At 42.4% G+C, this 54,145-nt stretch carries 47 protein-coding genes and 7 tRNA genes; 37 read left to right on the forward strand and 17 right to left on the reverse strand.

Translation table 11 applies throughout. The features are described from left to right. Nucleotides 1–72: 72 nt before the first annotated feature. The 11 genes from DWZ33_RS17110 to pcp all read left to right on the forward strand — a co-directional run bounded on the left by DWZ33_RS17110 (nt 73) and on the right by pcp (nt 12,977). Complete coding sequence (locus tag DWZ33_RS17110; RefSeq protein ID WP_118456165.1) at nt 73–930, forward strand: radical SAM/SPASM domain-containing protein; 858 nt, start codon at nt 73–75, stop codon at nt 928–930. Next, a complete protein-coding gene (locus DWZ33_RS17115; RefSeq protein WP_118456167.1) occupies nt 930–2,306 on the forward strand; it encodes an MATE family efflux transporter in 1,377 nt (458 codons plus the stop codon). Before DWZ33_RS17110 ends, DWZ33_RS17115 begins: the two co-directional genes overlap by 1 nt. Beyond that, nucleotides 2,303–3,451, forward strand: coding sequence for an amidohydrolase (locus DWZ33_RS17120; protein ID WP_420841423.1), 1,149 nt, complete (start codon nt 2,303–2,305; stop codon nt 3,449–3,451). Before DWZ33_RS17115 ends, DWZ33_RS17120 begins: the two co-directional genes overlap by 4 nt. Before the next feature lie 259 nt (nt 3,452–3,710). Further along, nucleotides 3,711–5,183: an IS200/IS605 family accessory protein TnpB-related protein gene (locus tag DWZ33_RS17125; RefSeq protein WP_118456168.1), complete on the forward strand. Its 1,473-nt coding sequence runs from the start codon at nt 3,711–3,713 to the stop codon at nt 5,181–5,183. Nucleotides 5,184–5,507: 324 nt separating this feature from the next. Beyond that, entirely contained in the window at nt 5,508–6,194 is a 687-nt protein-coding gene (locus DWZ33_RS17130) for a response regulator transcription factor (RefSeq protein WP_022939457.1), read from the forward strand. 1 nt (nt 6,195) lies between these two features. Then, on the forward strand, nt 6,196–7,413 hold the full coding sequence (locus DWZ33_RS17135; RefSeq protein WP_244925890.1) for a sensor histidine kinase: 1,218 nt from the start codon (nt 6,196–6,198) through the stop codon (nt 7,411–7,413). An 8-nt stretch (nt 7,414–7,421) separates the two neighbouring features. After that, nucleotides 7,422–8,090: an ABC transporter ATP-binding protein gene (locus DWZ33_RS17140; protein ID WP_022939459.1), complete on the forward strand. Its 669-nt coding sequence runs from the start codon at nt 7,422–7,424 to the stop codon at nt 8,088–8,090. A gap of 5 nt (nt 8,091–8,095) precedes the next feature. Next, the gene (locus DWZ33_RS17145; RefSeq protein ID WP_118456172.1) at nt 8,096–10,624 is read left to right on the forward strand and encodes an ABC transporter permease; all 2,529 of its coding nucleotides are present in this window, start codon (nt 8,096–8,098) and stop codon (nt 10,622–10,624) included. A gap of 80 nt (nt 10,625–10,704) precedes the next feature. Further along, on the forward strand, nt 10,705–11,382 hold the full coding sequence (locus DWZ33_RS17150; RefSeq protein ID WP_022939461.1) for a DUF969 domain-containing protein: 678 nt from the start codon (nt 10,705–10,707) through the stop codon (nt 11,380–11,382). After that, nucleotides 11,382–12,323, forward strand: a complete 942-nt coding sequence (locus DWZ33_RS17155) for a DUF979 domain-containing protein (protein ID WP_118456174.1) — start codon at nt 11,382–11,384, stop codon at nt 12,321–12,323. The genes DWZ33_RS17150 and DWZ33_RS17155 overlap by 1 nt, the downstream gene beginning before the upstream one ends. A gap of 12 nt (nt 12,324–12,335) precedes the next feature. Further along, entirely contained in the window at nt 12,336–12,977 is a 642-nt protein-coding gene (gene pcp, locus DWZ33_RS17160; RefSeq protein WP_118456175.1) for a pyroglutamyl-peptidase I, read from the forward strand. Between the two features lie 29 nt (nt 12,978–13,006). Here pcp and DWZ33_RS17165 read toward each other — a convergent pair whose 3' ends face one another. The 4 genes from DWZ33_RS17165 to DWZ33_RS17180 all read right to left on the reverse strand — a co-directional run bounded on the left by DWZ33_RS17165 (nt 13,007) and on the right by DWZ33_RS17180 (nt 17,389). Next, complete coding sequence (locus tag DWZ33_RS17165; RefSeq protein WP_118456177.1) at nt 13,007–13,957, reverse strand: hypothetical protein; 951 nt, start codon at nt 13,955–13,957, stop codon at nt 13,007–13,009. Next, nucleotides 13,923–14,597, reverse strand: coding sequence for an ATP-binding cassette domain-containing protein (locus DWZ33_RS17170; protein WP_118456179.1), 675 nt, complete (start codon nt 14,595–14,597; stop codon nt 13,923–13,925). Before DWZ33_RS17170 ends, DWZ33_RS17165 begins: the two co-directional genes overlap by 35 nt. 79 nt (nt 14,598–14,676) lie before the next feature. Further along, a complete protein-coding gene (locus DWZ33_RS17175) occupies nt 14,677–16,464 on the reverse strand; it encodes a glycerophosphodiester phosphodiesterase family protein (protein ID WP_118456181.1) in 1,788 nt (595 codons plus the stop codon). Between the two features lie 46 nt (nt 16,465–16,510). Beyond that, nucleotides 16,511–17,389, reverse strand: a complete 879-nt coding sequence (locus DWZ33_RS17180) for a LysR family transcriptional regulator (RefSeq protein WP_118456183.1) — start codon at nt 17,387–17,389, stop codon at nt 16,511–16,513. 106 nt (nt 17,390–17,495) lie between these two features. Between DWZ33_RS17180 and DWZ33_RS17185 the strand changes: the two genes are divergently transcribed. Together DWZ33_RS17185 and DWZ33_RS17190 are read left to right on the forward strand one after the other, a co-directional pair. Beyond that, nucleotides 17,496–18,770, forward strand: coding sequence for an L-cysteine desulfidase family protein (locus DWZ33_RS17185; RefSeq protein WP_118456185.1), 1,275 nt, complete (start codon nt 17,496–17,498; stop codon nt 18,768–18,770). Nucleotides 18,771–18,778: 8 nt separating this feature from the next. After that, on the forward strand, nt 18,779–19,153 hold the full coding sequence (locus DWZ33_RS17190; protein ID WP_118456187.1) for a nuclear transport factor 2-like protein: 375 nt from the start codon (nt 18,779–18,781) through the stop codon (nt 19,151–19,153). A gap of 74 nt (nt 19,154–19,227) precedes the next feature. On the opposite strand, the gene DWZ33_RS17195 is transcribed toward DWZ33_RS17190, so the two are convergent. Continuing rightward, nucleotides 19,228–19,314, reverse strand: a tRNA-Leu gene (locus DWZ33_RS17195). Nucleotides 19,315–19,458: 144 nt separating this feature from the next. Here DWZ33_RS17195 and DWZ33_RS17200 point away from each other — a divergent pair. Both DWZ33_RS17200 and DWZ33_RS17205 read left to right on the forward strand, forming a co-directional pair. After that, complete coding sequence (locus DWZ33_RS17200) at nt 19,459–20,223, forward strand: threonine/serine exporter family protein (RefSeq protein WP_118456189.1); 765 nt, start codon at nt 19,459–19,461, stop codon at nt 20,221–20,223. Further along, entirely contained in the window at nt 20,220–20,666 is a 447-nt protein-coding gene (locus DWZ33_RS17205; protein WP_118456191.1) for a threonine/serine exporter family protein, read from the forward strand. The genes DWZ33_RS17200 and DWZ33_RS17205 overlap by 4 nt, the downstream gene beginning before the upstream one ends. A gap of 37 nt (nt 20,667–20,703) precedes the next feature. Here the strand turns inward: DWZ33_RS17205 and DWZ33_RS17210 are convergent, their stop codons facing one another. The 3 genes from DWZ33_RS17210 to DWZ33_RS17220 form a co-directional block, all read right to left on the reverse strand. Beyond that, nucleotides 20,704–21,369, reverse strand: a complete 666-nt coding sequence (locus tag DWZ33_RS17210) for a TipAS antibiotic-recognition domain-containing protein (RefSeq protein WP_118456192.1) — start codon at nt 21,367–21,369, stop codon at nt 20,704–20,706. A gap of 110 nt (nt 21,370–21,479) precedes the next feature. Further along, nucleotides 21,480–22,598, reverse strand: a complete 1,119-nt coding sequence (alr, locus tag DWZ33_RS17215) for an alanine racemase (RefSeq protein ID WP_118456194.1) — start codon at nt 22,596–22,598, stop codon at nt 21,480–21,482. A 29-nt stretch (nt 22,599–22,627) separates the two neighbouring features. Beyond that, nucleotides 22,628–23,056: a hypothetical protein gene (locus tag DWZ33_RS17220; RefSeq protein ID WP_022939474.1), complete on the reverse strand. Its 429-nt coding sequence runs from the start codon at nt 23,054–23,056 to the stop codon at nt 22,628–22,630. Between the two features lie 275 nt (nt 23,057–23,331). Between DWZ33_RS17220 and DWZ33_RS17225 the strand changes: the two genes are divergently transcribed. The 7 genes from DWZ33_RS17225 to DWZ33_RS17255 all read left to right on the forward strand — a co-directional run bounded on the left by DWZ33_RS17225 (nt 23,332) and on the right by DWZ33_RS17255 (nt 25,621). Beyond that, a tRNA-Val gene (locus DWZ33_RS17225) sits at nt 23,332–23,407 on the forward strand. Nucleotides 23,408–23,411: 4 nt separating this feature from the next. Next, nucleotides 23,412–23,487, forward strand: a tRNA-Thr gene (locus tag DWZ33_RS17230). Nucleotides 23,488–23,499: 12 nt separating this feature from the next. Then, nucleotides 23,500–23,584 (forward strand) — tRNA-Tyr (locus tag DWZ33_RS17235). Nucleotides 23,585–23,594: 10 nt separating this feature from the next. Next, a tRNA-Gln gene (locus DWZ33_RS17240) sits at nt 23,595–23,670 on the forward strand. A 13-nt stretch (nt 23,671–23,683) separates the two neighbouring features. After that, nucleotides 23,684–23,759 (forward strand) — tRNA-Lys (locus DWZ33_RS17245). 3 nt (nt 23,760–23,762) lie between these two features. Continuing rightward, nucleotides 23,763–23,836, forward strand: a tRNA-Gly gene (locus DWZ33_RS17250). Nucleotides 23,837–24,067: 231 nt separating this feature from the next. Next, nucleotides 24,068–25,621: an ATP-binding cassette domain-containing protein gene (locus DWZ33_RS17255; protein WP_118456196.1), complete on the forward strand. Its 1,554-nt coding sequence runs from the start codon at nt 24,068–24,070 to the stop codon at nt 25,619–25,621. A gap of 73 nt (nt 25,622–25,694) precedes the next feature. On the opposite strand, the gene DWZ33_RS18480 is transcribed toward DWZ33_RS17255, so the two are convergent. The 3 genes from DWZ33_RS18480 to DWZ33_RS17270 all read right to left on the reverse strand — a co-directional run bounded on the left by DWZ33_RS18480 (nt 25,695) and on the right by DWZ33_RS17270 (nt 27,741). Beyond that, nucleotides 25,695–26,516, reverse strand: a complete 822-nt coding sequence (locus DWZ33_RS18480) for a type II secretion system protein (protein ID WP_118456198.1) — start codon at nt 26,514–26,516, stop codon at nt 25,695–25,697. Between the two features lie 116 nt (nt 26,517–26,632). Then, entirely contained in the window at nt 26,633–27,199 is a 567-nt protein-coding gene (locus DWZ33_RS17265; RefSeq protein ID WP_022939477.1) for a chromate transporter, read from the reverse strand. After that, nucleotides 27,199–27,741 carry a chromate transporter gene (locus DWZ33_RS17270; RefSeq protein WP_022939478.1) on the reverse strand — a complete coding sequence of 181 codons (543 nt, stop codon included), beginning with the start codon at nt 27,739–27,741 and terminating at the stop codon, nt 27,199–27,201. Before DWZ33_RS17270 ends, DWZ33_RS17265 begins: the two co-directional genes overlap by 1 nt. Nucleotides 27,742–27,945: 204 nt before the next feature. On the opposite strand from DWZ33_RS17270, the gene DWZ33_RS17275 reads away from it, so the two are divergent. From DWZ33_RS17275 to ggt, 6 genes are read left to right on the forward strand one after another with little or no spacing between them, the layout of a single operon-like run. Continuing rightward, entirely contained in the window at nt 27,946–28,887 is a 942-nt protein-coding gene (locus DWZ33_RS17275) for an ABC transporter permease (RefSeq protein ID WP_029473814.1), read from the forward strand. 9 nt (nt 28,888–28,896) lie between these two features. Beyond that, nucleotides 28,897–29,784: an ABC transporter permease gene (locus tag DWZ33_RS17280; protein ID WP_118456200.1), complete on the forward strand. Its 888-nt coding sequence runs from the start codon at nt 28,897–28,899 to the stop codon at nt 29,782–29,784. A gap of 21 nt (nt 29,785–29,805) precedes the next feature. Beyond that, nucleotides 29,806–31,362 (forward strand): ABC transporter substrate-binding protein, encoded by a 1,557-nt coding sequence (locus DWZ33_RS17285; protein ID WP_118456202.1) that lies wholly within the window; start codon nt 29,806–29,808, stop codon nt 31,360–31,362. A gap of 33 nt (nt 31,363–31,395) precedes the next feature. Then, nucleotides 31,396–32,367: an ABC transporter ATP-binding protein gene (locus DWZ33_RS17290; RefSeq protein WP_118456204.1), complete on the forward strand. Its 972-nt coding sequence runs from the start codon at nt 31,396–31,398 to the stop codon at nt 32,365–32,367. Further along, the gene (locus DWZ33_RS17295) at nt 32,367–34,091 is read left to right on the forward strand and encodes an oligopeptide/dipeptide ABC transporter ATP-binding protein (protein WP_118456206.1); all 1,725 of its coding nucleotides are present in this window, start codon (nt 32,367–32,369) and stop codon (nt 34,089–34,091) included. Before DWZ33_RS17290 ends, DWZ33_RS17295 begins: the two co-directional genes overlap by 1 nt. Continuing rightward, on the forward strand, nt 34,081–35,691 hold the full coding sequence (gene ggt / locus DWZ33_RS17300; protein WP_118456208.1) for a gamma-glutamyltransferase: 1,611 nt from the start codon (nt 34,081–34,083) through the stop codon (nt 35,689–35,691). The genes DWZ33_RS17295 and ggt overlap by 11 nt, the downstream gene beginning before the upstream one ends. Nucleotides 35,692–35,729: 38 nt before the next feature. Here ggt and DWZ33_RS17305 read toward each other — a convergent pair whose 3' ends face one another. Continuing rightward, nucleotides 35,730–36,545 (reverse strand): glycerophosphodiester phosphodiesterase family protein, encoded by an 816-nt coding sequence (locus tag DWZ33_RS17305; RefSeq protein WP_182425837.1) that lies wholly within the window; start codon nt 36,543–36,545, stop codon nt 35,730–35,732. Between the two features lies 1 nt (nt 36,546). Next, nucleotides 36,547–37,809, reverse strand: a complete 1,263-nt coding sequence (locus DWZ33_RS17310) for an MFS transporter (RefSeq protein WP_118456212.1) — start codon at nt 37,807–37,809, stop codon at nt 36,547–36,549. A gap of 261 nt (nt 37,810–38,070) precedes the next feature. Between DWZ33_RS17310 and purF the strand changes: the two genes are divergently transcribed. The 5 genes from purF to DWZ33_RS17340 all read left to right on the forward strand — a co-directional run bounded on the left by purF (nt 38,071) and on the right by DWZ33_RS17340 (nt 44,315). Then, nucleotides 38,071–39,471, forward strand: a complete 1,401-nt coding sequence (gene purF / locus DWZ33_RS17315) for an amidophosphoribosyltransferase (protein ID WP_022939488.1) — start codon at nt 38,071–38,073, stop codon at nt 39,469–39,471. A gap of 63 nt (nt 39,472–39,534) precedes the next feature. Then, nucleotides 39,535–40,809, forward strand: coding sequence for a dihydroorotase (locus DWZ33_RS17320; RefSeq protein ID WP_118456213.1), 1,275 nt, complete (start codon nt 39,535–39,537; stop codon nt 40,807–40,809). Further along, entirely contained in the window at nt 40,796–41,929 is a 1,134-nt protein-coding gene (locus tag DWZ33_RS17325; protein WP_182425839.1) for a metallophosphoesterase, read from the forward strand. Before DWZ33_RS17320 ends, DWZ33_RS17325 begins: the two co-directional genes overlap by 14 nt. Then, nucleotides 41,880–42,905, forward strand: coding sequence for an MBL fold metallo-hydrolase (locus tag DWZ33_RS17330; protein WP_182425841.1), 1,026 nt, complete (start codon nt 41,880–41,882; stop codon nt 42,903–42,905). Before DWZ33_RS17325 ends, DWZ33_RS17330 begins: the two co-directional genes overlap by 50 nt. Nucleotides 42,906–43,124: 219 nt before the next feature. Then, nucleotides 43,125–44,315 (forward strand): winged helix DNA-binding domain-containing protein, encoded by a 1,191-nt coding sequence (locus DWZ33_RS17340; protein ID WP_118456221.1) that lies wholly within the window; start codon nt 43,125–43,127, stop codon nt 44,313–44,315. Between the two features lie 24 nt (nt 44,316–44,339). Here the strand turns inward: DWZ33_RS17340 and DWZ33_RS17345 are convergent, their stop codons facing one another. The 4 genes from DWZ33_RS17345 to DWZ33_RS17360 are packed head-to-tail and all read right to left on the reverse strand — an operon-like array spanning nt 44,340 to nt 47,665. Next, a complete protein-coding gene (locus tag DWZ33_RS17345) occupies nt 44,340–45,761 on the reverse strand; it encodes a glycoside hydrolase family 1 protein (RefSeq protein WP_220452465.1) in 1,422 nt (473 codons plus the stop codon). Then, nucleotides 45,761–46,108 (reverse strand): PTS sugar transporter subunit IIA, encoded by a 348-nt coding sequence (locus DWZ33_RS17350; RefSeq protein ID WP_022939495.1) that lies wholly within the window; start codon nt 46,106–46,108, stop codon nt 45,761–45,763. The genes DWZ33_RS17345 and DWZ33_RS17350 overlap by 1 nt, the downstream gene beginning before the upstream one ends. Nucleotides 46,109–46,110: 2 nt before the next feature. Then, a complete protein-coding gene (locus DWZ33_RS17355; protein WP_118456225.1) occupies nt 46,111–47,340 on the reverse strand; it encodes a PTS sugar transporter subunit IIC in 1,230 nt (409 codons plus the stop codon). Further along, nucleotides 47,333–47,665, reverse strand: coding sequence for a PTS sugar transporter subunit IIB (locus DWZ33_RS17360; RefSeq protein WP_118456227.1), 333 nt, complete (start codon nt 47,663–47,665; stop codon nt 47,333–47,335). The genes DWZ33_RS17355 and DWZ33_RS17360 overlap by 8 nt, the downstream gene beginning before the upstream one ends. Nucleotides 47,666–47,868: 203 nt before the next feature. Here DWZ33_RS17360 and DWZ33_RS17365 point away from each other — a divergent pair, with 203 nt between their 5' ends. The 4 genes from DWZ33_RS17365 to DWZ33_RS17380 all read left to right on the forward strand — a co-directional run bounded on the left by DWZ33_RS17365 (nt 47,869) and on the right by DWZ33_RS17380 (nt 53,996). Further along, entirely contained in the window at nt 47,869–49,749 is a 1,881-nt protein-coding gene (locus DWZ33_RS17365; protein WP_118456228.1) for a BglG family transcription antiterminator, read from the forward strand. A gap of 207 nt (nt 49,750–49,956) precedes the next feature. Beyond that, nucleotides 49,957–50,508 carry a manganese efflux pump MntP gene (locus tag DWZ33_RS17370; RefSeq protein ID WP_118456230.1) on the forward strand — a complete coding sequence of 184 codons (552 nt, stop codon included), beginning with the start codon at nt 49,957–49,959 and terminating at the stop codon, nt 50,506–50,508. Nucleotides 50,509–50,589: 81 nt separating this feature from the next. Next, complete coding sequence (locus DWZ33_RS17375; RefSeq protein ID WP_118456231.1) at nt 50,590–53,115, forward strand: FAD-dependent oxidoreductase; 2,526 nt, start codon at nt 50,590–50,592, stop codon at nt 53,113–53,115. 41 nt (nt 53,116–53,156) lie between these two features. After that, complete coding sequence (locus DWZ33_RS17380) at nt 53,157–53,996, forward strand: MerR family transcriptional regulator (protein ID WP_118456233.1); 840 nt, start codon at nt 53,157–53,159, stop codon at nt 53,994–53,996. The last annotated feature ends 149 nt before the right edge of the window (nt 53,997–54,145 follow it).

The following is a 54,145-nucleotide window of genomic DNA, read 5'->3' on the forward strand; positions in this document are numbered from 1 at the left end:
CTCCCGTGAAGATAACTAGCTGCCAGGTGATCGACCCTTCATTGGGTCTTTTTTTTGTTGGAGGAGGGCAGTATGCGGTTTAAAAAGATTTATGTGGAAATTACTAATGTCTGCAATATGCATTGCTCATTCTGTATCCAAAATAAACGGCCTCAGCATTTTATGACCATCGATGAATTCAGTCATGTCATTAATGAAATCAAGCCTTATACAAGCATGATCTATCTGCATGTTCTTGGTGAGCCGCTGCTTCATCCCCAGCTGTTTGACTTTATGAAGCTGGCAGAGGCTGCCGGCTTGTTTGTGCAGCTGACAACCAATGCCACCTTGATTGACAGGTGCCTGAACGGATTATGTGAAGCACACAATCTGCGGCAGATTAATATCTCCGTTCATAGCTTTGCACAGCATAGTGAATCAGAGCAGCTGGCTTACTTGAAAAGTATCAGTGACGCCGCACGTAGGCTCAGTGATGCTGATAAATACGTTTCTTTGCGCTTATGGAATATGCGCGGTGATGAGCCGTCTGCCGAAACAAAGCAAGCAATGGGATTTTTTGAAAATGAATTTCAGACAGCCATCAATGCCGGTGAGCGTCGTCAGTCAATAAAACTGATGAAGCAGGTGTTTCTTCAATTTGATGAGGTATTTCAATGGCCTGATCTTGCCAATCCCTATGTTTCCGATACCGGCCGCTGTCTAGGCTGGCGTCAGATGTGCGGCATTTTATGTGATGGCACAGTAGTGCCCTGCTGTCTTGATAGTCAAGGCATTGAATCAATGGGAAATGTTTTTCAAACATCTTTTTCGGATATTGTAACAAATAAAGCAAATGCTGCTATGCTTGATGAGCTGAAAAGTGGTACAATTAAACGTAAGCTTTGTCAGCATTGTTCATATCGCTTACGTTTTCAAAAGGGAGGAATTTAATGAATACAAAAAGTAATAAAATGGCTACCATGCCTATACCTAAATTAGTTTTAAATATGTCACTGCCTGCAATCCTGGCAATGACGGTGCAGGCTTTATATAACATTGTCGATTCATACTTTGTAGCGAAGGATACATTAAGCGGCTTGACAGCTGTTTCACTCGCTTTCCCAATCCAAATGATCATTGTCGCATTATCGGTTGGTATCGGGGTAGGTATCAACTCATGCGTATCAAGAAATCTTGGCGCTCACAATGAGGAAGACGCGATTAATACCGCAGAACATGGATTGGTGCTGACTATGTGTCTGTATCTGATTTTATTGCTGCTGGGGTTGTTTGCCGTTGATTTATACATACCGCTGTTCACCAGCGATCCAGCTGTCATTACATCTGGCATTGCTTATACGAAGATCGTATTGATTTTCTCATTCTCACAGATGCTTGCGCAAAGCATTATCTCAATTCTTCAGGGAACCGGGGATATGGTTTCATCGATGTATGTGCAGCTGACAGGGGCGATTGCTAACTGTATCTTAGACCCAATTATGATCTTTGGTTTGTTTGGCTGTCCTGCACTGCATGTAGCGGGAGCTGCTTATGCGACGGTCATCGGCCAATTTCTGTCATTGCTGCTGGCATTATTTCTGCTGTACCGCAAAAGGGATAAACTGCCGATTTCATTGCGCACCTTTAAATTCAGACCTTCTATTTTGACCAATATTATTCGCATCGGCCTGCCTTCCGCGGTTATGCAGGCGGTAGGTTCAGTTATGGTTACCGGCATGAACTTGATTTTATCACAGTTTGGTGACGCAGCGATCACGGTTATGGGTATCTATTTCAAGCTGCAAAGCTTTGCGTTTATGCCTTTGTTTGGTATGAATCAGGGTGTCTTGCCGATCCTGAGCTTCAATTACGGTGCTCAGATCAAAAGCCGCTTTATGCAGGCACGGCGCTTCGCAACCAATCTGGCACTTGGCTATACATTGATTGCTTTAGCTGTATTCCAGCTCTTTCCTGAACAGCTGATGGCAATCTTCTCCGCTGAGGGAGAAATTATGGCGCTGGGCATTGTATCCCTGCGGATTTTAAGTCTTGCTTTCCCAATCGCGGCAATCAGCATTTCGCTTTCACCGGTCTTTCAGTCATTGGAACGAGCTTCAATTACGATGATTACTTCCATCCTGCGTCAGCTGGGCTTGCTGCTGCCTTTATCATGGCTGCTCTTTAAGCTGTTTGGCGCCTATGTCGGCTGGCTCGCATTCCCGATTGCGGAATTGATCGCGACGATTTATAATATAGTCATGTATCGTAAAGTAAAAGTAGAAATTATTGACAGAATGCCTGATAAGGCTGAGGAGGTAGCAGTATGATTTTACTTAAAAACGGAACCGTTTATACAATGGACGAAGCCGGTGTGTTTGTCGGTGATGTAAAGTTTGACCAAGGCAAAATTGTCGCCGTCGGCAAAGATTTGTCAGCGGATGGCTGTGAGGTTATCGACTGTACTGGCAAGAATATTTATCCTGGTTTTATTGACGGTCATTCGCATTTGGGAATGCAGGAATCAAGCATTCGTTTTGAAGGTGATGATGTAAATGAAATGAGTGATCCTCTGACTCCGCATGTACGTGCTATCGACGCGCTGAATCCGATGGATGAGACAATTCATAACGCGGCTTGCGGCGGTGTTACGACGGTATGTTCCGGGCCGGGCAGCGCGAATGTGATCGGCGGAACCTTTGCCATCTGGAAAACGAATGGACATGTGATTGATAAAATGGTAATCAATCCAATGGCGGCGATGAAATGTGCTTTTGGTGAAAATCCTAAGCGTGTATACAGTGATAATAAGATTAAGACAAGGATGCAGACTGCCGCTTATCTGCGTGAAACATTAATGAAGACCAAGGAATATATGGCTAAAAAAGCATTGGCTGGTGATGATATAAGCAAGCAGCCGGCTTATGATATGAAGTTGGAGGCGATGATTCCGGTTCTTGAAAAGAAAATCCCTTTAAAAACGCATGCTCACCGTGCTGACGATATTCTCACCGCCCTGCGGATTGCCCGTGAATTTGATGTGCTGATGACGCTGGATCATTGCACAGAGGGTCATCTGATTGTCGATGAGGTAAAAGCAAGCGGCTTCCCGGCTTTTGTCGGACCGTCATTAACTGATAAGTCAAAGTTTGAATTAAAAAATCTTACTTTCGCGACTGCCGGTATCTTAAATAAAGCCGGTGTTAAAATTGCTTTAATTACTGACGCACCGGTAATTCCTCAGGAATATCTGCCGCTGTGTGCCGGACTGGCCTGCAAGAAGGGCTTGGCTGAAATGGAAGCTTTAAAAGCTATCACGATCAATCCAGCGGAAATCTTAGGTATCGCGGATCGTGTCGGTTCATTAACTGCTGGGAAGGATGCTGATATCGTAGTCAGTGACGGCAATATATTTAATACCTTGACGAATGTAAATTATACATTCATCAACGGGGAAATGGTTTATCAATTCTAAAATACAGGCACTGAATCATTCAGTGTCTTTTTTATTATATAGGAAATTTCATTTTCAAGCATCAAATCACCAATATCTCATTATGAAAAGTGATCTAAAAAATGATAAAACTTGATGAAATTATCGTGTAAATATGGTATACTATAAGTAATAAAAAACATATATTTAATCATTAAATTCAACCTAAGCATCACCTAGTTTCCTTTGTATCAATCGAATCTCAGTGGATGCTTTTTTGTTCAAGGGTAGGGGAACATCAATGAAGTGTTTATCTTATTCAAATCGTTTCTATTATAAAGAGTTATCCGAAGAAGATGCGAGTTGTATTAAGAAGGATTTGATCCTGTATAACTCTATGCTTCATACAGCTTATAAGAAACTCTATTTAACTTGTTTTCATGGTGTCAAGGATGCAGTCTCTTTACAAAAACAACTAAAAGCAAAATATGGTACGAATGATTATTTTCCTTCATCTGCAATACATGAAGCCAGAGCTCTGCTTAAAAGTAATATCGAAATCAATCAGCGATTGAAGAAAGAATGTACTAAACGGATTGAAAGAATCAAAGAGAAGATTTGTAAGGAAAACAAGTCTTTACAGAACTGGCAGAAGCATAAAGAACAATTGATTCAAAAAAGCAAGGAACATGAAACTAGTGAAGCAGACTATTTGTATGAGGTACAGATCGTTAATCCGAATATCAAACAGCTAAAACATAGAATCGGGTTGCTGACCTTTAAATTAAACCGGGAAACGGATAAACTGAATCATTTGAACTTAGGTGTGAGAGCCGCTTGCTTTGGTTCAAGGAAGAAGCTGCATAAAAATCTTGAAGCTTATCGGTATGAGCGAAGAAAACGAATGCTGATACCTGGCAGACGGCAGGGAAAATACAGTAATAACCTCTTCAAATATCATCTTGAATCCGGAATCATGGTTTATCGAGGCACAGAGAAAGAGGTTCATTTACCGATCCAGTTTTATCATCATGCAGAGAAATTAGAAAGAGCAGTCAGATTACCGCATAATACCGCTGGTAAAGCCGTAGCTTATGAACTCTATGACCATGGTGAATATTTCATTATCAAAGCGATCATTGAGGTGGAACCAAAAATGATCATGACCAAAAAGGAAGAAGGCAGTATCGGTATCGATATCAATGTGGATCATATCGCGGTTGCCCACATCGATCGGCAAGGCAATCTGTGCAGACAGCAGATCCTGTCGATGAAGTTAAAGGGAAAGACAAGGAATCAGCGAAAGCATGAGATTGCGGAAACAGCGAGCAAGATCATTCATGAATGTGTACATACTCATAAACCATTAGTGATGGAAGCCTTGGACTTTAGTGATAAAAAGCGGAAACAGCGTTATCAGCCAAAAGGACTGAATCGAATGCTGAGTGAATTTGCTTATGCACAAATCAGTGAAGCCATCGAACGAAAAGCAGTCTATGAAGGAATAGAAGTGATTAAAGTAGATCCAGCGTATACGTCACTGATTGGAAAATTAAAGTATGTACGGGATAAGGGAATGAGTGTGCATCAGGCAGCGAGTTATGTAATTGCAAGAAAGGGGATCGGATATAAAGAGAAGATCTTAAGAGAATATCGAGTGTTCGTAAAAGAAAAGCAAACACAAGCAGAGCAATGGGCATCGGTTGGTAAAAAAATAGGAAAAGCGAGTATTAAAGAATGTCAGCTAACCGCCATATTAGCATTATTCAGATAACATAAAAAAATCAGTTCAATGAATCAAAGTGAATAGACCCAAACTAGAAGAAAAGGCTGTTTACTTGATGGAAATCATTGAACTGATAAAAAGAATTCCTGTATGGATTTGCTCGGGTGCGACTCCAATACCGATAGGTAGAAAGAGAGAGACATTGAAATACAGGAAGGAACAGCGCCGCGAGAAAGGCAGCTGGGTGTCATCATTGATGGCATGATTTTCCTTAAGGATTGAAGGAAATCATTTTCTTGTTACAAACCAGTCATTTATTCATGTTTTATTTATGTTATAATGACACATAGAGATGAGAAATGAGGGATATCTATGAGTAAATTATTAATTGTCGAAGATGATGAAACCATCGCTTTAGGCTGTGAGTATTCTTTTAAAAAGGAAGGCTTTGAAGTCATGGTAGCGAAAAACTGCGCACAGGCTAAGGAGCTGCTTTCAAGAAACAGCTATGACTGTCTGATTCTTGATCTGGGCCTGCCTGACGGCAACGGCTTTGAAGTCTGTGAATATGCCAAATCAGTTGGTTCACCAGCGGTTATTTTTCTGACTGCCAGAGATGATGAAAATGATATTGTATTTGGTTTGGATATGGGCGGTGATGACTACATCACGAAGCCGTTTGGCCTTAAAGAACTGATGTCCAGAGTGAAGGCTGTTTTGCGCCGCAAGAACCAAAATCCGGATCAGGAAAAAATTATTTCATTAGGTGATTTAAAAATTTATTCATTAAAGGGCAAGGTTTATAAGAAGAATCAGGAGGTTTTTCTATCGGCCATGGAATATCGTCTATTGATGACGTTAGCTACCCGTAAAAATGAAATCCTGAAACGTGAAGAGCTGCTGGACAGCATTTGGGATATCGGCGGTGATTTTATCAATGACAATACACTGACCGTTTATATCAAGCGGCTGCGTGAAAAGATTGAAGATGACCCGCAGAACCCGAAGCTGATTGAAACAATCCGCGGTATCGGATATCGTGGTATCAGCCGTGAATAAAATGAAAGACCGCCGCCTGCGCCAGACCTTGATTCTGCTTGTGCTGGCCTTGACGATTACGGTAGGTATGGTTTTTTTTCTGGCATCGAAGTCAGTCAATTTCATCGAACGCCAGCAGATCCGCAGAAATGCGGAGATTATCGGCTTGATCGCTGAGAAATATCCAGATGCTCAGAGTGAAGTTATTAAGCTGTTTCAAAGTGAACATCTGTCTACCAGTGAATTGGGAGAAGAAATCTTTCAGAAATACGGAATGGATTTCGCAAGCGGTAATATTGTTGGCAATTATCGTGAAGCGCAGCTTTATATCGTATCGATTTTTCTGGTTTTAATTGCGCTTTTCTGCTTCGCGGTCTTTTTTATCTTTTACTTTTATCTGAAACGAATGGATAATTCATTAATTAATATCTCAGAATATATCAATCGATTATTAAATAAAGATTATGCTTTAGATATCATTGATAATGATGAGGGTACTTTAAGTTCGCTTAAAAATGATATTTATAAGGTTACTGTGATGATGAAGGAGCAGAATGAATTGCTGAAGCAGGATAAAATGCTGCTGGCGAATAATCTGGCGGATATATCTCATCAGCTTAAAACGCCGCTTACCTCGATGCTTTTAATGTCAGATCTATTAGACAGTGATGAATTGACTAAGGAAGAACGCAAGGAATTTTTACGGGTGATCAAATCACAGCTGAAGCGGATTGAATGGTTAGTATCCTCGCTGCTGAAGCTGTCTAAGCTGGATGCGAAGACGATTGAGTTTAAGAAGGATCAGATTCATGCCCATGATTTATTGCGTAAGGCGATTGAGCCGGTTTATATGATGATTGAAACAAAGGATCAGCAATATTTGGTCAGCGGTGATAATCCGCTGATTGAAACGGATGTCAACTGGACCTGTGAGGCTTTTGTTAATATCTTGAAGAACTGCAGTGAACATACACCGCAGGGCGGTATTCTGAAGGCTGAGGTTTTTGATACGGTAATGTATACAGAGTTTGTTTTATCGGATAATGGTGTCGGTATTGATGCTAAGGATCTGCCTTTTATCTTTGATCGTTTCTACCGCTGTTCGACAGTCAGCAAGGAAAGTGTCGGTATCGGTTTAGCCATGGCTTATTCAATCATAACCGGTCAGGATGGTACGATCAGTGTTCAGTCTGTATTGAATCAGGGTACTTCATTCTCGATTCGTTTTTATAAGAAGTAGGTGACGTAATGGAAATATTAAAAGTATCGCATATTTCAAAAGTATTCGGTAATAAACAGCCTTCGGTAGTCCTGAAAGATATTAGCTTTACTGTTAAAAAGGGAGAATTTGTGGCGATTGTCGGACCTTCCGGTTCAGGCAAATCAACGCTGCTGCATATTCTTGGCGGTCTGGAGCCGCCGACTTCCGGCTCGGTTTCGATTGATCGGACCAGTCTGTATAATCTGAGTGAGGATCAGCTGACTATTTTCCGACGCCGCCAAATCGGCATGATCTATCAGTTTTATAATCTAGTGCCGACATTAAACATCCGTGAAAATATCCTGCTGCCATTATTGCTGGATAATAAAGAGGTTGAACAGAGTTATTTAAATCAGATCATCACATCATTAAATATCGATAAAATCATGGAATACTATCCCTCACAGCTTTCCGGCGGCCAGCAGCAGCGGGTTGCCATTGCGCGTTCATTGATTCATCATCCGACTTTGGTATTGGCTGATGAGCCGACTGGAAACTTGGACAGCATGAATTCAAGAGAGATCGTCGATTTGCTGAAACTGGCTAATAAACGAACCAATACGACGATTCTTTTAATTACGCATGATATGAATATTGCAATGCAGGCTGACCGGATTTTTGAAATGAATGCCGGTGAGATTAAAGAGGACAAGTAGGCTTCATGAATATTCTGAACGTTTATATAAAGAAGTATCTAAAGGAAAACCGGCATCGTACAGCCTTATCGATTGCCAGTATCGCACTGGCTGCCGCGATGATTTTTTCAATGTCGGCGATTATGACTTCCATCTATGTGAGTATAAATGAAAGCCTTGTCCGTTCAACGGGGAATTATCATGCTGTTTTTACCGATGTGAATCAGAACTTTGCCTCTTATCTTGATATGAATATGAAAATTGAGGAGGAAATGAAGGTTCAGCATTATGGCGTTTCCTATCTCAGCGATTCAATGAATAAACAGAAGGCTTATCTGCGTCTGCTTGGTTTTTCATCCTCGGCGATGCAGAATCTGGATATTGATCTGGTTGAGGGCCGGCTGCCTAGAAACAGCAATGAAATCATTGTTTCACAGTCTTTGCAGTATGAGGGAAAGATTAAAATGGTACCGGGCTTACAGGTGGTTTTAAACCTTGGTGAGCGAGTTAGTGAAGCGGGCAATAAGCTTGATGAAGCGGCGCCGATTGAGGATAATGAACAGTTTTTACCGCTGCACAGCGGCAGCTATGAGGTAGTCGGTGTATTTGAAACTCCCAATTTTGATTATGATAATCCTTTCTATTCAGTCATTACCGCTTATGATGAGAATGCGGATCTGCCGATGGATATTTATCTGCTTTATAAGGATATTAAAGATACTTATCAGGTAACTGGATCATTGAGTCAGCTGTTTAAGGGTGAATATGCGGCTTTCAGCTATAATGATACATTACTTAAATATAATAATGTGTTTAATGAGCGTTTGATTTCATTTCAGATGCTGGTGCTGATTGTTTTCTTCCTGCTGTTCTTTTTAGTTATTGCCGGTGAATTGATTTTCAGCAGCTTTGCGAATGCGTATCTGAATCGTGAAAAGCATCTGGCAATCTTTAAGAGTATTGGCGCTACCGGTCATCAGATTCGCATGATGATCGTCTATGAGGGTATTGTGATTCTTGGTCTAGCTTTGCCGATGGGGCTTTTAGCCGGCTATGGTTTCACAAGCGGCACCTTTTATGTGGTGAATCAGCTGCTGAAGCGGATCGTTGTGAGTGCCGTCCAGCTTAATTTTCATTATACATGGCAGCTGATGCTGCTAAGCGGTGGGGCTGCCTTGTTCTTCTCCTTCTGTTCAATGCGTTTAGCGGCCAAAAAAACAAGCCGCAAATCGATTCGATCCACGCTATTATCCAACGATGAGGTTGATGAAGAACGTAAGCCGTATCTTGATCTTCAAAATAGATTTTTAAGCATCGATAATAAATTAACACTGAAGCATCTGAAACAGAATCATAAGCCTTATCGTAAAATCATCTTTCTGCTGAGCAGTGTCATGGCATTGTTTATTACAACACAGACCGTATTTGATTATATGCGTCAGGGCGTGTTTCTCAATATCGATGATGCCGGTTATGATGTTAAGGCAGTCATTATGAATGATAAATATCCAACTAGACTGATTACCCGCTTAAAGCTCAGCGATGGATACTCAAGAATGCTGGTAGCGGAAATGGTTAACGTGACAAGTAATGATCTAAGCGCGTTCAGCGATGAGTTTAAGGCATTATATAATATTGATGAGACCGTGACTTTTACGCTGATTTCATATAGTGATGATGTGCTTGATTACTATATCAAACGCAATAGTCTGGCAAGAAATCTTGAAATTATCAAGAATTTGGATCGGCCGGTAGGTATCCTGTATAATCAGGCATATGACGCGGATAATCGTAAAATCGTTGAAATAGCGGATGCTGACCGCATCAATAATATTTATAGCCTGTATCCATCGGATATAAAGCTCTTTGATAAGCTTGAGGTTATTTCTACCCATGCTCAGCTGCCGGGGCTTACGATGCAGGATACGCCGCAGATGATTATCTCTGACGCGATGATGCAGCAGGTCATTGCTGAATTAAAAAGTGTCGGCTCTTATGAGGAACATTTCACAGTCTTCTTTAAGAGCAGCAATCCTAACGCGCTTGAGGGAATGCTGAATATGCTGCCGCAGGGTGAGGGAGTAGATACCTTTGAGGTCATTAACGCAGTCGCCCGCCAGCTGGAAACAAAGACGATCAAGGCATTGCTTGAAATCATGATGTATGGCTATATTATTCTGATTGCATTAATGGGTATGGTAGCGGTATTTAATATCTCAAGTGTTAACTTTGAGTACCGCCGGCGTGAATTTGTGCTGTATCGCATGCTGGGTCTTCGAATGCGTTCTGTCCGCAGGATGATTTTCAGTGAATTGATCTTCTATGGCTTAAAGATTCTAATGTCATCGATCATTTTGAGTCTGATTGTAAATGGTCTGCTTTATACGTTTATGTTTAAACCGATGGGCATGCATTTCCATTTAGAAAAGACAAGTATTATTGTTTGCTGTGCGCTGATTCTGATCGTATCAATCATGCTGATGCTTTATGCTTCTCATAAAATACGGATCAGCCGTTATAGTGAAGAGGCAAAGAATGAAATTTCATTATTATAAGCTGTAAAAAATTACACTAAGGGAAACACTTTTCAAAAAGTGTTTCTTTATGTTATACTAGAGCAACAGGAGGTTTAATTATGGGTGATGCAATTAAATTAATAGGTATTGTTATCATTGTGGCAGGCTTTGCATTAAAGCTTGATGTATTGGCTGTCGTATTGATTTCCGGACTTGTAACCGGATTAGTTTCAGGGATGTCTTTTGTTGAAATATTGAGAATTATCGGTGATTCTTTTGTCAGCAATCGCCTGATGTCAATCTTTTTAATCAGCTTCCCAATCATCGCTGTTTTAGAGCGATACGGCTTGAAGGAGCGAGCCGCCTATTTGATCGGACAGATCAAGAAGGCGACCGCTGGCAAGGTATTGGCCATCTATTTGCTGATTCGTACGATTGCGGCGGCCTTTTCAGTTCGTTTAGGCGGCCATGTGCAATTTGTCAGACCTTTGATCTATCCGATGGCAGAAGCAGCCGGTGAGAAATGCAAGGGTTCACTGTTTACCGAGAAGGAAACAGATTTTGTGAAGGGCTTGGCGGCGGCAGCTGAAAACTATGGTAATTTCTTTGGTCAGAATTGCTTCTATGGCGCCAGCGGCGTTTTGCTGATTCAGGGTGTTTTAATTGAAGCGGGTTATGAGGTTACGCTTCAGTCAATCGCGCTGAATTCCATTCCGGTAGCGGTGATCATGTTTGTTCTGGCTTTGATTCAGTTCCATTTTGCGGATAAGAAAATCAGAAGGGATGGGATGATGTAATGAATGAATTTTTAAATATTGCGACCGAAATCGTCTTTGTATTATGCGGTCTTGTTTCCGTTGTGACGGCGTTTCGCGGTTTAAAGAATGAACAGGCGCGTATAGGGACTTTTCTGTTTTGGCTGATTCTCGGTTTAATTTTCATTTTGGGTAAGATATTGCCATCCGAATTAGTCGGCGCACTGCTATTGGCGATGGGTGTGCTCTCAGCGACAAAACAAGTACGCATGGGCAAATTCACTGAGGCTGATCCGCAGTTTAAGAAAATGTCGAGTGAAAAAGTCGGCAATTTGATTTTCCTGCCTGCCTTGATGATCGGCGTTGTGGCAATGCTGCTGTCAACGATAAAAATACCTTGGCAGGGCGAGAGCTTCGCTATTCCAAGTGCGGTTGCTATCGGTGTTGCAAGTATTGCGGCATTAGTCAGCGGTATGCTGCTGCTTCATCCGAAGAATAAGGAAACCGCAGAGGATTCAACCCGGCTTTTGATGCAGGTGGGCGGAAGTTCATTGCTGCCGCAGCTATTAGCCGCGTTAGGTGCGGTGTTTACATCGGCAGGTGTCGGTACTGTTATTGCGAATGCAATCGGCGGTATTATACCTGAGGGTAATATTTTAATTGGCGTTATTATTTATGTCGTCGGCATGGTGGTTTTCACGATGATTATGGGCAATGGCTTCGCGGCCTTTTCAGTAATTACCGTGGGCATCGGAATTCCGTTTGTCATTCAGCAGGGCGGTGATCCGGCAATGATCGGCGCTTTAGGTTTAACGGCTGGTTTCTGCGGTACACTAATGACACCGATGGCGGCGAATTTCAATATTGTGCCAAGCGCGGTACTTGAAACAAAGAGTAAATACGCGGTAATCAAGGCACAGCTGCCAATGGCATTGACAATGATTGTTGTCCATGTGATTTTAATGCTTGTATTAGGTTTTTAAAGGAGGTCATTTATGAAACTATTAGTAACTGGCTTTGATCCGTTTGGCGGTGAAAAGATTAATCCGGCTATTGAATCAGTGAAGCTATTGGCTGATGAAATCGGCGGTGCTGAAATCATTAAGCTGGAAATTCCAACAGTATTTAATAAATCGCTGGCGGTGATTGAAAAGGCTGTCAGAGAGTATCAGCCGGATGTGGTACTGTCGATTGGTCAGGCTGGCGGCCGCAGTGCAATCAGCGTGGAATATGTCGGTATTAATTTGAATGAGGCCCGCATTAAGGATAATGAAGGGTATCAGCCTTCCGGTGAGAAGATTTACGAGGATGGCGAGAATGCGTATTTCGCTACGGTGCCTGTCAAGGCAATGACAGCTGCTATGAAGGCGGCTAATGTACCGGCAGCGATTTCTTATACAGCAGGTACCTTTGTCTGCAATCATGTGCTCTATGGGGTTCGCTATCTTGCGGAAAAAGAATTTCCAGCAATGCGTTCAGGCTTTATACATATTCCTTTCCTTCCGGAACAGGTACTTGATAAGGCAAATACACCAAGCATGAGTCTGGATTTGATTGTCAGGGGCTTAACTGCCGCAATTGAGGCAATTGTATCAAATGAAAAGGATATTCAGGCAAGAGCTGGAGAAACACATTAATCAGGACTGCGGTCCTGATTTTTTTTCCATTACTTAATTGAACCTTGAACACGATACTTTAACTTATTTAGCTTGAAGGCATCTATGAACAATCGAAGTATCAAGAATAGCAGTGCGCATAAAAATAACCAGTAGAATTTAAGCAAAAAGAAAGCAAGCATAACTAATAGCAAAGTCTTATTCTTCTTGAGCAGAATATCGAAATAAGCGATGAAGCGCCAATATCCATTATGATTCGGATTTAAACGATGGTAAAGATTTAAAAACTTTCCGCATTTGACAATTTTAGCATTGACTAGAACGATTGGCCCATTTGCATTATTTTTAAAATAATCTCTCAGAAAAATCTCATGAAAGAGGATGCGGCGGCAGTTTGTGTCAATAAAAATGAATAATACTGCATAAATCATCACCAGCAGTATAGTAATGGGCAGCCTTAGATTTACCAGAATCGGCAGCCAGTCATGCTGATTAACGATAGCAAAGTAGAAAAAGGGAAGGGTTAGAACATGGATAATGTTAACAATTCTTGTATCTAGATAACCATCGGCAATTCCATAATTCTCTAATAAAAAGAAAGTAAAATGAATTGCATACAGCATCCAAAGATAGGTAAGGTCTTGGCTTGTCACTGTCATACAATGCAAAAAGCTTGCGAGAATTATGATTGGCAGTGTAGCAATCAGGGCTGTCAGACCCTTTTTGATAAAGGTTTTGCGCATAGATTTGGGATAAGCCAGCAATGGATACCAAGTAGTACGCTTGTCTTTTAAAAGACGATAAACGGCAAGCTGAAAGAACAGCAGGATGAACGCTTCATAGGCTATAAATTGCTCACGCGGCTGCAGAATATTGAAGCCATTATAAGCAGGTCTTTGCAAAGTTGGATAAATCAGTGTAAGCAGATACAAACCGGCTGCAGATCCTAACAGTGCAAGACTATACCTAAATGGTTTTGATTTCAGCATAGTATTGATCATTGAGATAAGCCTCGATTTCTTTTCTGCCTAAAATATCCGCTTTCAGACTGCCATGCTCCATAATTAACAGGCGATCAGCAATCTTACCAATAACATCCATCGTATGAGTGGTTATCAGAAATAGATGTTCCTGTTTCATTTCTTTGATGAGCCTAAGAAAGCCTATTACACTTTGAAAATCAAGGGCATTAAATGGTTCATCAAAGATTAGCAGATCAGCTTTAGATAAAAGCAAGCAGACAATAGCACATTTTTTCTGTTCACCCGAGGAGCATTGTTTCACCTTTTTATGTTGATAATCAATGCTGAAAATCTGTAAGAGCTGATTATAGAATGAATCATTAAGATCAAGGTCTTGATCGTTAAAAATACGGTTGTAGAAACGGAAATTATCAAGCACACTCACATCTTTAATCAGACAATCCTGATATGGAAGATAACCAATTGACATACCATGCCGTTCTATACTGCCATCATATGCCGGCAGCAGCTCACACATTAAATTGAGCAGTGTGGTTTTACCACTCCCGTTTTTCCCTGAAAGCAGAATACAGGGAGCATTGGTATCAAGCATTAATGATAGATTTTCAATAAAGGGCTCATCAGTATATGTAAAGCTAATATTATTTAATTCAAGCATGAACTCACTTCCTTGTGCTTATTATAGCAGAAAATGGTTTTATCATAGGTTACAGCTTTGTCATACTGAAAGGAAATACCTATTGGTTTGCAGTCTCAGCAGGAAAGAAGAATTCAGTTAATGAATCCATCCATAGATTTCTCATCAGCATATCCTTGTAATAGCTGGCAAGCAGCGGATTATCGGTGACGATACCATCAACACCTAAGCGCAGCACCTTGTTGATGTTAGCATCCTCATTAGCGGTCCACACATAGAGCTTTTTGCGGCTGAAATCAGTCAGCGACGCAATTTCATAATTGACAAAGGTTGTTTCAATACTGTAACCATCGATCGTATCATAATCAAGCAGCGGTGCATAGAAAACAGCAGTGATTAAAACTGTCTCAATGCTTGGATTGATGGCCTTTGTCTGCTGAAGAATGGCAGAATCCATGCTGGCAATGCTGCATTGATCCTCCATGCCATATTTTTGAATTAATGCAAGTGTCGTTTCCACAAGCTGCCGCTCATGGCCCGATGATTTAAGCTCAATCATTAAATGAATACGGTTTTTAGCCGCTTCCAGCATCATTTCTAATGTAGGTATCGGTTCATTGGCAAATTCAGGAGCAAAGAAAGAACCAGCGTCTAAGGTCTGAACGATATCATAAGGAGTATCCCAAACCTGACTGTCATAACCGGTGGTTCTTTTGAAATTAGTATCATGCATGATAATCAGCGTTCCATCCTGAGTTTGCTGGACATCGATTTCAGCACTGTCAGCGCCGGCAGAGATAGCAGCTTCTAAAGCGGCCAAGGTGTTTTCAGGGGCAAAGGCGGCACCCGCTCGGTGGGCAATGATCTGCGTATCCTTCTGATTGTTGGTATAAAGAGCGCCGCCAATCTCACCCTCACTGAAAATCAGCAGCAGCGCAATGGCAAAGGCACCAATAAGGGTTCGGCCTAACCGTTTTGTTAGGGAGAGCTGCTTTTTTGCTGTTGGCTGCCGCGGCTCATCATTTAAACGATGACTTTCTATAACAATAAAGGAAATCATCGCTGAGGTTGTAATAATATCATTGGCAAGTCTGAAAAAATCAGAAAACTTAGTCAACCCAAAGCGAAAGGCACCAGCCCCTTCGCCGGCGAGTATGGTATTTGCTGCGAGCAGTAAGATAATAATTAAAGCAATCAGCATCAGGCCCAGCTGCAGCAATAACATAAATATTATCAGATTCCCAAATAAACGGAAGGGTTGTTTGGCAATCAGCTTCATGCTTTTTTTCCATGCTTCTGAGAAATTCGGTGACTGCTGAATGAAGATGAAACCAAATAAAAAGGTGAATACGATGGTATTAAGCGCAATCAAAAGCAGCCAATAAAGCAGCGCCAGCTTAACATCGGCAAGCATTGCGTCTTTAATGAATTCAGGAATCGAAAACCTTAAGAAGGAAGCGGTAAATGGAAAACTCGATAGGATGATCAGCAAGACTAAAAGGATCAGCAGCGGCATGTTTTTTAGGCGCAGATAATTCAGTGATGTTTTCACTGACTGACGGTAAAGTTCAAGCAAACTGAGGCTTTGCTGCTGCCAGCCATATTGACCATAGATTAACAGTGCAGTGATTTCAAAAAACAGCAGTGCTGCGATTAATAAGAAGAAGCTGATTAATAGCAGGATTGATAGGGGATGAATCAGCATCAGACGTATGTTTTCTTGAGTCAATATACTTAAACCGGTGTTTTTTAGAATCAATGACATGATTTCCTGGTAAAAAGTATAAATCAGAAATGAACTGACTGTACGGTGTATGATTTCAAAATAAAGCAAGGTTGGCCAATTTTGTTTATGAATTGAGAGTGTATTTTTAATTAATTGAATCATTAACTTCCTCCATTCTCTTCTAGTTTGCGGCAATTAGTTTATTCAATTATAATTCCAGCGCGATTTTAAGAAAGGCTTCCATTTCTCTGGTCAGCCATTTGTTTTTGTGATAAAAGATCTGCCGCCAGCTGATCAGCTGAAAATCACTGACTGGCAGGATTGAGATGCTTTGCTTGGCTACGGCTTCCTCAATCGTAAATTTAGGCAGCAAAGAGATTCCCATGTCAGCGGCAATCAAGCCAATAATAAAATCTGTGTTGCCGATTTCCAAGTAAGGATCAATAGTTTTCTGCTGTGCATATAACTGCTGATCTAAGGCATGGCGGTAACTGACATTATTTTCAGTAAGGATGAAGTTCTCATCTAAAAGATCATTGAGTTTTAATTGCTTGCTTGCGGCTAAGCGATGCTGACTCGATGCAGCAAAAACGATTTCTTCCGGAGCTTCAAATACCTTGATCCAATTTTTGTGATTTCTTTTGCTGTCAAGCAGATAGACAAGATCAAGCTCATTGTGATCCATCATCGTTAAGAGCTGGTCCGGAGCGGCTGTTTTAATACAGAGTGATACTTGCGGGTATAGCTGATGAAAAGTAGTAAGAAGTTCAGGAAAACGGGTCGCGCACAGTGATTCTACCGTACCAATCCGCAGACTGCCGTTGAGTGCTGAATCTTCACTCACCGCTTGCTTGGCGTGATTGACTTCTTCAATGATCCGCCGGGCATGCTGAAGGAAGCATTCACCCTGCTGGGTTAATGCGATACGTTTGCCGATGCGGTCAAAAAGGCGGGTATTTAATTCTTTTTCCAATTCATGAATCTGAATCGTAACCGCTGCCTGTGAATAATTTAATTCAGCGGCAGCTTTAGAGAAGCTTTGCAGTTCCGCAATCCTTAAAAATGTGATGAGTGTTCTAAGTTCCATAATAGCTCCTATAAATTATTTTTAATAATCTTATAAAAATATTAAAAAATTAATATTATGAGTTCATGCTATAATAAAATTAACTAGAAGTCAAGAGGGGTTAGCAATGGATAAAAAGGACAGATGTTATCAGGCTTATCTTAATATTTTAAAGAAGGAATTAGTACCCGCGATGGGTTGTACGGAGCCGATTGCGATTGCCTATGCGGCGGCGATTGCCCGTGATGTGCTGGCTGATGAAGTAAAAAAGGTTACGGTTCAGGCCAGCGGCAATATAATTAAGAATGTAAAGAGTGTAGTAGTGCCGAATACCGGCGGCCGTAAAGGGATTGCGGCAGCAGCGGCAGCGGGTATCGTCGCTGGTGATGCCAAAGCAAGCCTTGAGGTAATTGCCAATGTGAGTGAAGAACAGCTGTGTCAGATTGACGCGTTTTTAAAACGTGTGCCTATCGATATTGAACATGTTGACAGTGACAGTTCATTGGATATAAGCATCATCGCTGCCAGTGACTTGCATACGGCACGGGTGCGCATCGTGAGGGAGCATTGCAATGTAGTGCTGAGGGAACGTGACGGTCAATGTCTGTATCAGGGGGATGATGCCGTTATGAGCAGTCAGGAAGATTGCTATGACGTGCTTTCCATGCGGGGAATCTATGATTTTGCCGTGCATGCGGATATTGAGGATGTTAAGGCGGTGCTGGATCGTCAAATCAGCTGTAATATGGCAATTGCACAGGAAGGGCTGCGTCAGAGCTATGGTGCCAGTATTTCATCGATTCTGCTGTCAACCTATGGCAATAATCTTCAAACTAGAGCAAAGGCGATGGCAGCGGCGGGTTCTGATGCGCGGATGAGCGGCTGTGAACTGCCGGTGATTATCTTATCCGGCAGCGGCAATCAGGGCATGACTGCTTCAATACCCGTTATCGTATATGCGCAGGAGCTGAATATCAGCCGTGAGAATCTTTACCGGGCATTATTGATTTCCAATTTAATGACAGTACATCAAAAGCTGAGAATCGGCAGGCTGTCAGCTTATTGCGGTGTGGTTGCCGCCGGGGCTGGGGCAGGTGCTGGCATCGCTTATTTGCTGGGCTGTACCTATGAGCAGATCTGTGCGGTATTTACCAATGCGCTGGCAATCCCTTCCGGGATGATATGCGATGGTGCTAAGCCGTCCTGCGCGGCTAAGATTGCGACAGCGGTGGATGCCGGCATTATGGGCGCACAGATGGTAATCCGCGGCAAGAGTTTTCACAGCGGTGAAGGTATTGTCTGTCAGAATGTTGAAGCGACGATTGCCAATGTCGGACGGCTCGCCAGCCGCGGCATGAAGGATACGGATGAAGAAATCATTCAGATGATGATTGAAAACTAGGAGGAAGTATGGATATTCAGGCATTTATTAAAGATTACTGGCATAAGATTGCAGTTCAGGATCGTTTGGGTTTAGCTGAAATGTTCACTGAGGATGCCATCATTCGCTGGCATAACACGAATGAAGAATTTACCAGAGAAGAATTCATCAAGGCTAATTGTGATTATCCAGGTGAGTGGCATGGCAATGTTGAACGCATTGAGATCAATGAAGATTATATTTTAACCATCAGTCATGTCTGGAGTGCTGATCAGTCATTTCATGTATGCTCTTTCTTTATCTTTGAAGGTGATCAAATCTGTAAACTGGATGAATATTGGGGCGATGATGGGGAAGCGCCGCAGTGGCGTCAGCAGCTTAAGATTGGCCGTAAGATTCGTTAATTAGTTAAAACAGCAGCTAGCTGTTTTTTTCTGCATAAAAAAACTCTCAAGCTAACTTGAGAGTATTCTGCATATGGTGCCCGAGGCCGGACTCGAACCGGCACAGTATCGCTACCGGTGGATTTTGAGTCCACTGCGTCTACCAGTTTCACCACTCGGGCAAGTGCTTAGATATTATAACGTATAAAAAGATAAATTTCAATTGCTTTTGATAAAAAAGTTAAAAAAAATCATTGAGTAGTCTTTATCTTTTATACTTGTCAAGGCTTGGGATTTGGTGTAGACTCGACATTGGAGGTGAGCCTGTGAATCCAGAAATGATCCTTAATATATCCGCTAAAGCCGGCCGTCTGCTGCTTGAGAGCGGCGCTGAAATATATCGGGTGGAAGAAACAATCAGCCGCATCATGGAACATTATCAGGTTGAGGAAGCCAGCAGCTTTGTGACACCCAGCGGTATTTTTGTATCCTTTGTGCTTGATGGCAGCAATTATTCTAAGGTAGTGCGGGTAAAGGGCAGTTCTTTGAATCTTGAACGCATTAACCGGATCAATGATTTATCACGCCGCTGCTGCTCTCAGCATTTAAGCATTGAAGCTGTCGGTCATGAATTAGCGCAGATTGAAAAAGAACCCTTGTATACCATGCCGCTGCGTTATCTGGCATCGGCGATGATTGCATTTTGTTTTACTTTATATTTTAATGGTACGCTTAAGGATGCTCTCTGTGCTTTTGCGGTTGGCTTGGCAGTACGGGCAGCCGCTAATTTTTTAGAGTGTAAAAAGATTAACGCATTTGTGACAATCACCATTGAATCATCAATCATAGCTTTGCTGGCGCTGATTTTTGAAGCAATTCCATTATGCGTGAGTAAGGATGCGGTTATCATTGGCTCACTGATGCTTCTGGTTCCCGGCTTATCCATTACCAACGCGATCCGTGACTCTATCTCCGGCGATCTGCTTTCAGGCGTGACACGCGGAATTGAGGCTTGTCTGATAGCTGTCGCGCTGGCGTTGGGAGCTGGTATTACAATCACATTCTGGATGAATGTAGGGGGATTGTTATGATTGTTCATGTCTTATCAGCGACCATCGCAGTTTATTTCTTTGGCTTCTTATTTAATATCCGCGGCAGGCAATTATGCTTTTCAGCATTAGGCGGCGGTCTGGCGGCTTTTGTTTATGAACTGGGAATCGCTTTTAATGTAAATCTCATGCTAACTCTCTTTTCAGCGACGCTTTGTTTTTCAATCTATTCGGAAATCATGGCGCGTATTCTAAAAACGACAGTTACAACCTTTGCTATCAGCGGTTTGATTCCCCTCGTTCCCGGCAAGGGAATGTATATGACCATGCTTTATTTAGTCAATGGCGATATGGCAGCGGCAGGCAGCTCTGGACTTACCACATTAGCCAGTGCCGGTATCATCGCTTTAGGTATTATGGTTGTCTCAACCTTTTATAAGGCATTCAGTGAAGCCAAGGTCAAGCAGGTGTGCGAGAAAGATTAAAAATAAAATCCCGCTGTTTAGCGGGATCATCAAATACTTATTTTTCAGCTGTTTTCTTAGCAGCTGCTTTTTTTGCTGGTGCCTTCTTCTCAGCTGACTTTTCAGCCGTTTTCTTAGCTGCTGGTTTTCTGGCAGCCTTAGGCTTTTCAGCTGGTTCTTCAGCTTGTACCTCAGTCTTAGCAGCTGTTTTTTTCGCAGCTGTCTTTTTAGGAGCCGCTTTCTTTGGTGCAGCTTCATCATCAGCGGCTGTTTTCTTAACCGCTTTTTTCTTAGCTGGAGCCTTTACTTCTTCGGCCTTCTCTTCCTTAGCCGCAGGCGCTGGCTTTTCAGCTTTAGGAAGCTTAGGAAGATCTCTTCTCAGATAAGCTTTAATGGCCTGACTCATAAAGCCGGCAAGACCAATTTGGAACTGATCCATACTTTCTGTGAAGCGCTTGTCAGTTACATATAAATTAGCGAGGCGGGCAAGAATCATATCTGTACATTTATAATAATACTTTGTCAGATACTCCTGCCATGCTATAACACAGTTATAAACATCCGGACTGTCAAGGTCTTTACTCATATTGTCAATAAACATCTGATAAATCTTTTCAGCTTCCAGGCCGATTTTCTCTAACTGCTCCTCAGATGTCTGTTCAGAAACACGAATGCCTCTATTTACTGGTTTGTTTCTAACTTTCTTCTTTTTATGATTCTTCATTTTCTTTCTCCTAATTCCCAAGTCATAACTATATTATAATATATTTTGAAAAAAATTCAAATTTTTATTAACACTCATAGTATGAGCCGGTGATTCATTTTTAAACACGGTTAATAAGTTTCGTGCAGACGTAGGTTTACAATAGCTTTTTGTTTACCTTTTTCCATGATTACACGAGGGATACGGTCTGATAATAAGCAGAGAATTTCATAAGAAATAGTATTCAATTCCTCAGCGACGCGCGTTACCGGCATCTGTTTAGATATAATTTCAACGGGTGTCCCCAATGGCTTGCAGCTGTTCAGCCGAATCATGCATTGATCCATACAGATCCTGCCGACGATTTCGACTTCTTCACCATCCACAATCATTGAGCGTCCCTGATTGGCTCGAATAAAACCATCCGCATAGCCAATAGGCAGCGTGGCAATCCATTCATCACCCTTAGCTGTATAAGTTGCCCCATAACCGACACATTCACCGGCATGAATCTGTTTGACACAGGTAATCTTGCTGAAAAGTGAAAGCACTGGCTGAAAATCAACGGATGTAGAGATAGGGGAGACACCGTAAAGGATTAGTCCGGCTCTTACCGCATTGGTAAGCTCATCAGGAAACTGAAGAATGGCAGCACTGTTTTCACAGTGAATCCATTTAGGCTTGATTGTGAGCCTGTCAACGAGAGCCTTAAAGGTATGATACTGCATTTCACAATAGTTCAGATCATCTTCATCCGCACAAGCGTAATGCGTATAAATGCCTTCAACGATGCCATTATGCTGCATAATTAATGCAATGGCATTATTCATTTCATCAGAAGTTTTCATGCCAATGCGGTTCATGCCTGAATCAACCTTTAAATGAAACTTTAAATGGGATAAATCATCATGGCATGCCAGACATTCATTCAGCCAATTCAAACTCAAAACGGTTAACGTAATGCGATGAGTCTGTGCCAGCGGAATATCGGCAGCACGAATATGACCTAATACGAGGATATCTGAGGTAAAACCTTGTTTACGAAGTGAAAGTGCTTCATCCAAATAGGCCACCGCCACCATGGCAGCGCCTTCTTCCATGGCTGTTTTCGCAACCCAGTAATCACAATGACCATATGCGTTGGCTTTTAAAACAGCAATCATTTTTTTGTTTGTCAGTTTCTGTATTTCACGGCAATTATGCCGCAGGGCATCAAGATTGATCTCTGCCCAGGTATCACGATAGAACATGTCATTCACCTCGTTCTATTCTATGCAGATTATACAATTCTTGAATATTGATAAGCAACAGCAACAGCGGCAGCTCTGAAGACGATGGCTAATAAGCTTTGAATGCTGGCATTCAAATACATCCGCAGCAAGGCTGTAAAGAAGGCCGGCCATGCAGCTGGATTCAACAATGCGGAAAAGCCAAAATAAGTAATCAGATCCGCAATCAGAATGGCAATGACACATAAGACTGCTCCAAGTATCGAGAAACGCTGCTGAACACCGCGGCCCGCTTTCTGGACAGCCATGGCAATACCATAACCGACGACTATTAATAATAAAGAAGATTCAATATGTATGTACTGCATCAATGCGCCATAGACAACAGCAATCACGATTGCGCTGATGCTTCCGGCAATAATTGCCCGTGTGAAGCGCTGCTGAGAGGTGAGTGCCTGGGTATTGAATATTTGAATCATAGTATTCCTCCTAACTTTTACTAGTATAGCATATTCAGGCGAATTTACAAACAGGAAGGCGCTTATTTAGGCTTACTGTAAGAAACATTTAATAATGTATAAGGATGATTTATCAGGATAAACTATCTGAGGAAGTGAGTATAAGCCGCTGATCTAAACCCGCTGTTGCGATGAAAAAGAAATTGTAAAAATTTTAAAAAAAGTTGTTGACATAGCAGAAAGCGAATGGTATTATATTAAGGCGTCAAGGGCGAATTGCCCATGGCTAATACGATGGAGGTTTAGCTCAGTTGGGAGAGCGTCTGCCTTACAAGCAGAGGGTCAGCGGTTCGAGCCCGTTAACCTCCACCATTATGCCGACTTAGCTCAACTGGTAGAGCAACTGACTTGTAATCAGTAGGTTGGGGGTTCAAGTCCTCTAGTCGGCACCATTTAAAAAATCTGGGAGGGTAGCGAAGTGGCTAAACGCGGCTGACTGTAACTCAGTTCCTTAACGGTTCGGCAGTTCGAATCTGCCCCCTCCCACCATTTTTTTTATTGGGGTATAGCCAAGCGGTAAGGCACTAGACTTTGACTCTAGCATTTCACTGGTTCGAATCCAGTTACCCCAGCCAATTTTTTATGACTGACTCGTTAGCTCAGATGGTAGAGCATTTGACTTTTAATCAAAGGGTCTGGAGTTCGAATCTCCAACGAGTCACCATTTGCGGATGTAGTTCAATGGTAGAACTTCAGCCTTCCAAGCTGACTACGTGAGTTCGATTCTCATCATCCGCTCCAAAAACATTCGATACGCCTTAACGGGCGTTTTTTTTTGTTTTATGTCGTTCATAATAGGCTTGAATCGCATTTAACTTTATGATAGAATGAGTGAAATGATTGGAAGTGAGAAGATGAGAAAATAAATAAGAAACGATCCAGCAATTAAAGGAACAAGCGCATAATACTGCTGTTTTAATCGTTGTGTCTCTTATTTATATCTCATCATCCGCACTGGGAGGTGCGGAAATTATGCTTATAATAAAAAATCTTACAATAAAAAATGCTAAAGGATCAATTCTTCTTGATGATTTCAGTCTGACTTTAAGCAGTCATGATAAGGCCGCAATCATCGGTGAAGAAGGCAATGGAAAAAGCACGCTGCTGAAAGCTGTCTATGATCAGTCATTGATTGATGAATATGCCAGCGTGAGCGGTGTGATACAAAAAAATAACTGTCGGATTGGGATGCTGAGTCAAAAGCTTGATTCAGCTTGGTTTGATTCGACGATCTGTGATTATTGTTTAAAAGAAACCGTGGATGAAGAGATTGCATATGAAAGATACAATGAATTAATGAATTTGGAAAAGCTGTGCGTCCAATTAAGATTGGATCCTTTAATGCTGTCATCGCAGCAATTAATTAAAACATTAAGCGGCGGTGAAAAGGTTAAATTGCAATTGCTGAAGTTAATGAGCAGGCATTATGATGTTTTGCTTTTGGATGAACCAACTAATGATTTAGATTTAGATACCTTAATGTGGCTGGAACGCTTTATGAATGAATACGAGGGCGCTTTATTATATGTCAGTCATGATGAAACGCTGCTTTCAAGAACTGCCACCCGAATTATTTTGCTGGAACAAGTCAATAAGAAAACTAAAGTAAGACATTCAATTTACAATATCGGTTATGATCAGTTTGTTAAGGAGCATCAGGCATCTGCCATTAAAGCGGAGCAGCTGGCAAATAAAGAAAAAGAAATCTATGAAAAGAAGCGTGAGAAGCTGTTGAAGATTTTGAATGCTGTGCATGATGCGCAAAATAGTTGCAGCCGTCAAGATCCGCATACGGCGCGGCTTTTAAAAAAGAAAATGCATTCAGTAAAAAGTATGGAGAAGCGATTCGAAAAGGAAAGCTATACAAAGCTGGATACCGTTGAAGAAGCCATCGATGTGATGTTTGATGACTTTGACTGGAACCCAAGCAAGGTTATTTTAGATGCGGATTTTTGCGTTGAGGTAGCGGATCAGCGATTGATTGAACCTTTTGAACTGCATGTGAGAGGGTTTGAAAAAGTGGTCTTTATCGGTCCTAATGGCTGTGGAAAAACTACCTTGATGAAGCAGATTATTGAGCTGCTGAAAAACCGCAGCGATCTGAAACTTGGTATTATGCCGCAGAATTATCAGGAACAAATGCCTTATGAAATGGCCGCAGTTGATTTTTTAGCACCTGATCATGATAAGGATACGGTGACTAGAGCCAGAGAAATGTTAGGACGTATGAAATTTACCCGTGATGAAATGGCTGCACCGATTCATTCATTGAGCGAAGGGCAGAAAGCCAAGCTGTTCTTATTAAGGTTTATTATGGAGCGATGCAATGTGCTGCTGCTTGATGAGCCAACCCGTAATTTGTCTCCAATGAGCAATCCGGCATTGCGTGAATGCCTGTGTGATTTTAAGGGATGCATCCTATCGGTATCGCATGATCGGCGTTATATACAAGAGGTTTGCACAACCATTTATCAAGTAAAAGAAAAGCAGCTGGTCAAAATAGACAAGCTGCAGTTAGAGCTTTAATTTCATCAAAATAAAAGGCAGACGATTTCTGCCTTTTATACTGCTTGTCAATTAAGGGCTCCTGGTATAGTCTTTAATTATTATCAGCTTTGAATGATCCGCCATTAATAATAGGATAATTACCGGATTTTACAACCTGTACTTTACCATAAACTATTTCCTTGTTTGTGATATCATATTTGGTACAGTTGATCCAGATGTCAGTTGAAACATCATCCAAAGAAATTTTCTTATCAGTTAAAAATAAATTATAAGTATTTCCTTGTTTATACATTCGCCAGCTGCGGTTTGTGGTATCAATGCCCTGCTGTTTTAGTTTGACACTCACGGCTTCTGCCAAGGAAGAATAAGGTGCATAAGATTCTGGTGTTGTACTAACAGCTTCACTGTCAATGTTGGTTTTTCCGTTAGTAAAATATTCATTCAAATTTTTATATGGGAAATTTGCTATATCATCAAAATTAATTGCTTCTAAGCGTTCTTTTAATTCTTTAATATCGATGATTCCATCACCGTGGATTGTACATCGAATCGTTAAAACCGCAAAATCATCACTGATCATATTGCCATATATGCCATCCTCAGAACAGATGCCTGAGTAGGAACCGCCTGTGTAAAAGGTGCTGCCATTTTTATTTTCTGCATTGTGCGAAGCATAGATGGCCGCCAACAGCTTTTTGGCATCTTCCGTTGATGCTGGTGAATTATGAGCCGCTGAAGCTTCATATTCTCTGACGATGTTTGTCATATTAGCACGGCAGACTGCCTCTTTCGCATCCTTCGCATAACCAAGAAAACTAGGCACAAGAAAAAGTGCTAAGATTCCCAGGATTGCAATTACTACAATCAATTCAATCAATGTAAAGCCTGATTTTTTCCTATTTATATTACACATACTTCCACCCCAGTTTTATCTGTCTTTATTATAATATTTTTAAATCAAAATCAAAAGGCACAATTCATGAAAAAATAGAAAAAGCATCCCATAATGCTGAGATGCTTCAATAAATCTTATAATTTAAGCAGAATTCCGATTACCGCGCAGATTGAAATATAGAAAATTGGATGCTTCTTGTATTTATTTGTGCAGTATAACAGAATCAAGAATAAGAGAATCGGCAGCCATTGAAACAGATCCATCAGATTGCCGCTTGTCTGATAAGCAGCCGTATCTACCAAGGTAACCGCAAAGATACTTAAGCCGGCAGCCGCGATGAGACCGGCAACCGCTGGCCGCAAGCCATAAAACATAGCCTGTACTGCCGCGCTTTCTTTAAACTTCTTTAATACCTGAGCAATGATAATAATTACAATGATGCTTGGTGTGATCAAACCTAAAGTGGCAATTACACCGCCGGCAAAGCTTGCTACGGTATAACCGGTAAAGGTAGCCATGTTGATGCCGATCGGACCCGGAGTTGATTCCGAAATGGCGATCATGTCGGCCAGCATTGCGGCATCAAACCAATGGAATTTATCAATTAAGGCATTCAGGAAGGGAATCGTAGCCATACCGCCGCCTACCGCAAACAAACCGATTTTGAAGAATTCATAATAGAGTGTTAATAGGATCGACATTATTTTTTACCTCCTTGAATTTTTTTGATCAGCAGGCCGCACAGCGCTGAAACAACAACGACATAAACCGGCGATAATTTTAAAATGCCAACCATCACAAAGGCAAACAGAAACAGCAGAATACCATAAACATCCTTAACCCCTGATTTTGATAAGGATACGATTGCATTAAAGATTAATGCACATACCGCGACACGGATACCGGAAAGCGCGTATTGTACAACCGCGATATGAGAAAACCCCTGAATCAAAGAAGCAATCAGCAGGATGATGACAATCGATGGAAAGACAACACCTAAGGTTGCAATAATACCGCCGGCAATGCCTTTCTGATAATAACCGACAAAGGTTGATACATTAACGGCAATAATACCAGGTGTACATTGACCGACAGCATAGTAATCCATAATTTCTTCCTTGGTTGCCCATTTTTTGTTATCGACAACTTCACGTTCTAATAAGGGAAGCATGGCATAGCCGCCGCCGAATGTGAAGAGACCCATTTTCGCAAAAGTAACGAATAGATCAGCTAATTCTTTCATAAAACCCCTCTTTTCTAAATTGTTACCACATAAAGGTATCATTTCTTTATTAAATATGCAAGGTTTGATGGGATAAAATGTGATTTCTAATGATAATGATGTAATAAAATGTAAACAAAATCTGTAAATTTGTGAAAATGTATTGACGAAAGCGTGAAATAAATGTAAACTCTTAAGATATAAAAGGAATAAAGGAGGTAGGACATGAGAAAATATGTGACAAAAAGAATCTTACTGATGTTTTTGTTGCTTTTGGGGATGTCTTTTTTAGTTTTTGCGAGTCTGTACATCGCGCCTGGTGATCCTGCAGAGCTGGTAGCCGGTGCTAATGCGACGCCTGAGGATATCATCAGAGTAAGAGCCTATCTGGGACTCGATCAGCCCTTTCTTGTGCAGTATGGAGTTTATTTGAAAAACCTCCTTACCGGTAATTTAGGAACGTCGCTGACCACCCGTCAGCCGATTCTTCAGGAAATTATCGTTCGCCTGCCGCATACATTGAATCTTGCTTGTTCAAGTATGATCGTGGCCTTGGTGATCGGTATTCCGACAGGTATTATCGCTGCAATTAAAAAAGATACATTTATCGATAATCTGCTGACGACAACTTCACTGGCAGGGATATCGATTCCTAATTTCTGGCTTGGTTCAATGCTGATACTTTTATTTTCAGTAACGCTTCGCTGGCTGCCGACAGGCGGCATGAATGAGCCATTCTGGACAGCCGTTGGCTTTAAACAGGCAATTCTGCCATCGATTTCATTAGGGCTTGCGGTAGCTGCCGGCTTTACGAGAATCGGCCGTTCGGCAATGCTTGATGTATTGCAGTCGGATTATATCCGTACCGCGAAATCAAAGGGAATCAAAGGATACAAAGTAATATTGATTCATGCGCTGCGCAATGCGATGATTCCGATCATCACGCAATTTGGAACCAGCTTCGGCGGCTTGCTGGGCGGTGCAATCATCACTGAACAAGTATTTGTTATCAATGGTGTCGGTACTTATTTGATTAATGCAATTAATCAGCGCAATTATCCAGTTGTGCAGAGTACCGTTCTGGTGATTGCAGCCATGTTTATTATCGTTAACTTGATCGTCGATCTTGTCTATGTTCTGATCGATCCAAGAATCAGTTATGAATAGGAGGAGACCATGGAGCTTAAACGTGAAAATCCTCTTAAAGGGGCATTTAGAAAATTATTAAAGAATAAATTGGCAACGGCATGTTTCATCATTCTGCTGATAGAAATTCTGCTTGTGGTGCTGGCACCGCTGATCGCACCCTATGATCCGGAAGCACAGGATGTCTATGTGAAACTGGCACCGGGCTTTTGGGGTATGAACAATACAACCGGCGTACCTTACGCGCCAGGGCATTGGCTGGGAACCGATAACCTGGGCCGCGATATTTTCTCCCGTTTGTTATGGGGCGGCCGCATTACCTTGACCGTAGGTTTTGTATCAACGATGACTGGTTTATTCTTCGGTGTATTATTTGGTCTGCTGGCTGGTTTCTATAAAAAGCTTGATAATATCATCATGCGTTTTATGGATCTCTTGTTTACTTTTCCGGGCATCTTGCTGGCGATGCTGATTGTTGCGATGCTGGGGGTAAGCACGGTAAATGCGACGATTGCCATCAGTGTCTGGTCAATCCCTAACTTTGCTCGTATGACCCGCGGCAAAGTGCTTCAGATCAAAGAAGAAGATTATATTATGGCCATCCGCTCTTTGGGGGCCAGAGATACGCGGATTCTGCTGTGTCATGTGCTGATTAATGCACTGCCGGTAATTATCGTAATCGCGACAATGCGTATGGCCAGTTCGATTATGTCTATAGCGACACTGAGTTATCTCGGCTTGGGATCACCGCCGCCGACACCTGAATGGGGCGGCATGATATCAATTGCGAAGGATTATATGTGGGATCGTCCAAGCTTGATTATCATTCCGGGTGTGGTCGTTATGATTACTGTAATTTGCTTTAATATTCTTGGTGACAAGCTGAGGGACATCTTAGATCCAAGTTTAAAAGATTAAATTCGAAAGGAAAAAAGAAACATGAAAAATTTATTAAAGAGGGCTGCCGTTTTCACAACGGTACTTGCACTGGCTGGCTGTTCATCTTCCGGCTCTAATGATGGAAATACTGATCCGAATACAACAACGGCGGATAAGCCATTTAATGTTGTGCTGACTACTGCACCAGTTGGCTTTTCGCCATTGACAACCAATGACGCACCGTCTACTTATGTCAATGCGCAGATTTATGAAACGCTTTACCGCCGCAGTATGGATGGCTCAAGCTATGAACCATTGCTGGCTAAATCAGAACCAGATTGTGATGAAGCCGGTACGACATGTACGATTGAACTGCAGTCAGGTGTAACTTTCCATGATGGCACACCATTTAATGCGGAAGCTGTAAAATATACAATTGAGCGCATCAAAGATCCGAATTACGGTGCAGCCCGTGCGTCCATCGCCTCTTCAATTGAAGAAGTAAACGTACTTGATGATACGCATGTAGAATTAAAAACAAGCTATCCTGACGGTGTATTGATCGCTAAGCTGGCGCATGCCAATTCCGCAATCATTTCACCAACCGCTGATCAGGCACAGGATTTAATGACGCAGCCAGTCGGCACCGGGCCTTACCAATTTGTCAGCGCAATTTCCGGCTCTGAGGTAAAACTGACCCGCTATGATGGATATTGGGGAGAAAAACCAGAAATTAAAGATGTAACGATGACCGTCATCGCTGAAACATCAACGGCTATTTCTCGTTTAGAAACCGGTGAAGCAGACTTCCTGCCAAGAGTACCGGTTAATCAAATGAATCGTGTTAAGAATATCGCAAATGTTGAAAGTGTTGCTGAAAGCAGCAGCGCGATCACTTATTTGGCACTGCGCAATAATTCTTCAGTAAATCCTAAGATGGCTGATTTGAATCTGCGTAAGGCAATCGTCATGGCATATGATCCAGATGGCTATATCGCTTCAGTTGACGGCTATGCCTCTTATTCAAGAAGTATTGTAGGTCCAACTTTATTTGGTTACACAAGTGATGCGGAAACTTATGGTTACGGCTATGATCTTGAAGCGGCTAAGAAACTTGTAGAAGAAGGCGGTTATGCAGATGAACCAATCGTATTCCTGATTAACAACCGTCCGGAAACAATTGCTTTAGCTGAATACATTCAATCGAATCTGAAAGCAGCCGGTTTAAATAATGTAACAATTGAATCATTAGAATGGGCGGCTTATTTATCAGAAACACAGCAGGATAACCGTTATGATATTACCGTGCTGACATGGTCAAATGTAACGGGTGACGGTACGGAAATGTTAGATCCTAACTTCCATTCAGTAAACAGCTCAAAACGTGTTCGTTATGATAATGCGGAATTTGACGCATTAGTTGATGCAAGTAAGCAGACACTTGACAGTGCTGAACGTACAGCCGCAATCAGTGCAGCAAATAAGATGATTTTAGATGACGCAGTTGCCGCAACCTTATACAATCAGTATCAGGCTTATGCGTTTAACGCTGCTTATACGAATGTAGAAATGGATGCCGGCGGTGTCTTCTATGTTCAGAATTTCAAATTAAAATAAGAAACAAGGATATGAAAGAAAGTAGGTCTGGCGATGGAAAAAGTTCTTGAAGTAAATAACCTGGTGGCTACCTTTACAATCAATAAGAAAGAGTATGAAGTACTTCGGGATATTTCATTTTCAATCAATAAAAATGAAACACTGTGTGTAGTGGGTGAATCAGGCTGTGGTAAGAGTGTCACGACTTTATGCATCATGGATCTGCTTCCTAATAATGGCAGAGTTGTTTCCGGCAGTATTTCACTGAATGGCACCGATCTGACCAAGCTTTCTAAAAAGGAGCGCAACAGCTACCGCGGTAAAAAGATGGGGATGATCTTTCAGGAACCGATGACAGCGTTAAATCCTTTGCTGACGATTGGTTATCAGCTTTGTGAGAATATTATGCTGCATCGGGGACTGGATAAAAAAGAAGCTAAGAAATTAGCGGTTGAATATCTTGAAAAAGTTGGTATTGCTCAGGCGGAAAGCCGCCTGAAGCAATATCCGTTTCAGTTAAGCGGCGGTCTGCGTCAGCGGGTGCTGATCGCCATGGTATTATCCGCTCAGCCGGATTTGCTGATTGCAGATGAACCAACAACGGCGCTTGACGTAACGATTCAAAAGCAAGTATTAACGCTGCTTAATGATTTGAAAAAAGAAATGAGTGCGGGCATCTTGTTTATTACTCATGATTTGGGTGTTGTTGCGGAAATTGCTGACCGGGTCATTGTCCTTTATTCAGGCCGTAAGGTTGAAGAAGGCAGTGTCGCGCAGATTTTTAAAAATCCTAAGCATCCATATACGATTGGCTTGATGAACGCGGTTCCTAATGTTGATTTGGATGAATTTGAGATACAGCCGATTCCCGGTACTTTCCCAAATCTGACAGAAGAAATCAAAGGCTGCCGTTTCAATCCACGCTGTAAATATGCCCATAGCCGCTGCTTTGAAGAGGTGCCTTGTACGATTGAAGTAGAACCGGGTCATTTTGTTTCATGTTATAAAGCTGAGGAGGAGATGTAATGAGTCAGGATAAAGTTATTCTTGAGCTGAGAAAGCTGAAAAAATATTTTCCTCTGAAAAAGAATGTGAATCTAAAAGCGGTTGAGGATGTAACCTTCAAGATTTATGAAGGTGAAAAGTTCGGCGTGGTCGGTGAATCCGGCTGCGGTAAATCAACTCTGGGAAGAGTCATTCTTCAGCTATACAAGCAGACCAGCGGTTCTTGTGTCTATTACGGCAAAACAATTGAGGAAGTTAATCCTAAATATATTGCGAAAGAAATTGCCAAGCTTGTGAAGTATCAGCAGGAAGCGGATAAATATTATAAACAGGCACTTGAGGTTGATAAAAAGATTGAGGCTTGTTACGCTCAGCGTGACGCTTATGATGTTGATGGCTCAAAAAGTGATATCAAGAAATATGATAATCTTTCATTGAAAATCGGTAAGCTTGAATTTGAATCAAAAGAGTTAAAAAAGAATGCTTCCCGGCAGCTGCGTGAGGGTTCAAGAACCGTGGGTTCTTTGATCTTATGCAAGGATCTGCCTAAGATTGCCGAGCTGTTTGCGAAAGCGCAGAAGGAAGTTGATCAGGCGCATGAATATCTTTCTAAATATCATGAGCTGGAAGCTAAATATGAAAAGAATAATACGATCATGTATCAGATTCGTACGACGAGTGAAGAAATTGATCGTTTGAATGCATTGCCTGAATTGAGTGAAGAAGAAGTGCTGGCCTTGTCAGATCTTAAAGCAATTCGATCTGAGAACGGCAAGGTAAATGTCAAGGCAATGGTGGAAGAGAATTTGGATTTAAAGGGGAAGATGATTGATTTATATAATACCAGTGAAGAACATCGAATGCAGGCGATGAAGTACAAGGAAGCGGCCTTTGAGTACCGCGGCAAGGATATCCTGCCGATTACCGAACGCTGTCTTGATCCAGAATATCAGAAAAAGCTTGATGGCAACTATGAGGAAGGCATTAATCTTTCTAAGCTGGATAAGAAGGAAATGCGTGAGCTGCGCCGGGATATGCAGATGATTTTCCAAGATCCGGCGGCTTCGCTTGATCCGCGTCAATCAATTGGCAGTGCCATTGAAGAGGTTTATAAGATCAACACCAAATTCGGCTCGAATGTGCGCCGCGAGAAAGCGATGGAGCTGCTTGAAAAGGTAGGTCTCAAGCGTGAGCATTATTATTCATATCCGCATGCGTTAAGCGGCGGTCAGAAACAGCGTGTCGGCATTGCCCGGGCGATTGCTTTGGATACACGTTTTGTCGTGCTGGATGAAGCGGTATCAGCATTGGATGTTTCGGTACAGGCACAGATTCTTCAGCTGCTGAATCAATTGAGTGAAGAAAATCATCTGACTTATTTTTTCATTACTCATGATTTAGGTGTTGTAAAGCATTTCTGTGACCGCATTTTGGTTATGTATTTGGGAAATGTCTGTGAATTAAGTGAGAGTAAGAAGCTGTTTAAGAAACCGCTGCATCCATACACGCAGTCTTTGTTGGCATCGGTACCGCGGCTTACCATTGGGGCTGAGCGTGGCAATGAACAGATTCTTGAGGGTGAGGTACCTAGTGCTATCAATCCGCCGAAGGGCTGTCCATTTCATACCCGATGTCCGAAATGTATGGAAATCTGTAAACAAGAAAAACCAAGATACATGGAGGCAGAGCCTAATCACTTTGTCGCATGTCATTTATATGATGAGGTAAAAGAAAATGAACTTTGATCCGCTTTATCAGCCGTATGCTTCCAACCGTTATCCGATAATTGCGAATAACGGCATGGTTGCGACCGGTTCAGCTCAGGCTTCGGCAGCCGGGCTTGAAATATTGCGCCGCGGCGGCAATGCTGTGGATGCTGCCATCGCAACCGCGGCAGCATTAACCGTTGTTGAACCAACAGCCAATGGTTTAGGCTCCGATGCGTTTGCGATTGTCTGGATGAAGGATAAGCTTTATGGTTTAAATTCATCAGGCTATGCCCCTGCTGATATCAGCCGTGAAAAAGTGCTGGCTAAAGGGCATGAACAGATGCCGACCTTTGGCTGGACACCGGTTACTGTGCCTGGCGCTCCGATGGCATGGGCGGAATTATCCAAACGTTTTGGTAAGCTGCCCTTGATTGAGGTACTGCAGCCGGCTATCCGCTATGCCGAAGAAGGCTATCCGCTTTCACCGATGTTAGCCAAAATGTGGGAGCGGGCGAGTGAGCGCTTTGCGAAAGAATTTGCCGGCAAACATGAATTTGACGAATGGTTTAAGGTATTTACTAAGCAGGGTGAAAGCTATCACTGCGGGGAGATCGTCAAACTGCCTGATCATGCGAAAACGCTTAGGCTGATTGGTGAAACCGACGCGAAAGCCTTTTATGAAGGGGAAATAGCCCAACAGCTGGTGAAACAATCAAAGCGTGACGGCGGTTACTTTTCGCTTGATGATTTGAAAGATTATAAAGCATCGTGGGTTGAACCGATCCGTGTAAATTATCATGGATATGATGTATGGGAGATACCGCCGAATGGTCAGGGTATCGTTGCCTTGATGGCGCTCAATATCTTAAAGGAATTTGATTTTAAGGAAAAAGACTGTACGGATACCTATCATAAGCAGTTTGAGGCTATTAAAATGGCATTTGCGGATGGTATGCATTATGTCACTGATCCGGATTGCATGGCCATTGATTATCATGATTTGCTAAAGCCTGAATACGGGAAGGCGCGGGCCGCTGAAATTGGCAAAACCGCCAAAGAACCCAAAATCGTTGAACCGCCGAAAAGTGGAACAGTATATCTGTGTACCGCGGATGGTGAAGGAAATATGGTCTCTTATATTCAGAGTAATTATATGGGCTTTGGCTCCGGCATTGTGGTTGAAGGCTATGGTGTAACACTGCAGAACCGCGGCCATGATTTCTCGCTGGATGAAAATCATTATAATGTGCTGAAACCGCGCAAACGAACCTATCATACGATTATTCCGGGTTTTATCACTAAGGATGACAAAGCGGTGGGGCCTTTTGGAGTCATGGGCGGTTATATGCAGCCGCAGGGGCATGTGCAGGTAGCCATGAATCTGATTGACTTTCATTTGAATCCGCAGATGGCATTAGACGCGCCGCGCTGGCAGTGGGTTAAAGGCAAGAAGTTTACAATCGAACCGGAATTTCCTAATGCTGTTGCTTTGCAGCTGCAGTCGCTGGGACATGAAATCGTCCCTGAATTATCCCGTGTTTCCTTTGGCCGCGGTCAGATGATCGTGCGTTTGGAAAACGGTGTGTTGGTGGGCGGTACTGAGTCAAGAACCGACAGCAACATTGCATGTTACTAATATAAAATAAAAAAGCACAGTTCAAGCTGTGCTTTAGTTTATTTTATAGGTTCGGCTTCAAATCCCTCAAAAATTATGATTGAAGACTTAAGCGCGTCATAGTCTGCACGATCCTTCACCGTCCAATAAACAATCGGGGCTTTAAATAATGCTTTGCATAGTTTTAAGGCTGTACGGTTTCGGTGTTCAACATCGTAAGCGATGAAATCAGGCCGTGAAATGAAATTCGCCAGCAGGTTTTCGAGGATGAATTTAGCCGGCTGTTTCATGTTTAATTCACCGGAGAGCTGCCCGCGGACATAATTTGGCCGGTGATTTTTAAACCAGCCGACCGCCATTGGATTGAATGATTCCACGCAATAGCTGCCCTGATAATGATCCAGAAGCTTTGCGCTTTGACGGCATGTCTCACTGTCTGCACCCTTCTGTTTGATTTCCACAATCAGCGGTGTACGGCCGTCTACCAATTTAAGCACCTCTTCGAAAGTAGGAATCGTACATTCAGTATTAAATAATCTTAGTTTTTTAATTTCATCTAAAGTCAGCTCATCCACCTGAGCGTCAATGCCGCATGCTCTTAATAAAGAGAAATCATGCAGGACGACCAGTTTTTGATCTTTAGTCAGCTGAACATCAAGCTCCATGCCGTAACCATGAGTGCATGCACGTTCAAATGCCGGCAGGGAATTTTCAGGGAACCCCTTTGCAAGATCATGATAACCGCGGTGCGCATAGTTCCATTTAGCAAAAGGCAGCAATGCTTTTCGTTTTGAGAACCGGGGCATCATAAAGAAGATCAAAAAGCACAAGCCTAAAATCAGCAAAAGTAACAGTAATAAAAACAGCTCCTTCATATTAATCCTCCACATCAAAGGCTTCTAACAGACTGCGTTTCTCAGGCCGGTTGTCACCGTGTTTTACCTGTGTAAATAGAAGCAGGGCAATCAGTACACAAAGGGCGGCATATGGAAATAAGGTCCAATATCCGACATATTCTAAGAGGAAGCCGGACAAGATGGGTGTCAGCACTTGGGCAGCCATTGAAAAGGTATAGTAGGTACCGGTATATTTGCCGACATCACTGCCTTGGCTCATTTCCACAACCATCGGATAAGAATTGACATTAATCATTGCCCATGCGATGCCGACCATGCCGAATACGATATTCAGCAGCGGTGAAAAGGTTGTGAAAAACATTCCCGAAAGGTAGCTGCATGCCAATAAAACTACACCGGCAAGAATCATTTTCTTACGGCCAAACCGGCTTGACAGAGAACCGACCGGTATGTAGCTGATAATTGCCGCAACCGTTGCCACCATCATCGGCTTCGCAAACTCACCGCCGCTCATTCCCCAAACAACATTCGCGTATTTGGAAAAAGCAGTGGTGACGGCATTATAACCCATAAACCAGAAAGCTACGGAAAACAGGATGAACATTAAGGAACGTTTTACCGCCGGTTCCATTTTGCCATGCTGGGTTGCGGAAGCTTCCTCACTCTCCCCTTCATCATCAGCGATACGCAGCTGTTTTTCTTTAATCGTCATAAACAAAATTGCTACACAGAGCAGCATGATCGATGCAATGCTTAAAAATAACGGAAAATAATTAGGGTTGGCAGTTTTGGGTACTAATAATGTAATCAGAATCAAAGTGATAATGCCGCCGACGGCCCCCATCAGGTTGATGATCGCATTGGCTTTGGAACGCAGCGGTTTGGGTGTAATATCAGGCATCAGCGCAACCGCTGGTGAGCGGTAAGTCGCCATCGCAAAAAGCGTCAGTCCTAAAGCTGTAAAGAATAACAGCATCGACTGCATGAGATCGGCAATCGGCAGCAGAAGCATAGCAAATGCCGCTAAGATCGTGCCAAAGACGATAAAGGGCATCCGTTTTCCCATCCGCGTATTGATCCGGTCTGAAAAAGCACCAAATAACGGCAGCATAAATAATGCAAGGATATTATCCAGCGACATGATAAAACCGGATACCGTATCTTTTAAATGAAAGGTATTTAATAGAATAAGCGGAATAATATTATCGTAAAGCTGCCAAAAGGCACAGATCGACATGAATGCAAGACCTACTAAAATTGTACGTTTGTTATTGAGTTTCATAATGAGTTCTCCTATGCTTAAACAGTACCAAATTGAAGCGTTTGTGTAAAGAGCAAAAAGCTTTTGCTAATCTGTAACAAAAAGTGAAGATTTGAACCGTTTGGTGCAGTTTTTTTTAAGAATTTGCCTTTTAAAATGCTGTTTTTAGTCATGAACAGCATTTTTAATTGCAGAAATTGTAAAAAAGATTGAAAACAGCGGTAAAGAATGGTATTGTTTAATTGGACTTTTTTATGAACAATAACGGTAAGGGAGACTCAAATGGAACTTGAAAAAACGTATTTTTTAAACGGTAAAATCAATGAGGAATGCGGTGTTTTCGGAATTTACAATGCCAGTGACGCAGCTTCACTGACTTATTTTGGATTACACGCGCTTCAGCACCGCGGTCAGGAAGCGGCAGGCATTGCCAGCAGTGATGGTGAAAAGGTACGATGCTATAAGGGTAAAGGCTTAATTACAGAAGTATTTAATCCTCAGATCATCGATACGCTGACCGGCAACAATGCAATCGGTCATGTTCGCTATTCAACCGAGGGCGGTAATGAAATCGAAAATGTGCAGCCTTTGATGGTCAGAGCGCATACCGGTCATTTTGCCGTGGTTCATAACGGGCAGGTAGTTAATGCTCATGAATTAAAAATGCAGATGGAGAATGAGGGAAGTATCTTTCAGGGCAGCAGTGATTCTGAGGTACTGATTCATTTGATTCAGAAGGAAGTCGGTTCTTTCAGTGAAAAAATTAAGAAGGCCTGCAACAAGCTTGAGGGCGCTTTCGCATTTATTATTCTGACGAAGGATTGTCTGTATGCGATCCGTGATAAGAATGGTTTAAGGCCGCTTTCAATAGCTAAATTAGATGAAGGCTATTGCTTATCCTCGGAAACATGTGCGTTTGAGATTGTTAACGCTAAATTTATCCGAGATGTTGAACCGGGTGAGGTAGTGAAGATTTCCAAGGAAGGTCTGAGCTTCTTTAAATATACAGAATATACCCAAAATAAGATGTGTGCGATGGAATATATTTATTTTGCCCGTCCTGACAGTAATATTGACGGCATTAACGTTCATACAGCACGGCGTATTTCCGGACAGGTGCTGGCAAAGCTTGAGGATCATGAGGGGGATATTGTTATCGGTGTTCCTGATTCATCCCTGTCAGCAGCAATCGGTTATTCAGAGGCCAGCGGTCTGCCTTATGAAATTGGTTTGATTAAGAATCGTTATGTCGGCCGTACTTTTATTCAGCCGACGCAGAAGCAGCGTGAACGCGGTGTGCGCATGAAGCTGTCAGCGGTAAAGAGCATTGTTTCCGGCAAGCGTGTCTTTATGATTGATGATTCAATTGTACGCGGTACAACCAGCAAACGGATTGTGCAGCTGTTAAAGGAAGCTGGGGCAAAAGAGGTGCATGTGCGTATCGGATCACCGGCTATTACCCATCCTTGTTTCTATGGTGTTGATACATCAACCTATGATGAATTAATTTCATCTCGGCTGAATGTTGATGAGCTGTGTGCCTTTATCGGTGCTGATTCTTTAAAATTCTTAACGATTCAGCAGCTTGAGGAAGCGTTTAAGACAAAAAATCTTTGTACTTCATGCTTCAGCGGTCATTATGTAACAAATCTGTTTTCTTTACAGGACAAATTAATAAAATAAAAATAGCCATTCTGTTTACGCAGAATGGTTTTCCAATTATACTAGTTTAATAGGAGGAATTTTATGTTGCTAATTAAAAACTGCCGGATTATTGACCCGGCGAATCAGTTGGATCAGATTGGTGATATCGCAATCAAGGACGGAGTGATTGAAGCGGTGGGGCAAGTGGATGAAAATCAGCCCTATGATCGTATCATCGATGCTTCAGGGTTCATTGCGGCACCGGGATTGATTGACGTTCATGTGCATTTCCGTGATCCGGGTTTTACATATAAAGAGGATTTAATGAGCGGTTCACGCGCGGCTGCCAGAGGCGGTTTTACTTCCGTTTTGTGTATGGCGAATACTTCACCGATTGCGGATAATGCGGCCGTCATTAAAGATATTCAGGAAAGAAGCAAGGATTGTCCTGTACATCTTTATCAGGCGGCAGCTATTTCCAAGGGCTTTAAGGGCAAGGAACTGACAGATATGAAGCAGCTGAAGGAAATGGGTGTGCCATGCTTTACAGATGATGGTCTGCCGCTGATGAATGCCGGCTTAGTCAGGGAAGCAATGGTACAGGCAGCGTCATTGGATTGTGTCTTGAGCTTTCATGAGGAAGATCCTGCCTTTGTTCATGGCAGCGGCATCAATGAAGGCGCGGTTAGTGAAGCGATGGGCTTGCCGGGTGCTATGCGTGATGCTGAAAATGTGATGGTAGCCCGTGACTGTATGCTGGCTGCTGCAACCGGTGCCAGTGTATCGATCCAGCATATTTCAAGCAAGGAGGCTGTGGCCATGGTGCGGTTTGCGAAACAGCTGAATCCAAAGATTGTCGCGGAGGTGACACCGCATCATTTCACATTAAATGAAACAGCTGTCCAAAAAGCTGGAACCTTGGCTAAAATGAATCCGCCGCTGCGTGAGGAAGCGGACCGGCAGGCGATTTTGACTGGCTTGCAGGATGATACAATTGAAATTATCGCAACCGATCATGCCCCGCACAGCGCTGAGGAAAAGAATCGGGAGTTTGTCAAGGCGCCAAGCGGCATCATCGGCCTTGAAACTTCATTGGCTTTAGGTATCAGTGAATTAGTGCATAAAAAGATTCTTACCATGAGTCAGCTGATTGAAAAAATGAGTGTCAATCCAGCCCGCGTGTATAAGCTGCCAGGCGGTACATTGAGTGTGGGCGCGGCAGCCGATCTGGTGCTGTTCGATGAAAATGAAAAATGGCAGGTTGCTGATTTTGCTTCAAAAGCAAATAATTCGCCGTTTATTGGCTGGGAATTAAACGGAAAGGTAAAAATGACAGTGTTGGCGGGAAAGGTCGTTTATGAGGATGGGGCAGAATAAACCAAGCGTCTGCTGGTCAGCTGATAAAATAGAACGAGGCAATGCTGGTGAAAAGAGGGTTTATCATCAGATGCTTGAGCTTGATGAAAATCAGCGGATAATTTTGATCAGTGATATCCATGGCTGCCGAAGCTTATTTCATGAATTGCTTGCAAAGTGTCAGTTTAATGATCAGGATGTTTTGATACTTTTAGGTGATTTAGGTGAGAAAGGGCCTGATTCATTGGGGGTACTTCATGATGTGATGGAATTATGCGCGGCAGGCAATACCTATGTTGTGCAGGGAAATTGTGATTGTTTAGTACCTTCTTTGATGAAGCAGGAACTGGTTGATTTTATTGGCTATACACAATTCAGAGAAGCCTCCTTGCTGAATGAAATGGCTCACGCGTGCGGCTATGCTGCGATAGATGAAACGAATGCCAAAGCATGCCGTCAGGCAATTGCCAAGCGCTTTGCCAAGGAGCTGGACTTTATTGATAATATGCCGCTGATTTTAGAAAGTGAGTCGATGCTGTTTGTGCATGCCGGCTTGCGCTATGAGGAGATTTCACGAAATACATGGGAGGATTTTCTTACATTACCGGCGTTTATGGAAGGTCACACGGCTTTTAAAAAGCACGTGTACTGCGGGCATTGGCCTACTTTGAATTATCATATGGATATTGCGGATTGCCGTCCTTATACGAATGTGGCGATGAATGTGACCGGCATTGACGGCGGCAATGGAGTCAAGGATGAGGGCCAGCTGAATGCCTTAATTCTGGATCAAGGCAAGGCATACAGCGTATGGGTGGATTCTCTGCCGGCTGCCCGGATTTGTAAAGCACAGGCTGCTAATCCTGATCCAATCTTTATTTCATGGGCAAAAAGAGAGGTTTTATTACTTCAAAGACAGGCTGATCAGTGCTATTGTGAACATCTTGCCTCAAAACGTAAGCTATGGCTGAGCGCTGCCTATCTGTATGAGGATGAGGGAAAGCTTTGCTGTTATGATTATACGGATTATCGATTAAATGTGTTGCCGGGTGATACCGTAAAGGTAATCACGAAGCATGATGGTTTTGTATATGCCAAGCATAACGGGCTGGTTGGCTGGATCGCCGAGGAATGCTTTTGATATGAAGCTTCTGCGCCGCGATATTTATGCCATCACCCTGCATTCAGCTAGTGAAATTACCAAGGAGATACAGGTTTATTTGATTAAAGGCAGGGATGAGCATCTTTTAATTGATATTGGTTTTCATTCTGCTTCTGCCGCTGATGAATTATGTACTGCCCTAAAGCAGCTGAACGTTGAACTGAAGGATGTTCGTTTATTTTTAACGCATCTGCATGTTGATCACTGCGGCAATGCCCAGCACTTCGCTCCCTGCTTAAAAGAAATTCTGGCCAGCGAATGGGACGGCTGTATGATCACTCATAAGCTTAATAAGACAACTGCTCATTATATCCGCAAGAATCGCCTGCTGGCTGGGATACCGCGCAGTGTATGTGTTAAATTGAAATCTGAAAGTGAAATTTTTGAAGGCGGGGACGGTGTTTTTGCCTTCACGCCGATCCATGCACATGAGCGGTTAAGGGTAGGTGATTATACGTTTGAGGTAATTGATTTGGCGGGGCACTCACCCCAGCAAATCGGTCTGTATGAAATCAACGAGCATTTTATGTTTGCGGCAGACAGTGTGCTGAATCAGATTTATCCTACGATTAATTTCTGGATGGAAGAATTTTCAAGCATGCAGGATAATTTTGATACATTAAAACGTATCTGTGATTTTGACTGTGAAATAGTATATCCCGCCCATTACGGTCCGATTTCTGATATTAAGGAACGCTGTATGCAAACCTTAGATCATCATATGAAAAAAGGTAAATATCTGCTTGATGTTGTCAAACAGGGAAGCGGGACCGCCTATGACTTTGCGATGCGGATGCAATGGGGACGCCAGCTTAACCGTTTTGATCAATTAAGCTGTCCGCAGCAGTGGTTTGCATGCATGGAACTATTGGCGCACCTTGAACGCTTTTATCATTTAGGAATCTTGTCGCGTGAGCTTATTGACGAACATTGGTATTATCATATAAAAGAATAACCTTAATGGTTATTTAAGACAGCTGGCAGAATGCTTAGTTTCAAAATCAATAGTATGAAACTGAATATCTCTTACGCCGGCTTTTTAATTTTTCTAAAGGAAATAGCATCTACGTGCAGCATTTGTTTTAATAATGCTGCTTTTTCCTGCTTTATGGATTTGCTTCTTGCTTCAGGATTTGTTAAGATGAGTTTAGAAAATTATTTCTGAGGTAAATCAATGATAGAATTAACCATGGAACAAATCCGTTATTATCGGCTGCATGCTCATCATTTGGACCGTTTTTATGAGCCAGCGGATTTGATGAGTGTGACAGGAGCATGCGGTTTACAAAATACGCCGCCGGGAGCATGGGAAACGGCATTGTTTAACCGTATTCCCGCTTATTCAAAAGCTGCTGCCAATCAGCTGCTTGCCGACAAACATCTGCTTCAGGCGTGGAGCCTGCGCGGTCTGCCGCTGGTGTTTCCAAGTGAGGAAAGCGATATTTTCTTATCAGCTTTGAGTGCTGCTGAAGATGAACCATGGATTTATACCAAGGGTATTTCTCTTGCCTTAAAACTGCTTGAAATGGATTTTGATGAAGTTCTGGCCTTACTGCTTCAGGTAATGCCGCAGCTTGATCATCAAATCATCACCAGCAAGGCTGTACTGGATGAAACCATCGCCGGCTGGCTGCTGCCGCTATTGCCCAAGGCAAAGCAAACCATCTGGCAACAGCCTTCAATATACGGCAGTCCAGATAAGCAAACGATTGGCGGTGCGGTCGTGTCATTCATGCTGAGACCGTGCGCTGCCAAGGGCTTGGTTGTTTTCGGTGAGCGTCATAATCAAACACCCACCTTTACCTCTTACCGAAACTGGCTTGGCCATCCGCTTAAAGAAAGACCGGATGCCAACAAACAGCTGGTGCGTAAATTCCTGCATTGTTACGGTCCCGCAACGCGTAAAGAATTGATTCAATGGCTGGGCTGTTCTCCGAAGCAGGGAAGCCGCTTATGGGATTTGCTTGCTGAGGAAAGGGTAAAGGTCATGGCAGATGGCAGACAAGCTTTTATGCTTGCAGAGGATTTGACTGATTTGATGAAGCCATGCCAGCCGGAGCGGGAATATCTGCTTTTAGGCGGTCATGATCCATATCTTGACCAGCGCGACCGACTGACGCTTTTACCTGACAAACGTCATCATGCGAAAATCTGGCAGCTGGTATCAAATCCCGGCGCTATTGTATATCATGGCGAAATCATCGGCTCTTGGACAAGCCGAAAGCAAAATCAAGGCATAACGATTCAGATGCAGGTTTGGCAAACAAAGGCGGGCGCTGAGAAGCTGCTTGAATTAGCGGCAGCCTATGCAAAATCTAAAGAGATTAAACTGCTGAACGTAGATATAACTAAAACACCAGACTGATATTCAATCTGGTGTTTATTATTTTTATAGTTTTTCACCATTGCTGGCAATTACATCGCGATACCAATAATAGGAATCCTTTGGCAGAATCTTGCCGCTGCCCTGACCTTGGTTATCCTTATCGACATATAGCAAGCCATAGCGCTTTTCCATTTCACAGCTGTTGCCGCTGACAATATCAAACGGTGACCACATCGTATAGGCAAAGAGATTCACTTCTTCATCCATCAGCCGTTTCAGCTGTTCAATATGCCGGCGCTGATAATCGATGCGGTAATCATCATGAATCTTACCCTGAGCATCCGGCACTTCTTCGACACCGATGCCATTTTCCGCAATCATCATCGGCACTTGATAACGATCCCAATATTGACTCATCGCATTGTAAATGCCGATCGGATCAATCGTCCAGCCCCATTGACTCGCTTTAGTATACGGATTCTCACAGCGGGCGCCGTTTTCATCAACACAATGTGAATAATAGTAGGCTACCGCCAGAAAATCCATCGTATTCTGTTTCAGTAATTCTTCATCACCCTCAGCCATCACAATCTGAATGTTATTGCGTTTAAAGTAATCTTTCGCATATCCCGGATACGCACCGCGCAGCTCAACATCCGCAAAGAAATAATCCTTCATCCGATTTTTCTCAATAGCAACAGCCACATTTTGCGGATCGCATGTTTTGGCATAGGTCATCTGATCAGCCAGCATCATGCCAATCTGCAGCGTTGGCTTTATTTGCTTAGCCACCTGCTTAATTAAGGCACTGGCGATAAACTCATTATGCACGGCCTGGTATTTAGCAGCTGTAAAATCTTCATATTCATCCATCACCATTCCCAGTGAACTGAAGGATTCACCAAAAATTAGGTTGATCTGATTAATCACGATCCAATAGTTTACTTTACTGGCATAACGTTTCAGGCAGACCGTCGCGAAGCGAACATAATGATCAATCGTTGCCCGGCCATACCAGCCTTGACACTGGGTGACAATGCCCAGCGGCATATCATAATGCGTCAGCGTAACGATTGGTTCAATGCCATTGCTTAATAATTCATCAAATAGCTCATCATAAAATTGCAGACCTGCTTCATTAGGTTCACTTTCTAAACCAGTAGGGAAGATACGTGCCCAATTGATACTCATGCGGAAGGCTTTGAAACCAGCCTCCTTCATCCATTGAATATATTCTTTATAACGATGATAGAAATCAACCGCCTGATGCTTCGGGTAATAATTTTTTGTTACGGCTTGGGTCACATCCTCAATCCGCTCCTTCAAAAGCGCTCTAGTATAATTTGTATTGCCCTGCTTTGTTTCACGGGTGTAACAGATTTGAATATCAGCGACATTCAGCCCCTTGCCAGCCTCATCATAAGCCCCTTCACACTGTACGGCAGCGGTAGCGCCGCCCCATAAAAAATTCTTTGGAAAACCCATTATTTCACCTCCGCGTGAATCGCTTCGGCAAAAATCTTAAATGTTTTAATCAGCTCTTTGATCAGCTCAACCTCACTGTTGATTGTCATCAGAGTATCTTGAGCATGATTAAACAGCATGCAGTATTCATATTTCGTGCCGCGGGCTTCATTTTGAATAATTTCCGTCTGTGCCTTATGTGCTTCCGTAATATTTTGACTTGCCTGTGCAAGCTCTGATTGAGCCAGTGTAAAATCAAAGCTTTGAATTGCCTGCAATGCTTTCTTCGCATGAATCCGTGCGTCACCGGCATAAGTTAATATCCCCATTGCGGCGCTGATCAGCGTTGAATTCGTTATTTCATCCATACCTATTCCCCCATTTCTTCTTTTAATGTCTTCGTTTCATGGGCTTTAAAGAAAGGCCACCAGATCAGCCATGAAACAATAAATAATACAGCTACTAACAGAATAACACGGAAATCACCATGTGTCGCTAAGAATGAGCAAAGCGGGAAAGGCAGCTGATTGACATTCATCACCGCATGCGGTATTGTTACCCAGCCATTACTGAAAGCAATCCAAGCGATTGTTGGAATTACCAGTCCATTGATCCACATTGGAATCATCAGGATTGGGTTTAAGGCAATCGGCGCGCCGTATACTAATGGCTCATTGATATTAAATAAAGATGGTATCATGGAAATCTGACCGAATTTACGAATCCGTTTGCTCTTTGAGCGCAGCATCATGATATTGAGCGCCAAGGTCATACCCATACCGCCGATAAAGATTACCGAGAACGTAACATTAGCCGTATAAATATTAGTTGGTGCCAGACCGGCTTCAAAAGCTAAAGCGTTGGCAGTAATACCGGCTAAGCCAATCGGTGAGGTGATAGGATTCATAAACCAGCTGTTGATGCCGAAAGAATAGAAGAAGACCGGAATAAAAATACAGAGAATAAAACCCGGATATGTTTGACCAATTTCAATCAGCGGCGAGAATAAAGCAGTAATCAGGGCAAATAAATCAATGTTGCACCAGTAAATTAAAATTGTTGTTAAGACTAAAACGATAATGCCTGGAATTACTTGATTCAGCCAGCGTACAAGGAAATCCGGCAAGGTTTCTGAATCTTCAAATAAATGCAGTTTAAAATATAGATTGCTGATCACAATTGTGACAATGCCAGAGAAAAACGCTGAAATCATGCCTGAACCGCCAAATCGTCCAAAGCTTACCGTGAATTGGAAGTTTTCAATCGTTGGCTTAATAACCATAAAGAACATCATCAAAGCAATTAAGCCAGTGGATACGCCATATTCCTTAAAACCATATTCCTTAGCACCATGATAACCGACTAAGAAGACAAGGGTCAGTGACAGAATGCCGAAGCTGAAATTATAAACCGGTGACAGATCTGGCAGGAATGAAACATAACCGGCAAATAAATTATAAATAGAGATTAATGAGCCTAATAATAGAATTGGTACATTGGCCATTAAGGCTCCGGATAAGGTACGAATGATTTTCTTATCCATCGCTTTCGCAACCTTAGGGGCAAAGCTGGTTCCCAGCCAGTTAATAAATTTATCCATTTTGCGTCTCCTTTTCTTTTAGTGTCTCAATGCATAATTGAAGCAGACCTTCACCGTCAAGTCCCGCATACATATCTTTAGGAATAATCTTTACGGGTACATTATAGCGGTCACAGCTCTTTTTTAAATCATCATAGGCATAAGCTAGATGTGGCCCAATCAATAAAATATCAATATTTGGCAAATCATCTTCGATATTATTTTGACTTTTAGCTTCAACCCGTGCCATGATCCCTTGTTTCTTGGCAGCAATTCTTGTCTGTTGGGCTAAAAAGCCGCTGGACATCCCGGCACCGCAGCAAAGCAGTATGTTCATTTTTTCCATATGTAAATCCTCCTCGGTTGGAATTTTTGTGAAATCGATTTCTACGCTGTCATTATGACAAGTTTTCATTAATGCTTCAACTGATATTCTTACCATTCATGGTGAAAATGCTTGTTTTTTCACCGGCTTAGTGAAATTGTGTGTTTGATAATTATCAGCGGTTTCGTTACAATGAATATAGCATAGGGAAAAGGAAGGATAGAATGAAAAAAAATCATGAGCTGCTGCTGAATGTTTTAAGAAAGCAGAATAAACCCATATCTTCCACAAAACTGGCTGAACTTCTGTCTGTATCATCACGTTCAGTTAAAAATTATGTCAATGAGATCAACGCGGAGCATCCGAATACGATTTTGGCATGCAAACAGGGGTATACGTTTAATTCGCAGGCGGCTTTCACCGCCGGCAAGGATTTGGTGCCGCAGACTTATGCTGAACGTTCTTCTTATATCATAAAAGAATTCTTTGTTCATCACCGCACTCAGCTAGATCTTTATGAGTTATGTGATATTCTGTATCTTAGTTATTCTTCGATTAAAAGTCTCTTACAGAAAATGAATAAGGAATATGAACCAAACAAGATTCGTTTCCAATGCCGCAATGATCTGCTTTATGTTACTGGCAGTGAACGGGATAAGCGCCGGTTCTTAACCAGCATTATCTATAAAGAAGCCACAGGTAATTTGGTGGATATCTCAGTGCTTAAAGAAATGTTTCCCGCTATTGATGTGATGTATATCAATGAGCTGCTGCATACTTGTTTTAAAAAGGAGAACTGTTACATCAATGATTTTGGTTATATGAATCTGAATCTGCATATTACCGTGATGCTGAATAGTATTTTAAATCAGCCTAAGACGGTTAGTTTAAGCGCCGATAAAAAGCTTGAAAATCCTTTGGCGGCAACGATTATTCACCAGCTTCAGCAGCATTTTCATGTTGTTTTTCAAAATAATGAAATTGAGGAAATGGCTTCAATGATTATGATGAATATACATATGTGTCAAATTAACTCACCCAAGGAGATTCAAAAGAGTGTCGGTGATGCCGTTTATCAGCTAAGTAAAGAATTGATTGCCGCCTTGAATCAGCAATATCATCTGCGGATTCAGGAACAGACGCTGCTGCTGCCGCTGGCGCTGCATCTGAAAAATCTGCTGGCCCGCGTCAATCAAAATACTACGCTGCATAATCCGCTGCTGGATACGATTCAAAGCGCCTGCCCGATTTTGTTTGACTGCGCGCTCTATGCCGCTGATTTTCTTTATCAGCATTGTCATATCCAGATATCTAAGGATGAGGTTGCCTATCTGGCGATGCATATCGGTGCGGATGTAGAGCGGCAGGATCAGGATGTTCATAAATTAAAATGTGTGCTGCTTTGTCCTGATTATCAGCAAAATCAATCATTTATTTATAACTATCTGCTGATTCATTTTGATTCGCAGATCAGCATCGTGCAGTGTGTCTCCTTTCTTCATGAAATTAATGATCAGGCTTATGATCTGTTATTTACTACCATACCGATTCAAGACAGCCATCCGATCATTCAGCTTTCCCCCTTTACTAACAGCATTGATATCCGTGATGTCTTTAACCGCATTGAAGAAATCATCGAAAAGCGTAAGTTAGCGGTGCTGCATCAGGAATTTGACCATTTCTTTTCACCGCAGCTTTTCTATCATGAGGAAAATGAAGAGAGTGATAAATTTAAAGTTATTCATATTCTGCATCAAAAACTGTTGAATCAGGGTCATGTCAACGCGGATTTCTATCATGATGTAATCCGCCGTGATGAAGCGGCAACGACGGCTTTTGGCAAGATTGCCATTCCGCATTCAATGAAAATGAATGCCAATCATACAAGAATTGCGGTGGCGGTATCACGGACGGGTATAAAATGGGATCAGCATTTAGTTCATATTGTCCTGCTGATTGCGATTAACGAAAAGGAATCATATTTATTTAAAGAGCTATATGAAGCGCTGATTAACTTTTGTACGCAGGATAATATTATGACGCTGCTGAAAGAGGCCGCGGCTTTTGAGGATTTCAGAGATATAATTCTGCGTTTTACTCAATGATGCGCATGAATGTATTTTAATATTGACAAGCCATAAGGTTTACGTTAAGATTAACTCATACTTCATGAGGGAGTAATTTGCACAGTGATGTGTGACATGTCAACATAATGACACAAAGTGTCTGGCTTGTCTTAATGAATGAGACTCATGTACAGTTTTTTTAGACTGTGCGTGAGTTTTTTGTTTTTATCGGGAGGAAATAAAATTATGGGAATTATAGAAATACTGATGATTGGTATTGGTTTAAGCATGGACGCCTTTGCGGTATCTTTAAGCAACGGACTGGTATGTCCGATCAGCGCGAATCAGAAACTGAAAATCATGCCACTGTTTTTTGGTGTGTTTCAGGCAGTGATGCCGTTGTTTGGCTTTTTTGCCGGTAATTTGTTTGCGGAGGTAATTGACCGCTATTCAGGAATTGTTATTTTGATTATTCTTGGCTTTATCGGCGGTAAAATGATGGCTGACGGCATCAAGGAAATGCGTGATCCAGAGGTAGAGAGCTGTACGATCTTTACATATAAGACATTGATTATGCAAAGTATCGCAACCAGCATCGATGCCTTTGCGGTAGGTGTCAGCTTTGTCGGTGCAGGCGTTGATATCTTGTCAGCGGTTTGTATCATTGGTATAACCACGACAATCTTAAGCTATGCGGCTTTATTTCTCGGCCGCCGCTTTGGTTCCATGCTGGGCAGCCGGGCGCAGATTTTCGGCGGTTTGATTTTAGTATGCCTAGGTATTAAGGCGCTGTTTTGATTGTTGTTAATATATGGGCAAATCATGTGCATACTAAGCCTGAGTATGATATTTTAATACCGATGTTAAGAGAGGTACACGATGAAAACTTTAGAACTGAAAAAGGGTTTTACCTGGACGGGTATTTTGGATAAAGAGTTAAAAGTATTTGATATCATTATGGAAACGGAGTTTGGTACTTCATATAATTCCTATATCCTAAAAACATCAGATAAAACTGTGCTGTTTGAAACAGCTAAGGAAAAATTTTTTGATGAGTATTTGGCAGAATTGAAGCAGATTACCGATATTGAGGATATTGATACAATTGTTGTCAATCATACGGAGCCTGATCATGCGGGCAGCGTCGGTCGTCTGCTTGAGTTAAATCCAAATATTAAGATTGTCGGTACTGCCTGTGCGCTGAATTTTCTAAAGGAAATCATTAATCGTGATTTTAATAAGCAGGCGGTTAAGGAAAATGATGAAATAAAAATTGGCGATAAGACACTTCGTTTTATGCCTTTGCCGAATCTGCATTGGCCGGATACGATGTATACTTATATCGTAGAAGATAAGACACTGGTAACGTGTGATTCTTTTGGCGCGCATTATGCGTTTGATGGGATTCTGCTTAGCCGTTTAGCGGATCAGGCAGGTTATCAGCGGGCTTTGAAATATTATTTTGACAATATTCTCGGTCCGTTTAAGCCTTTTATGGTTAAGGCCTTAAACCGCATTCAGGATCTTGAGGTGGAGCTGATTTGCACAGGGCATGGTCCGGTGATCGACTGCGGTATTGATGAATTGATGAAACAGTATCGCGAGTGGTCTGAAGGCTGTGAACCAAATGCGAAAAAAACGGTGGTCATGCCTTATGTGAGCGCTTATGGATATACCGGTTTGGTGGCTGAAGCAATCGCTGAAGGGCTGCGAACTGCCGGTGATATTAATGTGCTGCTGTATGATATGGTAGAGGCTGATGCCGATGAAGTATTAAAAGAGATTGAAAAGGCAGACGGTTTGCTTTTTGGTTCGCCGACAATTCTTCAGGACGCATTAAAACCAATCTGGGATTTAACAACGGCGATTCATGCGCCGACGCACGGCGGTAAATTAGCGAGCGCATTTGGCAGCTATGCATGGAGCGGTGAGGCAGTCAATAATCTGACTGAGCGGCTGAAACAGCTGAAGATGAAGGTTGTTGATGGTTATCGTGTGAAGCTGCGGCCAAGCGCGGCTGAGCTTGAGGGGGCTGTGGCATATGGTCATGATTTTGGCTGTCTGCTGCTGGATAAGCCAAAGGTAAAGCCGGCATCAAAACCAAAATTGGTGAAATGTCTGATCTGCGGTGAGGTTTTTGAAGAGGGAACTGAAATCTGTCCGGTCTGCGGTGTCGGCAAGGAGAATTTTGTGCCTTATGAAGATACGGCTAGTGAATTTCATAAAGACAGCAATGAGTTATTCTTAATCATCGGTAATGGCGCGGCAGGCTTAAATGCGGCAGCTGCGATCAGAGAACGCAATCAAAGCGCATCGGTTGTTTTATTGGGTGATGAAAAATCATTGCCGTATAACCGGCCGATGCTGACGAAGACACTGCTGGCGGATTTTGAACCGTCTCAGCTGTTGATTCATGATGAGGCATGGTATCAGGAAAAGAATATTCTGAACCTGACTGATCTGCATGCGGCAAAGCTGCTGATTGATGAAAAGGAAGTCGTATTAAGCAATGGTGATCATTTGCGTTATGATAAATTAATTCTGGCAACCGGTGCTGAATGCTTCATTCCGCCGATTGCGGGCGCTGATCAGGAGGGCGTATTGGCGCTGCGCCGGATTGAAGATGTGCATAAGCTGAATCAAAGGCTGCCGAAGGTAAAACAGGCAGTAGTGATTGGCGGCGGTGTATTGGGTCTTGAAGCGGCTTGGGAATTAAGCCGTCATGCTTCTGTGACGGTGCTGGAGCTGGCGCCGCAGCTGATGGGCCGTCAGTTGGATGTTGCGGCTAGTTCGATGCTTGAGGAAAGCATACGGTTGGCCGGTATCAATACACAGACAAATGTTTCTATTCAGGCGATTGAAGGCAATCAGGGTCAGGTAAGCGGCGTACGCTTAGCGGACGGCACTTTCTATCCGGCAGAGCTGGTCTTGATTTCCTGCGGTATCAAAGCAAATACATCACTGGCTATCGAGGCCGGTATTGAATGCGGCAGGTCCATTAAGGTTGATGAGCATTGCTCTACATCAGCGGCAGATATCTATGCGGCAGGAGATTGCGCGGAGTTTGAGGGCATCAATTACGGCAACTGGGAACAGGCACTGTCAATGGGTAAAATCGCCGGTGCCAATGCGGCTGGTGAGGCAGTGAGCTATTCGCTGATTTCTCCTGGCTTATCGTTCCAGGGAATGAATACAGCGCTGTATGCTTATGGCGATAACGGCAAACAAAAGGATCAGACTTATCGTTCGGTACTGATGCGCGATGATGAGCATCATACGCTTGAATCACTGTATTTTAAGAATAATGAACTGTGCGGTTTTATCCTGCTGGGGGATGTTTCAAAAATGACTGTCTTATTGAACGCGGTAAATGAAAAACAAACCTTTGCGGAAATGTTTAAATAATAAACCGCAGTGAAACAAATTGAACTAAGGGAGAAAGCACGATGGATAAAGGAGAGTATCTTACAGTCAGTCAAATGGCTAAGCTGCACCACATCTCACGTCAGACACTGATTTATTATGATCATATCGGCTTGTTTCGGCCGCAGATAACGGATGATAAGGGTTATCGTTATTACAGCTATCTGCAGGTTAATGTTTTAAAAGAAATCTTATTTTTGAAGAAGCTGAATCTGCCTTTAGAGGTAATCAGTAAAATTGTTAAGGATCAAGACCCTCAGGAGGCTGTCGAAATTTTAAAGGATCAGCGTAAAATCATCGATGCTGAAATTGAAAAATTGATTCGAACCCGCAAATATGTTGATGAAAGACTGCTGCTGTATGACACGATTGATTTTAATCAGCCTGTTGATGAACCGTATTTTCGCCATGTGGACGAACGCTCATTCTTAGCACTTCCTTTTGAAGAGGATATTTGCGGCAATGAGGACGAGCTTCAGGTCAGGTTTATGGCAGCTGTTGATGAAGTGGGCAGTTATGATCTTGTGCCGTCTTTGGGTTTTGGTGTTATCATCCCCAAACAGGCGCTGCAAACTGATTTAAAAGCCTCTTCGGTCTTTGTATTTGTACCGGAAGGTTCGCTGATCATCAAGCACTCACCCTTGGTTCATACATTGCCGGCTGCTGAATGCTGCTGCATGTATTATTATGGCCGGCCGAGTCATCATCAAAATCAGCTGCGTTCACTGCTGGCTTATATTGATGAAAAAGGCTATGCGGCAGCCAATGATGCGTTGGATATCTGCTTGCTTGATCATGTGAAATATCAGGGGCAAAAGGATGTTGATTTCTGCAGTCTGCAAATTCCAGTTCAAAGAAAATAATGAGATAATAAAGCGAACTTAACGGTTCGTTTTTTATATTATAGGAAATTTCATTTTCAAGCATCAAAGGTTTAATATCTCATCATGAAAAGGTATCTAAAAAATAATAAAAACAGATGAAATCATCGTGTGAATATGGTATACTATAA

The organism is Dielma fastidiosa, assembly GCF_003475485.1.
GTDB lineage: Bacteria > Bacillota_I > Bacilli_A > Erysipelotrichales > Erysipelotrichaceae > Dielma > Dielma fastidiosa.

Bases quoted from the DNA above. Each gene is read 5' to 3' on its own strand.
- DWZ33_RS17110 (WP_118456165.1), top strand. From the start codon at position 73: ATGCGGTTTAAAAAGATTTATGTGGAAATTACTAATGTCTGCAATATG.
- DWZ33_RS17115 (WP_118456167.1), top strand. From the start codon at position 930: ATGAATACAAAAAGTAATAAAATGGCTACCATGCCTATACCTAAATTA.
- DWZ33_RS17120 (WP_420841423.1), top strand. From the start codon at position 2,303: ATGATTTTACTTAAAAACGGAACCGTTTATACAATGGACGAAGCCGGT.
- DWZ33_RS17125 (WP_118456168.1), top strand. From the start codon at position 3,711: ATGAAGTGTTTATCTTATTCAAATCGTTTCTATTATAAAGAGTTATCC.
- DWZ33_RS17130 (WP_022939457.1), top strand. From the start codon at position 5,508: ATGAGTAAATTATTAATTGTCGAAGATGATGAAACCATCGCTTTAGGC.
- DWZ33_RS17135 (WP_244925890.1), top strand. From the start codon at position 6,196: ATGAAAGACCGCCGCCTGCGCCAGACCTTGATTCTGCTTGTGCTGGCC.
- DWZ33_RS17140 (WP_022939459.1), top strand. From the start codon at position 7,422: ATGGAAATATTAAAAGTATCGCATATTTCAAAAGTATTCGGTAATAAA.
- DWZ33_RS17145 (WP_118456172.1), top strand. From the start codon at position 8,096: ATGAATATTCTGAACGTTTATATAAAGAAGTATCTAAAGGAAAACCGG.
- DWZ33_RS17150 (WP_022939461.1), top strand. From the start codon at position 10,705: ATGGGTGATGCAATTAAATTAATAGGTATTGTTATCATTGTGGCAGGC.
- DWZ33_RS17155 (WP_118456174.1), top strand. From the start codon at position 11,382: ATGAATGAATTTTTAAATATTGCGACCGAAATCGTCTTTGTATTATGC.
- pcp (WP_118456175.1), top strand. From the start codon at position 12,336: ATGAAACTATTAGTAACTGGCTTTGATCCGTTTGGCGGTGAAAAGATT.
- DWZ33_RS17165 (WP_118456177.1), bottom strand. From the start codon at position 13,957: ATGATCAATACTATGCTGAAATCAAAACCATTTAGGTATAGTCTTGCA.
- DWZ33_RS17170 (WP_118456179.1), bottom strand. From the start codon at position 14,597: ATGCTTGAATTAAATAATATTAGCTTTACATATACTGATGAGCCCTTT.
- DWZ33_RS17175 (WP_118456181.1), bottom strand. From the start codon at position 16,464: ATGATTCAATTAATTAAAAATACACTCTCAATTCATAAACAAAATTGG.
- DWZ33_RS17180 (WP_118456183.1), bottom strand. From the start codon at position 17,389: ATGGAACTTAGAACACTCATCACATTTTTAAGGATTGCGGAACTGCAA.
- DWZ33_RS17185 (WP_118456185.1), top strand. From the start codon at position 17,496: ATGGATAAAAAGGACAGATGTTATCAGGCTTATCTTAATATTTTAAAG.
- DWZ33_RS17190 (WP_118456187.1), top strand. From the start codon at position 18,779: ATGGATATTCAGGCATTTATTAAAGATTACTGGCATAAGATTGCAGTT.
- DWZ33_RS17205 (WP_118456191.1), top strand. From the start codon at position 20,220: ATGATTGTTCATGTCTTATCAGCGACCATCGCAGTTTATTTCTTTGGC.
- DWZ33_RS17210 (WP_118456192.1), bottom strand. From the start codon at position 21,369: ATGAAGAATCATAAAAAGAAGAAAGTTAGAAACAAACCAGTAAATAGA.
- alr (WP_118456194.1), bottom strand. From the start codon at position 22,598: ATGTTCTATCGTGATACCTGGGCAGAGATCAATCTTGATGCCCTGCGG.
- DWZ33_RS17220 (WP_022939474.1), bottom strand. From the start codon at position 23,056: ATGATTCAAATATTCAATACCCAGGCACTCACCTCTCAGCAGCGCTTC.
- DWZ33_RS17255 (WP_118456196.1), top strand. From the start codon at position 24,068: ATGCTTATAATAAAAAATCTTACAATAAAAAATGCTAAAGGATCAATT.
- DWZ33_RS18480 (WP_118456198.1), bottom strand. From the start codon at position 26,516: ATGTGTAATATAAATAGGAAAAAATCAGGCTTTACATTGATTGAATTG.
- DWZ33_RS17265 (WP_022939477.1), bottom strand. From the start codon at position 27,199: ATGTCGATCCTATTAACACTCTATTATGAATTCTTCAAAATCGGTTTG.
- DWZ33_RS17270 (WP_022939478.1), bottom strand. From the start codon at position 27,741: ATGAAAGAATTAGCTGATCTATTCGTTACTTTTGCGAAAATGGGTCTC.
- DWZ33_RS17275 (WP_029473814.1), top strand. From the start codon at position 27,946: ATGAGAAAATATGTGACAAAAAGAATCTTACTGATGTTTTTGTTGCTT.
- DWZ33_RS17280 (WP_118456200.1), top strand. From the start codon at position 28,897: ATGGAGCTTAAACGTGAAAATCCTCTTAAAGGGGCATTTAGAAAATTA.
- DWZ33_RS17285 (WP_118456202.1), top strand. From the start codon at position 29,806: ATGAAAAATTTATTAAAGAGGGCTGCCGTTTTCACAACGGTACTTGCA.
- DWZ33_RS17290 (WP_118456204.1), top strand. From the start codon at position 31,396: ATGGAAAAAGTTCTTGAAGTAAATAACCTGGTGGCTACCTTTACAATC.
- DWZ33_RS17295 (WP_118456206.1), top strand. From the start codon at position 32,367: ATGAGTCAGGATAAAGTTATTCTTGAGCTGAGAAAGCTGAAAAAATAT.
- ggt (WP_118456208.1), top strand. From the start codon at position 34,081: ATGAACTTTGATCCGCTTTATCAGCCGTATGCTTCCAACCGTTATCCG.
- DWZ33_RS17305 (WP_182425837.1), bottom strand. From the start codon at position 36,545: ATGAAGGAGCTGTTTTTATTACTGTTACTTTTGCTGATTTTAGGCTTG.
- DWZ33_RS17310 (WP_118456212.1), bottom strand. From the start codon at position 37,809: ATGAAACTCAATAACAAACGTACAATTTTAGTAGGTCTTGCATTCATG.
- purF (WP_022939488.1), top strand. From the start codon at position 38,071: ATGGAACTTGAAAAAACGTATTTTTTAAACGGTAAAATCAATGAGGAA.
- DWZ33_RS17320 (WP_118456213.1), top strand. From the start codon at position 39,535: ATGTTGCTAATTAAAAACTGCCGGATTATTGACCCGGCGAATCAGTTG.
- DWZ33_RS17325 (WP_182425839.1), top strand. From the start codon at position 40,796: ATGGGGCAGAATAAACCAAGCGTCTGCTGGTCAGCTGATAAAATAGAA.
- DWZ33_RS17330 (WP_182425841.1), top strand. From the start codon at position 41,880: ATGCCAAGCATAACGGGCTGGTTGGCTGGATCGCCGAGGAATGCTTTT.
- DWZ33_RS17340 (WP_118456221.1), top strand. From the start codon at position 43,125: ATGATAGAATTAACCATGGAACAAATCCGTTATTATCGGCTGCATGCT.
- DWZ33_RS17345 (WP_220452465.1), bottom strand. From the start codon at position 45,761: ATGGGTTTTCCAAAGAATTTTTTATGGGGCGGCGCTACCGCTGCCGTA.
- DWZ33_RS17350 (WP_022939495.1), bottom strand. From the start codon at position 46,108: ATGGATGAAATAACGAATTCAACGCTGATCAGCGCCGCAATGGGGATA.
- DWZ33_RS17355 (WP_118456225.1), bottom strand. From the start codon at position 47,340: ATGGATAAATTTATTAACTGGCTGGGAACCAGCTTTGCCCCTAAGGTT.
- DWZ33_RS17360 (WP_118456227.1), bottom strand. From the start codon at position 47,665: ATGGAAAAAATGAACATACTGCTTTGCTGCGGTGCCGGGATGTCCAGC.
- DWZ33_RS17365 (WP_118456228.1), top strand. From the start codon at position 47,869: ATGAAAAAAAATCATGAGCTGCTGCTGAATGTTTTAAGAAAGCAGAAT.
- DWZ33_RS17370 (WP_118456230.1), top strand. From the start codon at position 49,957: ATGGGAATTATAGAAATACTGATGATTGGTATTGGTTTAAGCATGGAC.
- DWZ33_RS17375 (WP_118456231.1), top strand. From the start codon at position 50,590: ATGAAAACTTTAGAACTGAAAAAGGGTTTTACCTGGACGGGTATTTTG.
- DWZ33_RS17380 (WP_118456233.1), top strand. From the start codon at position 53,157: ATGGATAAAGGAGAGTATCTTACAGTCAGTCAAATGGCTAAGCTGCAC.